Source organism: Nonomuraea sp. NPDC050328 (assembly GCF_044459405.1).
In the GTDB taxonomy this organism is placed as follows: Bacteria; Actinomycetota; Actinomycetes; order Streptosporangiales; family Streptosporangiaceae; genus Nonomuraea.
In genome coordinates this window covers 1-55,229 of record NZ_JBITIW010000002.1, presented here as the reverse complement: position 1 = coordinate 55,229, position 55,229 = coordinate 1, and the positions used below count along the sequence as shown (strand labels likewise).

General features: G+C 72.0%; 54 protein-coding genes and 2 rRNA genes (1 of these 56 running past the window's edge). 32 read left to right on the top strand and 24 right to left on the bottom strand.

Translation table 11 applies throughout. The features are described from left to right. The 3 genes from ACIBG7_RS06365 to ACIBG7_RS06355 form a co-directional block, all read left to right on the top strand. Positions 1-856: the 3' portion of an alcohol dehydrogenase catalytic domain-containing protein gene (locus ACIBG7_RS06365; protein WP_397335390.1), read on the top strand. Its footprint begins 209 nt before the window's first position; only the last 856 of its 1,065 coding nucleotides appear in the window; its start codon lies beyond the left edge, outside the window; the stop codon is at positions 854-856. Between the two features lie 196 nt (positions 857-1,052). Further along, complete coding sequence (locus ACIBG7_RS06360; protein ID WP_397335389.1) at positions 1,053-1,301, top strand: AbrB/MazE/SpoVT family DNA-binding domain-containing protein; 249 nt, start codon at positions 1,053-1,055, stop codon at positions 1,299-1,301. Positions 1,302-1,305: 4 nt separating this feature from the next. After that, entirely contained in the window at positions 1,306-1,713 is a 408-nt protein-coding gene (locus ACIBG7_RS06355; RefSeq protein ID WP_357936418.1) for a PIN domain-containing protein, read from the top strand. Here ACIBG7_RS06355 and ACIBG7_RS06350 read toward each other — a convergent pair. After that, positions 1,710-1,859, bottom strand: coding sequence for a hypothetical protein (locus ACIBG7_RS06350; protein ID WP_397335388.1), 150 nt, complete (start codon positions 1,857-1,859; stop codon positions 1,710-1,712). The two genes, ACIBG7_RS06355 and ACIBG7_RS06350, sit on opposite strands and share 4 nt — an antisense overlap. Before the next feature lie 133 nt (positions 1,860-1,992). Between ACIBG7_RS06350 and ACIBG7_RS06345 the strand changes: the two genes are divergently transcribed. Further along, complete coding sequence (locus ACIBG7_RS06345) at positions 1,993-2,598, top strand: DUF2975 domain-containing protein (RefSeq protein WP_397335387.1); 606 nt, start codon at positions 1,993-1,995, stop codon at positions 2,596-2,598. Continuing rightward, the gene (locus ACIBG7_RS06340) at positions 2,598-2,813 is read left to right on the top strand and encodes a helix-turn-helix transcriptional regulator (RefSeq protein WP_357936412.1); all 216 of its coding nucleotides are present in this window, start codon (positions 2,598-2,600) and stop codon (positions 2,811-2,813) included. The genes ACIBG7_RS06345 and ACIBG7_RS06340 overlap by 1 nt, the downstream gene beginning before the upstream one ends. A 27-nt stretch (positions 2,814-2,840) precedes the next feature. On the opposite strand, the gene ACIBG7_RS06335 is transcribed toward ACIBG7_RS06340, so the two are convergent. Further along, positions 2,841-5,027 carry an MMPL family transporter gene (locus ACIBG7_RS06335; protein ID WP_397335385.1) on the bottom strand — a complete coding sequence of 729 codons (2,187 nt, stop codon included), beginning with the start codon at positions 5,025-5,027 and terminating at the stop codon, positions 2,841-2,843. A gap of 73 nt (positions 5,028-5,100) precedes the next feature. Here ACIBG7_RS06335 and ACIBG7_RS06330 point away from each other — a divergent pair, with 73 nt between their 5' ends. Further along, the gene (locus tag ACIBG7_RS06330) at positions 5,101-5,619 is read left to right on the top strand and encodes a TetR family transcriptional regulator (RefSeq protein ID WP_397335384.1); all 519 of its coding nucleotides are present in this window, start codon (positions 5,101-5,103) and stop codon (positions 5,617-5,619) included. An 8-nt stretch (positions 5,620-5,627) separates the two neighbouring features. Here ACIBG7_RS06330 and ACIBG7_RS06325 read toward each other — a convergent pair whose 3' ends face one another. The 3 genes from ACIBG7_RS06325 to ACIBG7_RS06315 form a co-directional block, all read right to left on the bottom strand. Then, positions 5,628-7,565, bottom strand: coding sequence for a PASTA domain-containing protein (locus tag ACIBG7_RS06325; RefSeq protein ID WP_397335383.1), 1,938 nt, complete (start codon positions 7,563-7,565; stop codon positions 5,628-5,630). A 108-nt stretch (positions 7,566-7,673) separates the two neighbouring features. Next, on the bottom strand, positions 7,674-8,129 hold the full coding sequence (locus tag ACIBG7_RS06320) for a hypothetical protein (RefSeq protein ID WP_397335382.1): 456 nt from the start codon (positions 8,127-8,129) through the stop codon (positions 7,674-7,676). Between the two features lie 9 nt (positions 8,130-8,138). Continuing rightward, positions 8,139-8,996, bottom strand: a complete 858-nt coding sequence (locus tag ACIBG7_RS06315; RefSeq protein WP_357936402.1) for a TIGR03619 family F420-dependent LLM class oxidoreductase — start codon at positions 8,994-8,996, stop codon at positions 8,139-8,141. 58 nt (positions 8,997-9,054) lie between these two features. Between ACIBG7_RS06315 and ACIBG7_RS06310 the strand changes: the two genes are divergently transcribed. From ACIBG7_RS06310 to ACIBG7_RS06300, 3 genes are read left to right on the top strand one after another with little or no spacing between them, the layout of a single operon-like run. After that, positions 9,055-9,849: an alpha/beta fold hydrolase gene (locus ACIBG7_RS06310; protein ID WP_397335381.1), complete on the top strand. Its 795-nt coding sequence runs from the start codon at positions 9,055-9,057 to the stop codon at positions 9,847-9,849. After that, positions 9,846-11,096: an LLM class flavin-dependent oxidoreductase gene (locus ACIBG7_RS06305; RefSeq protein ID WP_397335380.1), complete on the top strand. Its 1,251-nt coding sequence runs from the start codon at positions 9,846-9,848 to the stop codon at positions 11,094-11,096. Before ACIBG7_RS06310 ends, ACIBG7_RS06305 begins: the two co-directional genes overlap by 4 nt. Next, positions 11,093-11,956 (top strand): TIGR03619 family F420-dependent LLM class oxidoreductase, encoded by an 864-nt coding sequence (locus ACIBG7_RS06300; RefSeq protein ID WP_397335379.1) that lies wholly within the window; start codon positions 11,093-11,095, stop codon positions 11,954-11,956. The genes ACIBG7_RS06305 and ACIBG7_RS06300 overlap by 4 nt, the downstream gene beginning before the upstream one ends. On the opposite strand, the gene ACIBG7_RS06295 is transcribed toward ACIBG7_RS06300, so the two are convergent. After that, entirely contained in the window at positions 11,953-14,811 is a 2,859-nt protein-coding gene (locus tag ACIBG7_RS06295; protein ID WP_397335378.1) for a S8 family serine peptidase, read from the bottom strand. The genes ACIBG7_RS06300 and ACIBG7_RS06295 overlap by 4 nt on opposite strands. Positions 14,812-14,964: 153 nt before the next feature. On the opposite strand from ACIBG7_RS06295, the gene ACIBG7_RS06290 reads away from it, so the two are divergent. From ACIBG7_RS06290 to ACIBG7_RS06280, 3 genes are read left to right on the top strand one after another with little or no spacing between them, the layout of a single operon-like run. Beyond that, positions 14,965-15,963 (top strand): LuxR C-terminal-related transcriptional regulator, encoded by a 999-nt coding sequence (locus ACIBG7_RS06290; protein ID WP_397335938.1) that lies wholly within the window; start codon positions 14,965-14,967, stop codon positions 15,961-15,963. Positions 15,964-15,983: 20 nt separating this feature from the next. Beyond that, positions 15,984-16,760 carry a HipA family kinase gene (locus ACIBG7_RS06285; RefSeq protein ID WP_357936392.1) on the top strand — a complete coding sequence of 259 codons (777 nt, stop codon included), beginning with the start codon at positions 15,984-15,986 and terminating at the stop codon, positions 16,758-16,760. Between the two features lie 2 nt (positions 16,761-16,762). After that, positions 16,763-17,131 (top strand): DUF3037 domain-containing protein, encoded by a 369-nt coding sequence (locus ACIBG7_RS06280; protein WP_357936390.1) that lies wholly within the window; start codon positions 16,763-16,765, stop codon positions 17,129-17,131. Here ACIBG7_RS06280 and ACIBG7_RS06275 read toward each other — a convergent pair. The 3 genes from ACIBG7_RS06275 to ACIBG7_RS06265 are packed head-to-tail and all read right to left on the bottom strand — an operon-like array spanning position 17,128 to position 20,159. Beyond that, positions 17,128-17,688 (bottom strand): DsbA family protein, encoded by a 561-nt coding sequence (locus tag ACIBG7_RS06275; RefSeq protein ID WP_397335377.1) that lies wholly within the window; start codon positions 17,686-17,688, stop codon positions 17,128-17,130. The genes ACIBG7_RS06280 and ACIBG7_RS06275 overlap by 4 nt on opposite strands. A gap of 2 nt (positions 17,689-17,690) precedes the next feature. After that, on the bottom strand, positions 17,691-18,533 hold the full coding sequence (locus ACIBG7_RS06270; protein ID WP_397335937.1) for a GNAT family N-acetyltransferase: 843 nt from the start codon (positions 18,531-18,533) through the stop codon (positions 17,691-17,693). 12 nt (positions 18,534-18,545) lie between these two features. Continuing rightward, positions 18,546-20,159, bottom strand: a complete 1,614-nt coding sequence (locus tag ACIBG7_RS06265) for an alpha/beta hydrolase (protein ID WP_397335376.1) — start codon at positions 20,157-20,159, stop codon at positions 18,546-18,548. 165 nt (positions 20,160-20,324) lie between these two features. On the opposite strand from ACIBG7_RS06265, the gene ACIBG7_RS06260 reads away from it, so the two are divergent. After that, positions 20,325-20,834, top strand: coding sequence for a SigE family RNA polymerase sigma factor (locus ACIBG7_RS06260; protein ID WP_397335375.1), 510 nt, complete (start codon positions 20,325-20,327; stop codon positions 20,832-20,834). 40 nt (positions 20,835-20,874) lie between these two features. Continuing rightward, on the top strand, positions 20,875-22,050 hold the full coding sequence (locus ACIBG7_RS06255; RefSeq protein ID WP_397335374.1) for a hypothetical protein: 1,176 nt from the start codon (positions 20,875-20,877) through the stop codon (positions 22,048-22,050). Between the two features lie 111 nt (positions 22,051-22,161). Here the strand turns inward: ACIBG7_RS06255 and ispG are convergent, their stop codons facing one another. Both ispG and dxr read right to left on the bottom strand, forming a co-directional pair. Then, positions 22,162-23,328: a flavodoxin-dependent (E)-4-hydroxy-3-methylbut-2-enyl-diphosphate synthase gene (ispG, locus tag ACIBG7_RS06250; protein ID WP_357936380.1), complete on the bottom strand. Its 1,167-nt coding sequence runs from the start codon at positions 23,326-23,328 to the stop codon at positions 22,162-22,164. A 9-nt stretch (positions 23,329-23,337) separates the two neighbouring features. Next, entirely contained in the window at positions 23,338-24,531 is a 1,194-nt protein-coding gene (gene dxr, locus ACIBG7_RS06245) for a 1-deoxy-D-xylulose-5-phosphate reductoisomerase (protein WP_357936378.1), read from the bottom strand. Between the two features lie 214 nt (positions 24,532-24,745). Between dxr and ACIBG7_RS06240 the strand changes: the two genes are divergently transcribed. Genes ACIBG7_RS06240 through ACIBG7_RS06230 form a run of 3 tightly spaced genes read left to right on the top strand, consistent with a single transcriptional unit; the run spans position 24,746 to position 27,324 of the window. Then, complete coding sequence (locus tag ACIBG7_RS06240) at positions 24,746-25,723, top strand: peptidase (protein WP_357936376.1); 978 nt, start codon at positions 24,746-24,748, stop codon at positions 25,721-25,723. A 56-nt stretch (positions 25,724-25,779) separates the two neighbouring features. Beyond that, complete coding sequence (locus ACIBG7_RS06235) at positions 25,780-26,838, top strand: trypsin-like serine peptidase (RefSeq protein WP_397335373.1); 1,059 nt, start codon at positions 25,780-25,782, stop codon at positions 26,836-26,838. 36 nt (positions 26,839-26,874) lie between these two features. Beyond that, on the top strand, positions 26,875-27,324 hold the full coding sequence (locus ACIBG7_RS06230) for a GNAT family N-acetyltransferase (RefSeq protein ID WP_397335372.1): 450 nt from the start codon (positions 26,875-26,877) through the stop codon (positions 27,322-27,324). Here ACIBG7_RS06230 and ACIBG7_RS06225 read toward each other — a convergent pair. Next, a complete protein-coding gene (locus ACIBG7_RS06225; protein ID WP_397335371.1) occupies positions 27,321-28,748 on the bottom strand; it encodes an aldehyde dehydrogenase family protein in 1,428 nt (475 codons plus the stop codon). The two genes, ACIBG7_RS06230 and ACIBG7_RS06225, sit on opposite strands and share 4 nt — an antisense overlap. Positions 28,749-28,953: 205 nt before the next feature. Here ACIBG7_RS06225 and ACIBG7_RS06220 point away from each other — a divergent pair, with 205 nt between their 5' ends. After that, positions 28,954-29,589 (top strand): TetR/AcrR family transcriptional regulator, encoded by a 636-nt coding sequence (locus tag ACIBG7_RS06220; RefSeq protein WP_357936369.1) that lies wholly within the window; start codon positions 28,954-28,956, stop codon positions 29,587-29,589. Between the two features lie 28 nt (positions 29,590-29,617). On the opposite strand, the gene ACIBG7_RS06215 is transcribed toward ACIBG7_RS06220, so the two are convergent. Further along, positions 29,618-31,048 carry a PucR family transcriptional regulator gene (locus ACIBG7_RS06215; protein ID WP_357936367.1) on the bottom strand — a complete coding sequence of 477 codons (1,431 nt, stop codon included), beginning with the start codon at positions 31,046-31,048 and terminating at the stop codon, positions 29,618-29,620. A 55-nt stretch (positions 31,049-31,103) separates the two neighbouring features. Here ACIBG7_RS06215 and gabT point away from each other — a divergent pair, with 55 nt between their 5' ends. Continuing rightward, positions 31,104-32,411 (top strand): 4-aminobutyrate--2-oxoglutarate transaminase, encoded by a 1,308-nt coding sequence (gene gabT / locus ACIBG7_RS06210; RefSeq protein ID WP_357936365.1) that lies wholly within the window; start codon positions 31,104-31,106, stop codon positions 32,409-32,411. A gap of 166 nt (positions 32,412-32,577) precedes the next feature. Beyond that, the gene (locus ACIBG7_RS06205; protein WP_357936363.1) at positions 32,578-32,811 is read left to right on the top strand and encodes a hypothetical protein; all 234 of its coding nucleotides are present in this window, start codon (positions 32,578-32,580) and stop codon (positions 32,809-32,811) included. Positions 32,812-32,826: 15 nt separating this feature from the next. Here the strand turns inward: ACIBG7_RS06205 and ACIBG7_RS06200 are convergent, their stop codons facing one another. From ACIBG7_RS06200 to ACIBG7_RS06185, 4 genes are all read right to left on the bottom strand, one after another. Then, the gene (locus ACIBG7_RS06200; protein WP_357936361.1) at positions 32,827-34,047 is read right to left on the bottom strand and encodes a saccharopine dehydrogenase NADP-binding domain-containing protein; all 1,221 of its coding nucleotides are present in this window, start codon (positions 34,045-34,047) and stop codon (positions 32,827-32,829) included. Between the two features lie 125 nt (positions 34,048-34,172). Beyond that, positions 34,173-35,339: an extracellular solute-binding protein gene (locus ACIBG7_RS06195; RefSeq protein WP_397335369.1), complete on the bottom strand. Its 1,167-nt coding sequence runs from the start codon at positions 35,337-35,339 to the stop codon at positions 34,173-34,175. Between the two features lie 93 nt (positions 35,340-35,432). Next, complete coding sequence (locus ACIBG7_RS06190) at positions 35,433-36,920, bottom strand: CoA-acylating methylmalonate-semialdehyde dehydrogenase (protein WP_397335368.1); 1,488 nt, start codon at positions 36,918-36,920, stop codon at positions 35,433-35,435. After that, positions 36,907-38,181, bottom strand: a complete 1,275-nt coding sequence (locus ACIBG7_RS06185; RefSeq protein ID WP_397335367.1) for an aspartate aminotransferase family protein — start codon at positions 38,179-38,181, stop codon at positions 36,907-36,909. Before ACIBG7_RS06185 ends, ACIBG7_RS06190 begins: the two co-directional genes overlap by 14 nt. Before the next feature lie 232 nt (positions 38,182-38,413). Here ACIBG7_RS06185 and ACIBG7_RS06180 point away from each other — a divergent pair, with 232 nt between their 5' ends. Next, on the top strand, positions 38,414-39,124 hold the full coding sequence (locus ACIBG7_RS06180) for an alternative oxidase (RefSeq protein WP_397335366.1): 711 nt from the start codon (positions 38,414-38,416) through the stop codon (positions 39,122-39,124). Here the strand turns inward: ACIBG7_RS06180 and ACIBG7_RS06175 are convergent. Further along, entirely contained in the window at positions 39,121-40,587 is a 1,467-nt protein-coding gene (locus ACIBG7_RS06175) for an MFS transporter (protein ID WP_357936690.1), read from the bottom strand. The two genes, ACIBG7_RS06180 and ACIBG7_RS06175, sit on opposite strands and share 4 nt — an antisense overlap. A gap of 55 nt (positions 40,588-40,642) precedes the next feature. On the opposite strand from ACIBG7_RS06175, the gene ACIBG7_RS06170 reads away from it, so the two are divergent. The 5 genes from ACIBG7_RS06170 (at position 40,643) to ACIBG7_RS06150 (ending at position 45,786) form a co-directional block, all read left to right on the top strand. Further along, a complete protein-coding gene (locus ACIBG7_RS06170) occupies positions 40,643-41,362 on the top strand; it encodes a TetR/AcrR family transcriptional regulator (protein ID WP_397335365.1) in 720 nt (239 codons plus the stop codon). Between the two features lie 12 nt (positions 41,363-41,374). Continuing rightward, positions 41,375-42,961: an AMP-binding protein gene (locus tag ACIBG7_RS06165; RefSeq protein ID WP_397335363.1), complete on the top strand. Its 1,587-nt coding sequence runs from the start codon at positions 41,375-41,377 to the stop codon at positions 42,959-42,961. A 95-nt stretch (positions 42,962-43,056) separates the two neighbouring features. After that, the gene (locus ACIBG7_RS06160; protein WP_357936684.1) at positions 43,057-44,676 is read left to right on the top strand and encodes a PucR family transcriptional regulator ligand-binding domain-containing protein; all 1,620 of its coding nucleotides are present in this window, start codon (positions 43,057-43,059) and stop codon (positions 44,674-44,676) included. A gap of 13 nt (positions 44,677-44,689) precedes the next feature. Further along, on the top strand, positions 44,690-45,022 hold the full coding sequence (locus ACIBG7_RS06155) for a cupin domain-containing protein (protein ID WP_357936682.1): 333 nt from the start codon (positions 44,690-44,692) through the stop codon (positions 45,020-45,022). A gap of 74 nt (positions 45,023-45,096) precedes the next feature. Next, a complete protein-coding gene (locus tag ACIBG7_RS06150) occupies positions 45,097-45,786 on the top strand; it encodes a CAP domain-containing protein (protein ID WP_357936680.1) in 690 nt (229 codons plus the stop codon). On the opposite strand, the gene ACIBG7_RS06145 is transcribed toward ACIBG7_RS06150, so the two are convergent. After that, positions 45,756-46,043, bottom strand: coding sequence for a hypothetical protein (locus ACIBG7_RS06145; RefSeq protein WP_397335361.1), 288 nt, complete (start codon positions 46,041-46,043; stop codon positions 45,756-45,758). The two genes, ACIBG7_RS06150 and ACIBG7_RS06145, sit on opposite strands and share 31 nt — an antisense overlap. Between ACIBG7_RS06145 and ACIBG7_RS06140 the strand changes: the two genes are divergently transcribed. From ACIBG7_RS06140 to ACIBG7_RS06130, 3 genes are all read left to right on the top strand, one after another. Next, entirely contained in the window at positions 46,033-46,455 is a 423-nt protein-coding gene (locus tag ACIBG7_RS06140; RefSeq protein WP_397335360.1) for a hypothetical protein, read from the top strand. The two genes, ACIBG7_RS06145 and ACIBG7_RS06140, sit on opposite strands and share 11 nt — an antisense overlap. Before the next feature lie 449 nt (positions 46,456-46,904). Next, complete coding sequence (locus tag ACIBG7_RS06135; RefSeq protein ID WP_357936674.1) at positions 46,905-47,279, top strand: hypothetical protein; 375 nt, start codon at positions 46,905-46,907, stop codon at positions 47,277-47,279. A 500-nt stretch (positions 47,280-47,779) separates the two neighbouring features. Next, positions 47,780-48,343: a TOPRIM nucleotidyl transferase/hydrolase domain-containing protein gene (locus ACIBG7_RS06130; protein WP_397335359.1), complete on the top strand. Its 564-nt coding sequence runs from the start codon at positions 47,780-47,782 to the stop codon at positions 48,341-48,343. A 61-nt stretch (positions 48,344-48,404) separates the two neighbouring features. On the opposite strand, the gene ACIBG7_RS06125 is transcribed toward ACIBG7_RS06130, so the two are convergent. Beyond that, entirely contained in the window at positions 48,405-48,908 is a 504-nt protein-coding gene (locus ACIBG7_RS06125; RefSeq protein ID WP_397335358.1) for a MarR family winged helix-turn-helix transcriptional regulator, read from the bottom strand. Positions 48,909-48,992: 84 nt separating this feature from the next. Between ACIBG7_RS06125 and ACIBG7_RS06120 the strand changes: the two genes are divergently transcribed. After that, positions 48,993-50,387, top strand: coding sequence for an LLM class flavin-dependent oxidoreductase (locus ACIBG7_RS06120; RefSeq protein WP_397335357.1), 1,395 nt, complete (start codon positions 48,993-48,995; stop codon positions 50,385-50,387). 21 nt (positions 50,388-50,408) lie between these two features. Here ACIBG7_RS06120 and ACIBG7_RS06115 read toward each other — a convergent pair whose 3' ends face one another. After that, entirely contained in the window at positions 50,409-50,858 is a 450-nt protein-coding gene (locus tag ACIBG7_RS06115; RefSeq protein WP_397335356.1) for a hypothetical protein, read from the bottom strand. A gap of 88 nt (positions 50,859-50,946) precedes the next feature. On the opposite strand from ACIBG7_RS06115, the gene ACIBG7_RS06110 reads away from it, so the two are divergent. Beyond that, positions 50,947-51,969, top strand: coding sequence for a methyltransferase (locus ACIBG7_RS06110; RefSeq protein WP_397335355.1), 1,023 nt, complete (start codon positions 50,947-50,949; stop codon positions 51,967-51,969). Between the two features lie 4 nt (positions 51,970-51,973). Here the strand turns inward: ACIBG7_RS06110 and trpS are convergent, their stop codons facing one another. Next, positions 51,974-52,930 carry a tryptophan--tRNA ligase gene (gene trpS / locus ACIBG7_RS06105; protein ID WP_397335353.1) on the bottom strand — a complete coding sequence of 319 codons (957 nt, stop codon included), beginning with the start codon at positions 52,928-52,930 and terminating at the stop codon, positions 51,974-51,976. 245 nt (positions 52,931-53,175) lie between these two features. Here trpS and ACIBG7_RS06100 point away from each other — a divergent pair, with 245 nt between their 5' ends. Beyond that, complete coding sequence (locus ACIBG7_RS06100) at positions 53,176-54,642, top strand: phosphodiester glycosidase family protein (RefSeq protein ID WP_397335352.1); 1,467 nt, start codon at positions 53,176-53,178, stop codon at positions 54,640-54,642. A 299-nt stretch (positions 54,643-54,941) separates the two neighbouring features. Here ACIBG7_RS06100 and rrf read toward each other — a convergent pair. Both rrf and ACIBG7_RS06090 read right to left on the bottom strand, forming a co-directional pair. Beyond that, positions 54,942-55,058 (bottom strand): 5S ribosomal RNA (gene rrf / locus ACIBG7_RS06095). An 81-nt stretch (positions 55,059-55,139) separates the two neighbouring features. Next, positions 55,140-55,229, bottom strand: a 23S ribosomal RNA gene (locus tag ACIBG7_RS06090); the annotation flags it as partial.

The window sequence follows — 55,229 nt, the reverse complement described above, 5'->3', positions numbered from 1 at the left end:
GAGCGTCGGCCCCGGCGTCACCACCGTCGCGCCCGGCGACCACGTCATCATCGCCATGAACGGCCCCTGCGGCGCCTGCCCGCGCTGCGGCGCCGGCGACTTCCACCTCTGCACCGGACCCGCCCGCCTCACCGCCATCATGGGCGGCCCACCGCGCATGCGCCTCGACGGCGCCGAGGTCCGGCGCTTCATCGGCATCGGCTCCTTCGCCGAGCACGCCCTCGTCGCCGACGCCATGTGCGTCAAGATCCCGCCCCACGCCCCCTTCGCCGCCATGGCCCTGCTCGCCTGCGGCGTCATCACCGGCGTCGGCGCCGTCCTCAACGTCGCCCGCGTACGGCCTGGCTCCAGCGTCCTGGTCGTCGGCTGCGGCGGCGTCGGGCTCAACGTCATCCAGGGCGCCGTCCTCGCCGGGGCGACCACGATCATCGCCGCCGACGTCGCCGAGGCCAAGCTCAAGCTCGCCGCCCGCTTCGGCGCCACCCACACCGTGCCCGCCGACGCCCTTCCCGCCGACGTCGACTACGCCTTCGACGCCACCGGCGCCCCCGGCGTCCTGGCCCGTGCCTTCGCCGCCACCCGCCCCGGCGGGACCACCGTCATGGTCGGCAGCCCCCCGCGTGGCGTCCCCCTCGAACTCGACCCCGGCCTCCTGTTCGCCTCCCGCCGCCTCCTCGGCACCCAGGGCGGCGACGCCGTCCCCCGCCGCGACCTGCCCATGCTCGTCGACCAGTACCTTCTTGGCCGCCTCGACCTCGACGGCCTCATCTCGGCGCAGGTGCCATTGGAAGAACTCGACACCGCCTTGACCCACCTCCAGCACGGCTCCCTGGCCCGCACCGTCATCACCCTCTGACTAGTCGAGGCGCGCTTCGCGCGTGCAGGCTCGGACTCCCCCGACGGGGGAGCCCAGCTCCCCCAAACCCCCTGGCCGGGGGCCTCCCGGCCCCCGGACCCCCGGGGATGAGGCACTTCCCGGCAACTCAGCGCTACCGCTCACGCACTAGCCGCAATCGGATTAACCTTTACCCGTGCCGGTAAGAGTAAAGATTATGGACCAGGGCAAGAGATCCCGCGCCCGCCGGCAGGGCCCGGCCCGCATCTCCAGCAAGCACCAGATCACGCTCCCCGCCTCGCTGATGCGGCAGCTCGGCCTGCGAGCGGGTGACTCCGTCGACATCGAGATCGAGGACGACCACCTGGTCGTGAGACGGCACAGCAGCCGCTTCGACGGCGTCGTCGGCACCATCCCCGGCTTCACCGAGGCCGTGGACGTCGAACGCTCCAGAGACGAGTGGTGAGTCGATGATCACGGTGCTGCTGGACACCAACGTGATCGTCAGCCTGCTCAACCCGGCGGATGCCCGGCATGACGACGCTCTCACCGCCGTGCGAGCGTGGGAACGACGAGCCGCCCTGTTCTCCGTCTCCGCGGTCACCTGGAGCGAGTTGCGGGTGGGCGCCATCCGGAGTGGTCACGCGGCGGTATCCGCGCTGCGGGAGTTCCGCGACCGCGCTCTGGACCGGATCATCCCCCTCGACGAGGAAATCGCCGAGTCCGCGGCCCAGCTCCGTGCAGGCGATCTCGGTCTTCGCCTGCCCGATGCTTTGATCCTCGCGACCGCACACGTCATCGGCGCCCATCGGCTTCTGTCCGCGGACAAGAAGCTCCAGAGGGCCGATCCGGCGATCGTCGAGTCGACCTCTCGCTAGCCCGAGCCCGCCCACCGCTGTCCCACGCCCGCCTCCTCCAGCACGCGGGGCGGTGCAGGGGTGTCGCCCTCGACCGAGAGGAGACGGTCGAGCCAGCGCGGGCACCACCCGTTGGCCCCGCCGAGCAGCACCATCGTGCCGGGCACATGGCAAACCCGCGGCCCAGGCTGGCCCGCCGGCTCCAGCCTGACCAGTCCCACGAGGACCCCAGAAACCGGCGGTTCCGCGACTGCGCCACGATCCTGGACATAACGTTTTTCGTTATTTACGATTATCGTTATGTCCGCCAGATGGCTCCAACGACTAGAAGCCCTGCTGACCCTCTTCCTGGTCCTCGCCGCCCTCGGCGCGCTGGCCCTGCTCCTGTCCACCGTCCTGATCGCGTTCACCGGCGCCGGCGCCGGTCTCGGCGTCCCGTTGCGGGTCTTCGACGTCCCGGCCGCGGGTGCGGCTGCGGAGAACGTCGCGATCGTCGGCGCCTCCGCCGACGTCACCGTCCGCCCCGAAGGCCCCGCGCCCCTCGTCGGCCTGCTGTATCTGTTCCTGTGGGCGCCGGGGGTGGCGACGACGCTGCTGGCCCTGTTCACCGTCGTGCGGGCGCTGCGCCGGGCGCGTTCGGGCGATCGGCAGCTCTTCTCCCTCGCCACCGCCGCGTTGTTGCGCCGGCTCGGCTGGATCCTGATCGCCGGCTCGCTCGCCACCGCCCTGCTGGGCATGGTGGCCGAGCCGATCCTGGCCTCGATGCTGCTGAACAGCGGTCATCTGTTCTACGCCCCGTCGGCCGAGGTCCTGGCCGGGGTCGTGACGGGCGTCGCCGTCCTCGCGGTGTCGGAGATCGTACGACGGGGGCTCGTCCTGCTCGAAGAGGTCGAGGCCACCATCTGATGAGCGAGGCGGTCATCCGGGTACGGCTGGACGACGTGCTCAAGGAGCGCGGCATGACGCTGACCGAGCTCTCGAACCGGGTCCAGATCAGCGTCGTGAACCTGTCCATCCTGAAGAACGGCCACGCCAGGGCCATCCGTTTCTCCACGCTGATCCGGTTGTGCGACGCGCTCGGCTGCCAGCCGGGCGACCTGCTCAGCTACGACCCGCCCTGAACCGAGCACTCAGCGTCCAGGGACGCCTCACCGTCGCCCCGCGCCCGCCTCCTCCAGCACGCGGGGCGGCGCCGGGGCGTCGTCCTCCTCGTGGCCCTCGACCGAGAGGTTCGGCAGGAGGCGGTCGAGCCAGCGCGGGCACCACCAGTTGGCCCGGCCGAGCAGCACCATCGTGGCGGGCACCAGGAAGCCGCGGATGATGGTGGCGTCGACCGCGATGGCCACGGCCAGGCCCACGCCGAAGACCTTGACCAGCGGGTCGGGGTAGGCGATGAAGGCGACGAAGACCGCGACCATGATGAGCGCCGCCGAGGTGATGACCCGGCCGGTGGAGCCCAGGCCCTCGGCGACGGCCCGGCGGTTGTCGCCGTGCCGGAGGTACGCCTGCCGTACCGCGGTGAGGAGGAAGACCTCGTAGTCCATCGACAGCCCGAAGAGCACCGCGAAGAGCATGAGCGGGACGTAGGAGTCGATCGGCACCGCGAAGAAGTACTCGACCAGCATGGAGCCGCTGTGCGGCGGGTCGAGGCCGACGAGGCGGCTGCCGAGGCCGAAGGAGAAGACGAGGGCCAGGGCCCCGAAGGCGGCGCCGAGCGAGACGAGGTTCATCAGCGCGGCCTTGAAGGCCACGACGGGCGCGCGGAAGGCGAAGAGCAGGAGGAGCGCGCTGAGCAGGACGACGACGCCGATGACCAGGGGCGTGCGTTCGGAGATGCGGGTCCCGGCGTCGGCCAGGGCGGCGGCCTCGCCGCCGACGTGCACGTCGACGCCGGGCAGGGCGAGGGCGCGGACGTCGCGGACGACGTCCTGGACGCGCGGGTCGCTGGGCGCGTAGTCGGGGATGGCCTGGAGGAGGACGGCGTCGCGCTCGGTGTTGGCCTTGCCGGGGGTGACGCGGGCGATGCCGGGGACGTCCTCGACCGCGGCCCTGACCTTGGCGACGTTCCCGGTGCCTTCGGCGACGACGATGAGCGGGCCGTTGGCGCCGGGCCCGAAGCCGGTCTGCATGAGCTCGTAGGCGCGGCGGGCCGGGGTGCCCTGGTCGGAGTAGCCGTTGTCGAGCGGGCCGAGCTTGAGCGCGAGGGCCGGGGCGGACAGCAGGCCGAGGGCCAGCACGCTGCCGAGGAGCACCTGCCACGGGCGCCGGGCGACCCAGAAGGCCAGGCGGCTCCAGCCGCCACCGGGCCCCTCCGAACCGCCGGCGGCGGCGCGGCGGCCCAGCACCCGCAGGGAGTTGATCCGCGGCCCGAGCACGCCGAGCAGCGCGGGCACGAAGGTCACCGAGGTGAGCACCGCGAAGACCACGGACAGCCCGGTGATCCAGCCCAGCGTCTGCAGCAGCGGGAACCCGCCGAGCATGAGCGCGCTCAGCGCGATGATGACCGTGCCGCCGGCGAAGACCACCGCGCCGCCGGAGCTGGCGGTGGTCCGGCGCACGGCCTCGTGCACGGGCAGCCCGTCGGCCAGAAGCTTGCGGTAACGGGAGGTCAGGAAGAGCGCGTAGTCGATGCCGACGCCGAGCCCGATCATGGTCGCCATGATCCCGGCCTGCTTGGGCACGTCGGCCACGTGGCCGAGCAGGCCGATCAGGCCGAGCCCGGCGGCGACGCTGACCAGGGCGCTGAGGATGGGGACGAGCGCGGCGACCAGCGTGCCGAAGGCCAGGACCAGCACGAGCAACGCGCAGAGCACGCCGACGATCTCGCTGGGCCCGGTCTTGATCTCCTTGTCGGCGGGCGACGAGCTGCCCGCCGGGACGATCTCGATCCCGAGCTCGCGCGCGGGCGCGGCGGCGGCGACGATCTCGCCGGAGACCTCGGACGCCTTGGCCCCGCTCAGCCGCACCGTGATCACGCCGATCTCGGTGCTGGCCGAGGGCCCGGCCTCGGCTTCCTCGACGTACGGCAGGCGGCGGATGTTCGCCACGGACTCGTCGATCGCGCCCCGCCGCAGCGGCGAGGTGAGCGGCTTGTCCGCGGAGTAGAGCAGGATCTGGACCGTCCCGCCGGCGTCGAAGCCGGGGCCGAACCCGTCGCGCATCAGGTCGTGGGCGCGTTGCGCGTCGCTGCCGGGGATGCTGACGTCGTTGCTCACCGGGCTTCCGAGCGCCAGACTGCCACCCATCAGGCCCACCGCGACGATCACCCACAGCGCGAGCACCGCGCGGCCGTGTCCCGCACACCAGCCGCCGAGCCGCCCCAGCAGTCCGGACATGACTTCCCCCTCGTCCTGTACGCCCGTACAGGACCTACCATAAAGAGGCAAAGGCACCGTTGGAAGTGAGACGATGACCACACTCGACCACGGCAACGACACCCGCTCGCGCATCCTCGCCGCCGCCCAGGAGCTCTTCGCCGAACGCGGTTACGCGGCGACCTCGCTGGCCGACATCGCCGCCGTGGTGGGGCTCACCAAGACCGCGATCGCCTACCACTTCCACCCCAAGGACCGCCTGGCCGCCGAGCTGATCGCCCCGGCCGCCGACGACCTGTTCACCTTCCTGGGCGAGCCGTTCACGCTGGAGGGGCTGGTCACCTTCACCGTGCGGCACCGGGCGGTGATCCGGCTGATGATGGAGGACTTCGGGCACGGCGACGAGCCCGTCCCCGGCACCCCCGCCGAGGCCATCCGCACCTTCCGCGACGAGATCTACCGCCGCATCGTCGGCCCCGACCCGGACGACGCCGCCCGCATCCGCGGCTGGGCCGTCCTCGGCGCGCTGGAGTGGGGCATCGTGCACACCATGGACCTGCCGGAGGAGCGCGTCCGGGCGCACCTGCTCGCCCTCCTGACGCACTGGATCTGAGCGCGGCGTCAGTCGGTCGGGGTGGCCGACGGCTCGGGCGACGGCTCCGGGTCCGGGTCGGGCTCGGTCTGGCCCAGGACGCCCACGGTGAGGACGACCACCCGCCCGGGCTGGGCGCACGTGCCCGCGGCCACGTTCTGGCCGAGCACCACGTCCTCCTGCGCGGGCTCGGTCACCAGCCGCCCCTGCACCCGTACGGCGAAGCCGGCCGCGACCAGCGCCTTGCGGGCGGGCCCGCGGGCCTGGCCGGTGACGCCGGGCACGAGCAGCCCGTCCCGCCCGACCACGAACGACACGGCCGTGCCGGCGGCGACCCTCGTCCCGGCGGCCGGCTTGGCGGAGACCACCCCGCGCGCCCCGGCGGAACAGGTCGTGGACACCTTCCCGACCGCCAGCCCGGCCTTGAGGATCGCCGCCTCGGCCGCCTTGCGGCTCAGCCCGGCCAGGCGCGGGACGGTGACCCCGGCCGACACGGTGAGGCCCACCTGGGTTCCGCGCATGACCTTGGCCCCGGCCGACGGCACCGAGCCCAGCACCTCGCCCACCTTGCGCGGCGAGCTCACCTCGGCCACCGCGCCGAGCTGGAGTCCGGCCGCGCGTAAGGCCTTCTGCGCGGCGGAGCGGTCGAGCCCGATCAGCCGGGGGATGGCCACGTCGCGGACGGTCGTCTGCTTGCCGGGGCCGCCCTGGCTGGGCCGGACCTGCGGAGAGGGGGGCGGGATCTCCTCGTCGGAGGTGGTGCGGTCGAGCTGCGGGAGCAGGCCCTCGGCGGGCGTGGCCGGGGCGGTCGAGGGGGCCGCGGCGGGTCCGGCCACCACGGTCTGGCGGCCGGAGCGGTCCAGGACCGGGATCAGCACGCCGGCCAGGACGGCGCCGCTCACCAGGAGCGCGGCTCCCGTCGCCAGCCCCACCCGCCGCATGGCCGCCCATCGGGCCTCTCTGGGCGCGGGCGGCAGGGTCGGGCCGTCCGGCGGGAGGTGGTAGGCGTGGGCCACGCTCGCGGCCCCGGTCGCCTCGGGCGTGGCCATCGGGCGTAACGACCCACGGGAGTCCTCCGCGCCCGGCGGGGTGCCGATCCGGGACAACCCGTCCGCAGGCCGGAAGACCGGGGGCGGCGGAGGTGAGCGCAGCACCTCCGCCGGCGCCCCGTCGCTCCCGCCCAGCAGGGCGAGCAGGAGCTCCCGGCTGGTGGGCCGGTTGCGCGGGTCCTTCTCCAGGCAGGCCGACACCAGTTCGCGCATCCGCCCCTCCAGCCGTCCCAGCGCGGGCGGCGCGGTGAGGATGCGGTGCAGGACGGGCGCGACGGAGTCCTGGCCGAAGGGGGCCGAGGCGTTGGCGGCGAAGCACATGGTCGCCCCCCAGGCGAACACGTCGGCCACGCCGCTGACCGCGGAGGCGGTGATCTGTTCGGGCGCCATGTACGCCGGCGTCCCCACCCCGCGCCCGCTCTGCGTGGCGGCCGCGTCGAGCGCCCGCGCGAGGCCGAAGTCGATGACCCGGGGCCCGTCCATCCCGAGCAGCACGTTCTGCGGCTTGAAGTCGCGGTGCACGATCCCGGCCCGGTGGATCGCGGCCAGCGCGGTCGCGCAGCCCACCGCGAGCCGTTCGAGCGAGGCCCCGCCGCGCGGCCCGGTCAGCGTGACCTCACGGTGCAGGGACGGCCCGTCCACGTACTCGTTCACGATGTACGGCCGGCCGTCCTCGAACCCGACGTCGATCACCTGGGCCGTGCAGAAGCGCGCCACGTGCTTGGCCAGTTCCACCTCCCGCAGGAAGGCGGCACGCTCCTCGCCCACCTCGCCGTGGAGCAGCTTGACCGCGTAGGTCTCCCCGTCCAGCCCGCCGAGGTAGACCACCCCCTGGCCGCCCTCCCCCAGACGCCCTGACAGCTCGTAGTCGCCTAGTCGCTGCGGGTCCCCCGTTCTGAGCGGCTGAGCTATCGGCACGGGCGCCTCCCCTCGCTGCCACCCGCTCTGTGCTTTCCACTGAAATCATCGGAAGGCAGTCAGTCAACGGTAAGCGCCACGATTGCCACCCGACCGTGACACACCAGGTCAGGAGGGGCGGGCGATCCTGCCCGTGTACGTGACAGTGCTGTCACCCGAGCGCTGCACCTTGATGTCCATCTGGTTGGGGTCCTCGGTCGGGACGAGGGTCACCACGCCGGGGTAGCACTCCTTGCCGTTCACCCGGTCGAGCGCGAAGGACAGCTCGTGGCCGCCGGGCGAGAGCACGCCCCGGCAGTGCAGGTCGGCGCCCCAGCGCATGGCCGACTCGCCGCCGGGCGCCAGCCGTACCTCGATCGGGAAGACGCGGCCCGCGGCGGGATGGTCGGCGGTGCCGCGCCACAACCCCGCGACGACGCGCGGCTCCGAGGCCTGCGGCCACCAGAGCGCCGCGCCCACGGCGAGCAGGCAGGCGAGCGCCGCGAGGGCGGCGAAGGCCAGGACGCGCCCGCGCCTGAGCCCGGAGCGGCGGCCGGAGGGGACGGTCGCCAGATCATCCGACATAGGCGGCCATTATGGCAGTTCTCCCCCAGCAGCCCCAGGCGTCCCGTCGCCCGATCGGCCGGAGCCGGCCGCGGCGGCGAGCAGCGCCAGTTCGTCGAGGACGGGCAGCACCACGTCCGCGCCCCCGCTCGGCACGTTCGCCACCACCTCGGTGATCCCGAGCCCGGCGAAGTAGTCCAGTTTCTCCGCCGTGGGCCGCGAGCCGAACGGGATGACCCGCACCTCCCGCCCGCCGCACGCCTCGCGCAACGCGGGCAGCGCGGCCTTGATCCCGGAGCCGCCGATCGGGATCCACCCGTCCCCGTACTCGCCCACGTGCTCGAAGAGCTTCGGCCCGGCCGCGCCGCCCAGGTAGATCGGCGGCGGCACGGACGGCTTGGGCCACGACCACGACGGGGCGACGCCGTCGAAGGCGGCCTCCTCCTCGGTCCAGAACGTCCTCATGGCCAGCACGTGCCGCCGCGCGATCTCGCGGCGCTCGCCGTACGGCACGCCGTGGTGTTCCATCTCGGCCCGGTTCCACCCGAAACCCACCCCCACCGCGACGCGTCCCGGCGCGAGCAGGTCGAGGGTGGCGATGGCCTTGGCGGTGACGATGGGGTCACGCTGCGCGGCCAGCAGGATGCCGGTCCCGAGGGTGATCCGGGTGGTGACCGCGGCGGCGGCGGCGAGGGCGACGAGCGGGTCGAGCGTGCGCTTGTACGGCTCGGCCACCCCGTCCTGGCCCGGCGTCCTCGCCGTGGCGACCGGCAGATGCGTGTGCTCGGGCAGGTAGAGCGAGCTGAGCCCGCGCTCCTCGACCGCCCTGGCCAGTTCGGTGACCGGGAGGGACCGGTCGGTGGCGAAAGTGGTGACACCCAGCCGCATGACGCTCCTCTCTACCAAGCGATTGCTCGGTCGCGAATCTTAGAGTAGCTTGCTGCACATGTTCCTGGAGGTGAGCGGCGGAGCCAAGCTCTTCTACACCGACGACGGTTCCGGCGACCCGCCCCTGCTGCTCGTGCACGGCTGGGGCGCCGACTCCCACCAATGGGCCCCCCACCTCCCTGCGCTGACCGAGCGGCACCGCGTCCTCGCCCCCGACCTGCGCGGCCACGGCTACTCCTCCGCCCCGCCGGACGGGAACACCCCGGCGGCGATGGCCGAGGACCTCGCGGCCCTGCTGACCCGCCTCGGCGTCGACGGCTGCGTGGCGGTCGGGCACTCGATGGGGGCGGTGATCGTCTCCCGCCTCGCGGTCGAGCACCCGCACCTGATCCGGGCCCTGGTCACGATCGACCCCGGCTACGGCTACCCCGACGAGGTCGCCCGCCTGTCCCTGGGCCTGCTGCCCGGCCTGCGCGGCGACGACCCCGGCTCGGCCGCCGCCCGGATCGACCGGTGGTGCTACACCCCCGCCTCACCCGCCTGGCTGCGCGAGTGGCATCGGCGGCGCCTGCTGGCCACCCCGCCGAACGTGCTCGCCGAAGCCTTCGAGGCCCTGTGGTCCGGCCCCGAGGCCCTGGGCGCCCGCCCGGCCGCCGACGCCTACCTCTCGCGCCGCGAGTGCCCGGTGCTGTCGTTCTGGGCCTCCCCCGCCCAGGCCGCCTGGGAGGAACCCCTGCTCAAGCACCCGGCCTCGCGCGTCGTCTGCTGGCCGGGCAGCGGCCACCGCCTGCACGAGGAGCGGCCCGCCGAGTTCGTCGTCGTCCTGACCGATTGGCTGAGGAGTCTGCAGTGAAGTTCGCCATCTTTCTGAACCCCCAGATTCCGGGCTCCGGGTACGCCGCCGAGGAGAACGCCCGCGCCAAGCGGCCGATCGGCCGGGACACCGAGTCCTACCAGGCGCTGCTGCACGAGGTGCGCGAGATCGCGGTCCACGCCGACCGGATCGGTTTCGACGCGCTGATGATGACCGAGCACCACTTCCACTCCGAGGGCATGGAGTTCTCGGTCAACCCGTTGATGTTCCTGACCGACCTGGCGGCCCGCACCGAGCGCATCCTGCTCGCCCCGCTGGGCATGGTGCTGCCCGCGTGGGACCCGATCCGGGCGGCCGAGGACGTGGCGCTCCTGGACCAGTTCTCCAAGGGCCGGCTGCGCCTCGGAGTGGCACGCGGCTACCAGAACCGGTGGATGAACGTGCTCGGCCAGCGCTGGCAGGCCGCCGCCGCCCGCTCCGACGGCTCCAGCTCCGACAACCGCAACTTCGACGTCTTCGGCGAAGTGCTCAAGATCATGAAGATGGCCTGGACGCAGGACACCCTGCGCTACCGCTCGGACGTGCTGGACTACTCGGTGCCCTACCCCTTCGAGGGCATCGAGGGCTGGCCGGCGCAGGAATGGACGCAGACCTTCGGCGCCCCGGGCGAGCTCGACGACCAGGGCCGGGTCCAGGCGGTGTCGGTCTGCCCCAGGCCCTACCAGAACCCGCACCCCGAACTGTGGCAGCCGTTCACCATCTCCGACCGCTCGGTGATCCGCGCCGCGCAGGAGGACATCCTGCCGTGGATGTTCACCCCCAACCCCGACGACCACGCCGCCAAGGCCAAGCTCTACCAGGAGGAGTCGGCCAAGTGCGGCCGGGACTACAAGCTGGGCGAGCACACCGGCATCCTCAAGATCGTCGGCATCGCGGACACCACCGAGGAGGCGATCAACACCTACGGCCGCGGCATCCCCAAGGACTTCGCCGCCTTCTTCGGCCCCTTCGGCTACCTGGAGGTGCTGCGCAAGAAGGAGGACGACCGGCACCAGCCGATCTCCCCCGAGAAGGGCGACGTCAAGCGGATGAACGACGTCGAGATGGCGTTGTTCGGCTCCCCCGACGACGTCAAGCGCGGCATCCAGCGCATGCTCGACCGGATGCCCGACCTGGAGTGGTTCGGGCTCTACATGCAGGGCCAGCAGGGCGTGCTCCCGCTCGACACGGTCAAGCGCAACCTGGAGCTGTTCGCCACCAAGGTCATCCCGGAGTTCGCCGGATGAGGTACTGGCTCGGGGCCTCCTTCGCCGCCACCGGCGAGTTCCTGGAGCTCGCCCGGCACGCCGAGATGTGCGGCTTCGACGCCCTGACCCTGTCGGACCACCTGTTCTTCGCCGACTTCGCCTCGCCGTACCCCTACTCGCGCAGCGGCCGGCCGCGCTGGGACGCGGCCACGCACTGGCCGGACGTGTGGGTGACGATCGGCGCGATGGCGGCGGTGACCAGCACGCTGACCTTCGCGCCGAACGTCTACATCGCCCCGGCCCGCGACCTGATGACCGTCGCCAAGCAGGTCTCGACCGCCGCGGTGCTCTCCGGCGAGCGGGTGGTCCTCGCCGCCGGGGTGGGCTGGTGCAAGGAGGAGTTCGAGGCCACCGGCCAGGACTTCCACACCCGCGGCAAGCGCCTGGACGCGATGATCCCGGCCCTGCGCGAGCTCTGGACCGGCCGCGAGGTCCGCCTCGACGGCCTGCCGCCGCTGTCCATCGCGCCCGTCCCCCGCCGGCCGATCCCGGTCTACATCGGCGGCGACAGCGAGGCCGCCCTGCGCCGCGCGGCCCGGCTGGGCGACGGCTGGATCGGCAACCGCGTCTACACCGAGGAGCGGCTCGACCAGGTGCTCGCCCGGCTGCGCGAGCTCCTGGAGGAGTACGGCCGGCCGCCGGACGCCCTGGAGGTCGTCGCCCCGCTGGCCGTCCTCCCGGACGCGGCGACCTACCGCCGCTTCGAGGACAAGGGCGTCACCGCCACCATGGCCGCCCCCTGGTGGCGGGCCTCCCCCGAGGAGAAGGCCCGCCACGGCTCCCTGGAGCTGAAGAAGCTGACCATGGAGCGCTTCGCCGACGAGGTGATCCGCGGCTAGTTGATCGTCAGCACCGTCCCGGTCCCGTTGGGGTACTCGACGTAGGCGGTGTGCCGGCCCTGCGCCAGCCCCTGCCAGGTGGCGGTGAGGGCGACCGGGACGCCGGGGGTGACCTTGGCGCGCTCCGGCGTCACCGTCAGGCTGCCGCTCCCGCCCTCACCCACCAGGTTCGTCCGCACGCGGTACGGCGTGGCGCCCAGCACCGCCCCGACGATCACCTGGTACTCGCCCGCCCTGGGCCGGGCCAGCGTGAGGGTGAGGTCGGCCTCGAACTGCGGCAGGAACGCCTCGGGCACCCACTGACCGCCTTCCTGCCGCGCCAGCGCCAGGAAGAGCGGCCGTTCCGGATCGGCCGAGGTGAGGTGCACCTGCATGGCCTTGGTGCCGGCCGGCACGCTCACCGGGTGGCGGGCGTAGTCGCCGGTCGCCGGGTCGGAGACGCCTTCCACCGGGGTGGTGCTGACCGGGCCGTGCACGGTGGCCCGCAGCTTGGACACGCCCGGCGTCACCTCGAACGAGGCCGTGCCGGCGCTCCCGCTCAGCGTGAGCTCCTCCGGCGCGCGGACGGTCTGCGGGATCACCATGATCGGGCTGCGCACGGTGTGCCCGGCTCCGGTCCAGGTCAGCGCCCCGGTCGCGGGCCGTCCGGTCTCGGCGTCGCGCAGCTCCAGCGAGACGGTGAACTCCTTGGTCTCGCCCGCGGCCCCGAACTTCAGCGTCGAGGGCCGGACCTTCACCTTGACGCCCGGGAGCTCGACCTTGGCGTGGTAGACGCCCGGGGTCAGCGCGGTGACGCGGCGGGTGACCGTACGCGAGCCGAACAGGTCGCCGACGCCGATGGACGGGTAGTTGAGGTCGGCGGCGCTCCGGCCGGCCAGGAAGGCCAGCCAGTCCTCACGGCCGGCGTCGTAGACCAGCCCCGGCTCCAGCATGCGCGCCGCATCCACGTGCCCCGAGCCCTGGGCGAACACGTCGCTGCCGGCCAGCGGGTAGGCGGTGGTCATCATCGCCGAGCGCACCGCCATCGGCGACAGCCCGGGCCGCTTGGCCAGGTGCAACGCGGCCAGCCCGGCGACGTGCGGCGCCGCCATGGAGGTGCCGGAGAAGTAGTCGAAGTCCCGGCCGCCCGCGCCGAACGGCGAGGTGGCTGCCAGGATGGACGCGCCGGGCGCGACGAGGTCCGGCTTGATCAGATCACCGGCGCCGATCGCCGCCGGGCCACGCGAGCTGAACGAGGCCACCCGCGGGTACGGCGTGGCATCCGTGCCACCGGGCAGCAACGTGACCGTCGCCCCCGCGGTGGCCGCGTAGTCCAGCACCGTGGTGGTGTCCGGCCAGTTCAGGTGCACCGTCGGTACGGCATGCAGATCCCCCGCCAGGTCCTGCGCCACCGGGTTGACCAGGACCACGCCCAGCCCGCCGGCCCGCTTCACCTCGTCCGACTTCAGCACCCGCTGCATGACCCCGCGCGTGCAGACCACGATCTTCCCTGCGGCCTTGGCCGGGTCGAGCGAGCCCGCGGCGCAGAGGTCGGCGTCGGTATCGGAGGCTCCGGCGGCCTTGACCGCCCGCGCGGTGACCAGCGGGTGCGGCCCGACCGGCGCGGTCACGACGGTGCTCGCGCCGGTCAGCACGGTGCCGTCGCCGAGCTGCACCCGGCCGGGCTGGGGCGCGAGGGTCCCGGCGGCGACCGTGGTCACCCACGGCGCGGTGTTGTCGGCGCTGGAGGCCTCCGGCCCGGCGTTGCCCGCGGCGGCGGCCACGAAGACGCCGGCCTCGGCGGCGGCGCGGAAGGCCTGGACGAGCGGGTCGTCGAGGCTGCTCTCCCTGGTCGTGCTGACGGAGTAGTTGAGCACGTCCACGCCGTCGGCGACCGCCTGCTCGACGGCGGCCAGGAGGTCGCCGGCCGCGCCGAAGGTGGTCTGGTCGGTCGTGCCCTGCCACAGCGCCTTGTAGACGGCGACCGCCGCGCCGGGCGCGACGCCGGAGACCTGGCCGAGGTCTACGCCGAACACGTTGGCGCGCACACCGTGGTTGCCCGCGGCGGTGGCGGCGGTGTGCGTGCCGTGGCCCTGGCCGTCGCGCGGCGAGACGAAGTCGCGGCGCTGGCCCGGCGGGACCTGCCGCAGCCAGGACTCGCCGAAGAAGCGGGCGCCGACCAGCTTCTGGTTGCACAGGTCGGGGGTGAAGCGCTCGCCGGCCTGGCAGAGGCCGGTGAACGTGCCGCCGTCGGCCTTGGGCACCACCACCGTGTCACCCCGCCGGTAGGGCTCGCCGGCCGAGGGCGCGGCGGCGAGGGCGGGCCCGGCGAACGAGGCGCTCTCCGGCCAGACGCCGCTGTCGATGACGCCGATCACCACGCCCTTGCCCGCGCCGGCCGGGCCGCCGAGCCGCGGCCACAACCCGGGCAGACCGAGGAAGTCGGTCGAGGTGCGGTCGTCGGCGGTCCGGTAGATCTTCTCCGCGACGACCGAGCGCACCTCTCCGGCGGCGGCCAGGCGGGTGAGCTGCTGGGGCGTGAGCTCCGCCAGGAAGGAGTTGGACACGACGGAGTACTGCCGCAGCGGCTTCGCCCCGACGCTCGCGGCGGTCTCGGCCTGGCGGGTGGCCAGGCGGGCCCGGTAGCGCCTGGCGTCGTCGCTGGTGGTGTCCACCTTCTTCCCCTTGCCGGGCTTGGTGGCCTTGAGCCCGGGCAGGCCGCCGTCGTAGGTGGCCAGCGGCTCGTCGGCGAGCGTGACGAGGAAGTGGCCGAGCGGGGCCGGTTCTGGGTCGGCGTGGGCCGGGGCTGGGGTGGCGGTCAGGGCCAGGGCGGCGGCGAGGACCGCGGCTCCGGGCCCGCGCATGCGTCGGGACATTGCTCCTCTTGAGGGGGTGGCGCGACCCCGGCGGCAAGATCGCCGTGGGGGGCAGACAGCAGTGAACGGGCCCGACGCCCGATTTGTCGAGATATGCTCGTGACCGCTTTCGTCACGTGACGGTATTCGTCACCCTTTTTCGTGTTCTTGCGGGTGATAGTGGACAGCGAGCCGGTGCTCGGCGCCCTCGGCGTCGCCGACTTCGACGAACGCGCCTACCGCCTGCTGCTCCGCCGCCCCGGCGCCTCGATCGCCGCCCTCGCCGCCGAACTCGGCGCCGGCGAGACCCGGCTGCGCCGCGCCCTGACCCGCCTGAGCGCCCTCGGCCTCGTCCGGCGCGGCCGTCCTGGCGCCTACGAGCCGGTCGCCCCCGAGGCCGCGCTCGGCTGGCTCGTCGACCGCCGCCGCCTGGAGCACGAGGCGAACCTGGCCGGGGTCCGGACCGCGGTCACCGACTTCGCCCAGCTCTTCCACTCCGCCCGGCTCGGCACCGACCCCAGCGGCATGGTCGAGGTGCTCACCGGCGAGAGCGCCCTGCAACGCCAGGCGGTCGAGCTCGACCGGACGGTCACCTCCGAACTGCTGCTGTTCGACCGCCCGCCGTACGTGGAGCACCCGCACAACACCAACGACGGCGAGTACACCAGCACCCTGCGCGTGCTCGAACGCGGCGTGCGGGTGCGGGTGATCTACTGCCCGGCCTCCGTGGAGCGGCCCGGCCGCTTCGAGACGCTCACGAAGCTGGCCGAGGCGGGCGAGCAGTCGCGGATGGCGCCCAGCCTGCCGTTCAAGCTGCGCGTGGCCGACCGCAGGCTGGCGGTGATGCCGCTGGTCGGCGGGGTGCTGGACAACATCGCGGTGATCCGGCCCTCCGGGCTGCTGGACGCGCTGATCGAGGTCTTCGAGGCCTACTGGGACCGCGCCCAGCCGCTGACCGGCCCGGCCGCCGACCCCGGTGACCGCCCCAGCGAGGAGGAACGCCTCCTGCTCCAGATGCTGCACGCCGGGCTCAAGGACGAGGCCATCGCCCGCCAGCTCGGCGTCAGCGGCCGCACCGCCACCCGGCGCATCGCCGCCCTCGTCGAGCGGCTCGGCGCCACCACCCGCTTCCAGGCCGGCGTAGAGGCCGCCGCCCGGGGCTGGCTGCGCTGATCAGGCGGTAGCCTCGTGCCGTGCTGGAACGGATCAAGGCGACACGCTACGTCACGCCCCTGCGAGAAGGCGGCTCCCTGCCGGGCGTCGTCGAGGCCGACGACCTCGGCACCTACGCGGTCAAGTTCCGCGCCGCCGGGCAGGGCCGCCGGGTGCTGGTCGCCGAGATCATCTGCGCCGAGCTCGCCCGCCGCCTCGGCCTGCGCACCCCCGAGCTGAAGCTGATCGACCTCGACCCCGAGTTCGGGATCCGCGAGCCCGACCACGAGATCCAGGAGCTGCTCAAGAACAGCGCCGGGCTCAACCTCGCGGTCGACTTCCTGCCCGGCGCGCTCGGCTTCGAGCCGCTCACCTGGCGGCCCGACCCGCTGTTCGCCTCCCGCGTGCTCTGGTTCGACGGCCTGATCCACAACGTCGACCGGAGCTGGCGCAACCCCAACCTGCTGCTCTGGCACGGGCAGGTCTGGCTCATCGACCACGGCGCGGCGCTCTGGTTCCACCACAACTGGAAGAATGCCGACCCGACCCGCCCCTACGACGCGAGCGACCACGTGCTGGCCCCCTTCGCCACCGAGGACGGCCGCATGGAGATCTCCCGCGACCTGCTGGAAGAGGTGACCGCGCTCGTGCCCGACGAGTGGCTGGAGGACGAGCCCGGCTTCGACTCGGCGCAGGCCGTACGGCAGGCGTACGTCGAGCACCTGCACCGGCGCGCCCGCGACGGCTGGGAGACCCGCACGCCGGAGAAGCGCGGCGGCGGCCCCGGCTCGGTCGGCGAATTCCACCGGGGAGCCTGAGCATGGACGCCTACGAGTACGCGGTCATCCGCGTCATCCCCCGCGTCGAGCGCGGCGAGCTGATCAACGCCGGGGTGCTGCTCTACTGCCAGCAGCGCGCCTACCTGTGCGCCCGCGTCGAGCTCGACGCGGTCCGGCTGCGCGCCCTCGACCCCGCCGCCGACCTGGCCGGCGTGCGGCAGTCGCTCAGCGCCTACCAGCTCGCCTGCGCCGACGAGGAGGGCCCGCTGTCCAGGGAGTCGCTGGGCAGCCGCTTCCGCTGGCTCACCGCGCCGCGCAGCACCATCGTGCAGACCGGCCCGGTGCACATGGGACTGACCACCGACCCCGAGGCCGAGCTGTCGCGCCTGTTCGACCGCCTGGTCCGCTAGACCTCCGGCGGCGGCGGGCCCTTGAGCTCGTGGAAGCCGGGCGTGCCGGCGATCACCAGCACCGCGTCGAGCAGCCGGCCGGCCGCCTCGCCCTCGGGCACCCGCGACAGCACCGGGCCGAAGCACGCGGTGTCGCCGACGGCGAGGATGGGCGTGCCGACGTGCGGGCCGACCTTGGCGATACCGCGGGCGGTGGAGGCGCGCACGTCGTCGTCGTAGCGCTCGCTGGTCGCCGCCTCGGCCAGCTCCACGGGCAGCCCCGCCTCGGCCAGCGCGGCGGCGGCGTCCCAGTCGGTCCTGGGGGCGAAGGCCGCGTAGAAGGCGCCCAGGGCTGCGGTGCCGTACCCCTCCTGGACGGCGGCGCAGATGCGCGCCGGGTACCAGAGGTAGCCCTCGGTGTCGCCCTCTGGATCCACCTCCAGGTGCTCGTTGAGCGCGGCCAGGCTGAGCAGCCGCCAGCGGATCGTGATCGGGCGGACCGTCGCCGCCTCGACCAGCCACCGGGAGGTCGTCCAGGTGAAGGGGCAGGACGGGTCGAACCAGAAGTCGACGATCACCCTCAGAAGAGTACTGACATGAAGGTGTCCACCTCGCGGAAGCCCACCTTGCGGTAGACCGCGCGGGCGGCGTGGTTGAAGTCGTTGACGTAGAGCGTGACCAGCGGCGCGAAGCAGGCCAGCGACGCCTCGACCACCGCGGCCATGCCCGCCACCGCGTGCCCTTCGCCGCGCCGCTCGGGCGCCACCCACACGCCCTGGATCTGGCAGGCCTGCGGCGTCACCGCGCCGATCTCGGCCTTGAACACCACCCGGCCGTCCTCGATGCGCACGTAGGAACGGCCGATCCGGATCAGCTCCGAGACCCGGGTGCGGTAGAGCGCCCCGCCGTCGCCCAGGTTGGGCGAGACGCCGACCTCCTCGGTGAACATCGCCACACAGGCCGGCAGCACCACGTCGAAGTCGTCAGGGCGGGCCCGGCGCACCAGCGGGTCGGCGGCGACCGGCGGCTTCCGCGAGGTGGCCAGCACCGGCTGCCGCCAGCGGATCGCGCGGGCCCGGCCCCAGTACGGCTCCAGCCGCTCCCACAGCGGCTCGACCGCCTCCACCGGGCCCACGATCGACGAGCAGCGGCGCCCCTGGCGCCGGGCGCGGTCGGCGAAGGCCGCGACGGCCTCCGGACCGGCGTTGACCGGCACCATGTTCGCCCCCGCGTAACAGAGCGAGACGAGCGCGCCGCGCGGCCCGAATCCCCACATCTGCCCGCCGAGCCGAGCCGGGTTCAGCCCGACCATGCGGACCCTGGAGGCGACGAAGACGTTGGCGACCGGATCGGAGTCGAGCAGGGCCAGGACTTCGTCCCGGTCGTTGTCGTCGAGGACGCGCGACGCCGAGGTTCGCAGCATCACACGGCCAGCCTACCCCCGAACGCCGAGGATCTCCGTGAGCCGCTCGTGTCTGTATCGTCCACCTGCGGACAGCCGCTCGGCCGGTCGCGGCCCCGCCTGCTTCGGGCAGTGCGTCTGCACCGGCAGCGTGGCGTCCTCCAGGTAACGGGCCAGCGCCCGGTCCACGCAGGCGTTCCCGGCCAGCGACAGGCCGTGGTTGCCGCCCGGATCCACCACCATCCGCGCGGTCGGGAAGCGCTTCATCATGGCCACCGCCCCCTGGTACGGCGTGGCCGCGTCGCCCCGCGCCTGGACCATCAGCACCGGCGGCAGCTTGGACGAGCCCTCGATCCGCAGCGGCTCGCCCCCCGGCACCGCCCAGAACGCGCACGGCGCGTTGTACCAGGCGTTCGACCAGGTCAGGAAGGGCGCCTTGCGGTGCAGCGCGGTCATGTCGGCCCGCCAGCGGCTCCAGTCCCGCGGCCAGGCGGCGTCGCGGCACTGCACCCCGAGGTAGACCGCGTAGCTGTTCTCGGTGGAGGCGTCGATCTTCACGTAGTGCCGGAAGGCGGAGACCAGACCGGCCACCTCGCCCTTGCGCACGTACCGCGACCAGGCGGCGGCGAGCTGCGGCCAGATGGCGTCGGTGTAGCCGCCCACGGTGTACAGCTCGTCGAGCTCGCTCGGCCCGACCACCCCGCCGGCCGGCTTGGCGCGCAGCCGCTCGCGCATCGAGTACCACGCGAAGCTCGTCTGCTTGAAGGTCTTGCCGAGCTTGTAGACCTTGCGGTTGCGGGCCGTCCAGGACAGGAACTCGCGGTGGCGGCGGTCGAAGGAGCGGTCCTGCGAGAGGTTGGCGCGGTACCAGATCTCGTCCGGGTTGACCGAGCTGTCCAGCACCAGGCGCTTGACCCGCTCCGGGAACAGCGTGGCGTAGGCCGCGCCCAGGTAGGTGCCGTAGGAGTAGCCGAGGTAGCTGATCTGCTCCTCGCCCAGCGCCCGCCGGATGACGTCGAGGTCGCGGGCGCTGTCCTCGGTGGCCAGGTGCGGCAACATCCACGCCCACAGGTCGCCGCACCGCGCCGCGTACCCCTGGGCCCTGCCCACCAGCACGGCCTCCTCACGGGCCGTCTTCGGCACGTGGTCGGGGCGCGGGGGCGCGAAGTACTTGTCCGGGTCGACGCAGCGCAGGCTCGGCTCGCTGCGGCCGACGCCGCGCGGGTCGAAGCCGATGATGTCGAACCGGTCGGCCAGGTCCGCCGGCAACGCCGCCGCCACGTACCCGGCCAGCTCGCGGCCCGACGCGCCCGGCCCGCCCGGGTTCACCAGCAGGGTGCCCAGGTGGTTGTGGTCACGGGAGACCTTGCCCTTGATCCGGTTGAGCGCCAGCTTGATCGACTGCCCGTACGGCTCGCGGTGGTCGAGCGGCACCCGCACCGTCGCGCACTCCACCCCCGCGCGCATCGGCTCACCGTCCTCCGGGCTGCGCGGCTGCACGCCCAGCAGCCGCTCCACCATGGACGGCGCCCTGGTGCAGGGACCCCACGAGATCGTCGCCCGAGGCACGGGCTCGGCCTCGGCCGTCCCCACCGCGCTCAGGCCCAGCACGCCCATCACCGCGACAACCCCGACGGCCCGTCTCACCCGACAGCACTCCTTAGCTCATGGAACACCCGAAGGCTGCCAAGAGTAACCGGGCGATCGCCCGGCGTATTGCCGAGCCGTGACAGTCGGCTGGCACAGTGTTGGATCGCCGCCGGGTTCCAACGCGACCGGGCGGGGTCGCGTTTTACTGGTGAGAGGAGAGCAATGGACCGATACGAGGGCTTCCGCGAGTTCGTCGGCGCCCGGCAGCAGGCCCTGATGCGCAGCGCGTTCCTGCTCACCGGTGACGCGCACCTGGCCGAGGACCTGCTGCAGACGGTGCTGACCCGCGTCGCCCGGCACTGGCGCAAGCTGGCCAGGGACGGCAACCCGGAGGCCTACGCCCGGCGGGCGCTGATCAACGAGCACATCTCGTGGCGTCGCCGCCGGCGGCCGGACATCCCCACCGCCCACCCGCCCGAGCGGGGGCGGGACCCCGGGGACGACTCCCTGCACCGCATCGCCCTGCGCCAGGCCCTGGCCCGGCTCACTCCGCGCCAGCGGGCCGTGCTGGTGCTCCGCTTCTACGAGGACCGCACCGTCGAGGAGACCGCCGACCTGCTCGGCTGCTCGCCCGGCACGGTCAAGAGCCAGACCCACCACGCCCTCGGCCGGCTCCGCGTCCTCGCCCCCGACCTCGCCCACCTGCTCGCCCCCGTGGAGACGACCCCATGACCCGCCTCTCGTCCGACCGCCTGCCCGTGGAGACGACCCCATGACCGACCTGTTCCGAGACCACCTCGCCGGGATCGCCGCCGAGGCTCCCCAGGTGGACCTCGCCGACCGGGCCGTGCACCGCGCCAACCGGCAGCGCCTCACCGCCCTGGCCGCCGCCGCCACCGCCGTCCTGGCCCTGACCGCCGGCGGCGTCACCCTCACCGTCCTCGACCCCGGCGCCACCCAGGTCATGACCAGCACCATCACCGACACCCTGCCCCCCTCCGGCGTCACCCCGCTCAGCCACGCCTACTACGACTTCTGCGGCGAGCAGTGGGACCCGAAGACCAACACCGCCACCTTCGACCGCACCTGCGCCCAGTGGAACGTCGTCACCCGCGACGGCGCCGTCTACCGCATGCCGGAAGCCCTGGGCGTCTACACCGAGCAGTCCAGCGAGAACTACATGAACACCGGCGCCCCCGTCGCCATCACCCCCGACGGTCGCCGCATCGCCTACTACTCCGAGCCCGCCCGCCGCTTCGTCGCCCGCGACCTGGACAGCGGCCGGATCTGGCCGGTCAGCGAGGAGATCACCCGCGCCGCGCTGGTGGCCGGCGGCACCCGGCTGCTGTTCTCCCCCGACGGCCGCCACCTCGCCGTCAGCGGCGCGCTCTACGAGGTCGAGACCGGCCGCCGCACCGACCTCCCGTCCGGCTGGTTCGCCGAGTCCGTGCCCGCCGGCGGCTCGCCCCTCGTCGTCCGCGACGCCGACGACCGGATCGGGCTGCTGGCCGACGGCCAGGTCCGGGTGCTGTTCAAGCCCGAGCACTGGTTCATGGCCGGCCCCCTGTCCGAGGACGGCCGCACCCTGACCGGCCTCACCGGCCGGGTCCCGACCTCCCGGCACCTCACCGAGGACGGCGAGGTCCCCTACGACACCCTCGTCAGCATCGACACCGAGACCGGCCGGGTCACCCGCTCGGTGAAGCTGCGCGGCACCGACGCCCGCTTCTCCCCCATGCGCGTCGGCGCCTGGGCCTCCCCCACCGAGATCACCGTCGCCGTCCCCGATCACGACTTCTCCGACCGCCGGGACCCCGCCGACGTGAAGACCCCGCCCCTTCTCGGCCAGCACACCTACGCCCTCGACGTCACCACCGGCCAGGTCCGCCGCCTGGCGAGCCACACCTACCGCGCCTGGGCCGGCGACCTCGCCTCCGCCGGCTTCTGACCCTTGGTTTCCGCCGGGGAACCGCTGCCGGTCACCGCGGGAGCCCCGGCACACGTACGGCCGGCCACCCGAAAAGGTGACCGGCCGTACGCGCGCGACAGAGGTGAGGGCTCAGCCCACGGTGACCTGAGGGCCGGGGGCGTCGTCGTCGAGGTCCACCTCGACGCCCATCTCCTCGGCCAGCCGCAGCGCCTCCTCGATCAACGTCTCGACGATCTGCGACTCGGGCACGGTCTTGATGACCTCGCCCTTGACGAAGATCTGCCCCTTGCCGTTCCCCGAGGCCACCCCGAGGTCGGCCTCCCGAGCCTCGCCGGGCCCGTTGACCACGCAGCCCATGACCGCGACCCGCAGCGGCACCTTGAGCCCTTCGAGCCCGGCCTGGACCTGCTCGGCCAGGGTGTAGACGTCGACCTGCGCCCGCCCGCAGGAGGGGCAGGAGACGATCTCCAGCCCGCGCTCCCGCAACCCGAGCGACTCGAGGATCTGGGTGCCGACCTTGACCTCCTCGACCGGAGGCGCCGACAGCGAGACCCGGATGGTGTCGCCGATGCCCTCGGCGAGGAGCGCTCCAAAGGCGACGGCCGACTTGATCGTGCCCTGGAAGGCCGGCCCGGCCTCGGTGACGCCGAGGTGGAGCGGGTAGTCGCAGCGCTGGGCGAGCAGCCGGTAGGCGTTGACCATGACGACCGGGTCGTTGTGCTTGACCGAGATCTTGATGTCGCGGAAGCCGTGCTCCTCGAAGAGCGAGCACTCCCACAGCGCCGACTCCACCAGCGCCTCGGGGGTCGCCTTGCCGTACTTCTGCAGAAGCCGGGGGTCGAGCGAGCCGGCGTTGACGCCGATGCGGATCGGGACGCCCGCCGCGGCGGCGGCCCGGGCGATCTCGCCGACCTTGTCGTCGAACTTCTTGATGTTGCCGGGGTTGACGCGGACCGCCGCGCAGCCCGCCTCGATGGCGGCGAAGACGTACTTCGGCTGGAAGTGGATGTCGGCGATGACCGGGATCTGGGACTTCCTGGCGATGATGGGCAGCGCGTCGGCGTCGTCCTGGGACGGCACCGCCACCCGCACGATCTGGCAGCCGGACGCGGTGAGCTCCGCGATCTGCTGCAGGGTCGCGTTGATGTCTGCCGTGACCGTGGTGGTCATGGACTGGACGGAGACCGGCGCGTCGCCACCGACCGGGACCGAGCCGACCATGATCTGACGCGAGTGGCGGCGTTCGGCGATCGGCTTGGGACGGACCGAGGGGATGCCGAGTGCTACAGAAGTCACTTCAACAGTTTAGGCGGTGAGCTCCCGGGCCCGAGCCCGCGCCCACTCGTCGGCCGCCAGAACCTCACCCACTGTGTCCGCCGAAGTCACGACATGTTCCGACACCACGCACGCAACTGTATCCACGATGCCCAGGAAGGGCAGCCTTCCCTTCCGGAAAGCCTCGACGCACTCCTCGTTGGCCGCGTTGTAGACCGCAGGGGCGGTGCCGCCGGCCGTGCCGACCTGCCTGGCCAGCTCGACCGCGGGGAAGGCCTCGTCGTCGAGCGGCTCGAAGGTCCAGGTGTGCGCGCGGGTCCAGTCCACCGGGGCGGTCGCGCCGGGCAGCCGGGCCGGGTGGGCCAGCGCCAGCGCGATGGGCAGGCGCATGTCCGGCGGGCTGGCCTGGGCGATCGTGGAGCCGTCCACGTACTCGACCATCGAGTGGATCACCGACTGCGGGTGCACGACCACCTCGATCCGGTCGAAGGGCAGGTCGAACAGCAGGTGCGCCTCGATGACCTCCAGGCCCTTGTTGACCAGGGTAGCGGAGTTGATCGTGATGACCGGGCCCATGTTCCAGGTCGGGTGCGCCATCGCCATCTCGGGGGTGACCTCGCCGAGCTCGGCGCGCGGGCGCCCGCGGAACGGGCCGCCGCTGGCCGTCACCACCAGCCGCCGCACCGCCTCGGGGTCGTAGCCGTCGGGGCCGCCGGCCCACAGGCACTGCTGGAGCGCGGAGTGCTCGGAGTCGACCGGCAGGATCTGCCCCGGCTTGGCCAGCCGCTTCACCAGCGGCCCGCCGATGATCAGCGACTCCTTGTTGGCCAGCGCCAGCGTACGGCCGGCCTCAAGGGCGACCAGCGTCGAGGTGAGCCCCAGCGCCCCGGTGATGGCGTTGAGCACCAGCGGCTGCACCGCCTCGCCGGACGGCCAGGCGGCCACCTCGGCCACGCCCTCGTGCCCGCCGAGCACGGCGGGAGCCACCCCGCGGGCGGCGAGCGCCTCGCGCAGCGCCGGGACGGCGGCCGGGTCGGCGACCGCCACGGCCTCCACGCCGAAGGCCGCCGCCTGGTCGGCCAGCTCGCCGACCCGGCCGCCCCCGGCCGCCAGCGCGAGCACCCGGAAGGCTCCGGGGTCGCGGGCGAGGACGTCGAGGGCCTGGGTGCCTACGGAGCCGGTCGAGCCGAGGACGACCACCGGGCGGGAGGTAGCTGAGCGCACCCGCCCATTGTCCCCGCCGCCGCCCCCTGGTCGGTACGTGACTCCGGAATCCCGCGCCGTCTGCTGTTTCCCGAAATCCGTGACGGGTGGGACAGAAAACAATTGCTGTCCACATTTCCAGAAATATCGCTATATCAGGATCAGTAAATCTCGGGAAATCAGGACAATGCTCTCGCTACCTTCCAACCTCAGATCAGGTTCCGGGAGGTACCTCATGCACCGCAGACTCGCTCTGCTTTCCGTCGTCACCCTCGCCACGGGGGGCACCTTTCTGACCACCATGCCGGCCCACGCCAAAGCGGCGCCCCCTCCCGCCGAGGAGAAGGCCGCGGACAGCAAGTCCGAGCAACGCGAGGTCCTGGACTACTGGACGTCGGCCAAGATGGCCAACGCCCAGCCGCTGACCGCCCCCGCGCCCAAGACGGGCCAGGGCGGCCAGGGCGAGCCGGGCCAGCCCAACACCAACACGCCCTGGACCGCCTCGCCCACCGACCCGACCGCGGCGGTGAGCGGCGGCGCGCAGTGGACCAAGGGCGGCCAGGTCGTCAAGACCACCGGCCGCATCTTCTTCACCTACCAGGGCCGCAACGCCTCCTGCTCCGGCAGCGCGGTGACCAGCGCGAACCGCAGCGTCGTCATGACCGCCGGGCACTGCGTCAAGATGGGCGGCCAGTTCCACACCAACTGGGTCTTCGTCCCCGGCTACGACAACGGCCAGCGGCCCTTCGGCACCTGGGTGGCCACCAAGCTGATCACCACCCCGCAGTGGAACGCCAAGGAGGACATCAACTTCGACATCGCCGCCGCGGTGGTCGCGCCCCAGCAGGGCCGGCTGCTCACCGAGGTCGTGGGCGGCCAGGGCATCTCCTTCAACCAGGCACGGCGCCAGCAGATGTTCTCCTTCGGCTACCCGGCCGCCGCGCCGTACAACGGCTCGAAACTGATCTACTGCGCCGGCCGGGCCTTCGACGACTTCCTGCTGTCGAAGGACCACGGGCTCACCTGCAACATGACCGGCGGTTCGAGCGGCGGCCCGTGGTTCGTGAACTTCAACGAGTCGACCGGCGCCGGAACGCTCAATTCGGTGAACAGCTTCAAATACAACTTCGCCCCGAACTGGATGTTCGGCCCCTATTTCGGCAATGAGGCCCAGGCGGTTTACAACGAGGCTCAGGCCACCGGCGCGGCCTAGACTTATTTGCCGAAAGTACCCACACGAACACACTCCGTAGTGCAGACTCGGGGGCCATGACCCTGAGCACCCCCCTGCTGGCGGCCGCTCCGCTCGTCGCGGGCCTCATGGGCCCCGCACTGGTCGGCGCGGCGCCCGTGGAGTCCCGGCCGATCGCCCAGCCCGTCCACCAGGCGGGCACCACCCCCCTCGCCGACGTCGTCGAGCGCGTCGCCGCGCGCAGCACCGCCGAGCAGCGGCGCGTCCTCGACTACTGGACTCCCGAACGCATGGCCAAGGCCAGGCCGATCAGCCTGCTGGGGCTCGTCACCAAGGACGGGGCCCTGCTCAGCGGGATCACCAGCAAGGCCGGGCTCGGCTCCGCGCCCGTGCTGGCCAACGGGGTCACCAAGCTCGCCCCGCGCCGCCAGTCGGCCCGCCCGCGCGCCGCCACCACCGGCGCGCGCTGGCAGACCGGCGGCGCGGTCGCCAGGACCACCGGCCGGGTCTTCCTCACCCTCTCGGGGGTGGACTTCGTCTGTTCGGCCGGCACCGTGCGCAGCCGCAACCGGGACGTCGTCGTCACCGCGGGTCACTGCGTCAAGGACGGCACCGGCGGCTGGGCCGAGAACTGGACCTTCGTCCCCGGCTACCGGCCCGGCGGCGACCGGCCCTACGGCTCCTTCACCGCCCGGCGCATGTTCGTCGCCGGGCCGTGGTCGCGCAGCGCCGACGACAGCTTCGACATCGGGATGGTCGCCCTCAACAAGGCGGAGGGCAAGCACGTGGCCGACGCGGTCGGCACCCAGGAGATCGCCTTCAACCCCGGCCGCGGCGGCCAGATCTTCGGCTTCGGCTACCCGGCCGACCCGCCCTACGACGGCGAGCACCTGTTCTACTGCGCCGGCCGGGTGCACGACGACCCGCACGGCGCGACGCGCGACCAGGGTCTCGGCTGCGAGATGACCGCGGGCTCCAGCGGCGGGCCGTGGCTGTCCGGGTTCGACCCGGCGACCGGCAAGGGCACCGTGACCTCGGTGAGCAGCTTCAAGTACACCGACGACCGCGGCACGATGTACGGCCCCTACTTCGGTGACGCGGCACGGGCGCTGTTCAACACCGCCGAACGTGCCTGAAACACCCGCGTAATACGCGCCTGGTTGCTTTCTGCCATGGAAGTGACCGTCACCCGCCCCGCCCCCGCCGATCCGGTCGTGGCGGCCCTCTGCGCCGAGCAGCAGCTCGAACTGGCCCATCGTGAGTCGCGCGAGCCGTACCACCCGCGCAAGGGGATCAACCCGCTGATCGAGTTCGTGGTGCTCTGGGCGGGCGGCGAGCCGGTCGGCTGCGCCGGGCTGCAGCCGCTCGAACCCGGCGTCAGCGAGATCAAGCGCATGTACGTACGGCCGGAGGCCCGTGGGACGGGCCTGTCGCGGCTGCTCCTGGCGGAACTGGAGGCGCTGGCGGCCGAGCGCGGGACCCCCGTCCTGCGTCTGGAGACGGGGGCCCTGCTCACCGAGGCGATCGCGCTCTACACCCGGTCCGGTTTCGTGCCGATCCCGGCCTTCGGCGAGTACGCCGGCAACGCCGAGAGCCTCTGCTTCGAGAAGCGGCTCGGCTAGAGCGCCAGCCCGGTCAGCACCATCGTCTTGGCGTAGGTGAGATCCTCCATCGCCGAGCCGACGCCCTCGCGCCCGACGCCCGACTCCTTGACGCCGCCGTAGGGCATCTGGTCGGCGCGGTAGGACGGCACGTCGCCGATGACGAGCCCGCCGACCTCCAGCTCGCGGTTGGCGCGGAAGGCCAGGTCGAGCGAGCGGGTGAAGATCCCGGCCTGCAGGCCGTACTTCGAGTCGTTGACGGCGGCGAAGGCGGCGTCGGCGGAGGGCACCACCTGGACGGCGAGCACCGGGCCGAAGACCTCCTCGCACCAGACCTTCGCGTCGTGGGGCACCTCGGCCAGCACGGTCGGGGCGGCGGTCGCGCCCTCGCGGGTGCCGCCGGCCAGCACCTTGGCGCCGCCGGCGACGGCCTCGTCGATCCACTCCTGGACCCGCTCGGCCGCGGCCTCGGAGACCAGCGGGCCGACCTGGGTCTTGTCGTCGTACGGGTCGCCGGTCACCAGGGTGCCGACGGCGTCGAGCAGCTTGGCGGTGAACGCCTCGGCGACCGCCTCCTCGACGATCACGCGCTGGACGGCGATGCAGCTCTGCCCGGCCTGGTAGTTGGAGAAGAGCGCCACCCGCGAGGCGGCCCAGTCGAGGTCGGCGTCGGCCAGGACGACCGCCGCGGCGTTGCCGCCGAGCTCCAGCACGACGTGCTTGCGCGGCACCGAGTCCATGATGGCGTAGCCGACCGGGCCGGAGCCGGTGAAGGAGACGACCGGCAGCCGCGGGTCCTCCACCAGGGCCGAGGCGCGCTCGTTCTCGACCGGCAGCACGGAGAACATGCCGGCGGGCAGCGCGGTCTCGGCCAGGATCTCGCCGAGCAGCAGCGACGACAGCGGGGTTGCCGGGGCGGGCTTGACGATGACCGGGGCGCCGACCGCGATGGCGGGGGCGACCTTGTGCGCGACCAGGTTGAGCGGGAAGTTGAACGGCGTGATCGCCAGGACCGGCCCGTACGGCACGCGGGTCACGTAGGCCAGGCGCCCGGCGGCGGCCGGCTCGGTGTCGAGCCGCATGGCCGTGCCGGAGTAGCGGCGCGTCTCCTCGGCGGCGAAGCGGAAGGTGGAGACCGCCCGGCCGACCTCGCCACGCGCCCAGGTCAGGGGCTTGCCGTTCTCCGCGGTGATGAGCTGGGCGATCTCCTCGGCCCGCTCGGCCAGCCGGCGCGAGACGTGCGCGAGGGCCTCGGCCCGCACGTGGATGGGGAGCGCGGCGGCCTCCTTGGCGACCGCGGCGGCCGCGGCGACGGCCTCCTCGACCTGGGCGTCGGTGGGCACCGAGTAGGCGCCCACCACCTTCCCGGTGTGGGGGTTGGTCACGGTGAGCTCGGAGGCGCCGGTGGCGGGGCGCCCGGCGAGCCAGAAGGTGCGCACGTCCATGTCCTCGACGCTATGCCATGGGGCGCGGCGGGCAACCACTCCACCCTGCACAAGCGTCTCGCCTGACCCCTCCGTTACGCACAAACCCCGGACGTGTAACAAAAATAGGTCTAATTCGGGATGTTTAACGGGTGGGGCGGTTTGAAGGATCTCCCACCGGGCTAAGGATCCAGCGGGTGGGCTCGGCAGAAAGGCGTGTGGCTCCGTGAGCGAACAGGCGACCCCGGCGCCACTCGGCCTACAGGGTGCGTATCTGCTGGGCGAACGGACCTCGCACGACGAGCTGCGGGGGCGGTTGCTCGACGTCGCCGTCAAGCTGCTCGCCAGCGACGGGCCGGAGAGCCTGTCCATGCGCCGCATCGCCAGCGAGGCCGGATGCTCGACGACGGTCATCTACACCATGTTCGGCAACCGCGAGGGGCTGGCCGAGGCGCTCTACCTGGAAGGGTTCGAGCGCGTCCGCAAGCACATGGAGGCGGTGCCGCCCCGGCACGACCCCTTCGACTACCTCACCGCCCTCGGACCGGCCTACCGGACGGCCTGCCTGGCCGAGCCGGAGTACTACAGCCTGATGTTCGAGCGGGCGATCCCCGGCTTCGAGCCGAGCGAGCGGGCCCGGACGCTGGCCCGGGCGGCGCTCAACCTGCTGGACCGGGTGATCTCGGACTGCATCTCGGCGGGGTACCTCATCCCGACCCAGCCGCGCAAGATCGCCGACGCGCTGTGGGCGGCGGCCCAGGGCGCGATCAGCCTGGAGCGCGCCGGGCACCTGCGCGACGACCGCACCTACGACGCGGTCACCACGGCGACCATCTGCTGCTACCTCCTCAAGAAGCCCTGACTCAGGGGACCCTGACATCCGTCCGAGGTCAGGACACCGAGGGGACGGCGAGCGCGAGGGCCACCCAGAGCTCGGCGCGCACGCCGGGGTCGTCGAGGTCGCGGCCGAGCAGTTCGGAGACGCGCTTCATCCGGTAGCGCAGCGTGTGCCGGTGCACGCCGAGTTGCTGGGCGGCCGCGTCCCAGTGCCCGTTGGCCGCCAGGTAGGCGCGCAGCGACCCCACCAGGTCGGCCCGCGAGCCGTACTCCACCAGCGGGGCGAGCACGGACGCCCCGAAGGCCTGGGCGGCGGCGGGGTCGAGCAGGGACAGCAGGCCCTGTCCGGCCAGCTCGGTGAAGCGCACCACTCCCCCGCCCTGCCGCCGCGCCCGGGCCAGGGAGCGTTCGGCCTGGTCGAGGCCGGTGCGCAGGTCCCGGAGCGGGACGGGTCCGCCGACGCCGGCCGGTCCCGGCAGCTCCGCCGTACCGCCGATCAGCACCACGAGCTCCCCGTGCCGGACGGCGAAGCCGCGCGTCTCGGCGAGGTCGAGCGCGCCCGGCCCGGCGGCCACCACACGGACCGGGTCTTCGGGCAGGCTCTCGCCGAGCGGCGCGAGGACGGCCCGGGCCCGGTCGGTCTCCCCCGCCAGCAACAGCTCCAGCACCGCCGACCGCACCCGGCGCTCGGCTTCGCGCTGCGCCCTGCCGCGCTCGACGGCCAGGGTGAGCAGGGACCCGGCGGCGTTGATCACCGTGTGCGCGACCGGCGGGAAGGGCAACGCCGCGCCGACGGCGAAGAAGCCGCGGCTGCCGAGCGGCTGGACCACGACGTGCTCGCCGGGCGAGGACAGCGAGATGCTCTGCGGCGCCCGCGGGGCCCGCAGCCGGTCGAGCTCGGCCACGGCCGCCCCGACCCGCGCCCCCTTGGTCGCGTGCCGGACCGCGCCCGACTCGTCCAGGAGCGCCGCCCAGCCGCGGATCTCGCGGGCGAGCCGGTCGATGACCGCCTCCAGCCCTTCGAGCGCCGCGCGGGTGAGCCGCCCCTGCGCGGCGAAAGCCTGGCTGACCTCCTCGTACTGCTCGGCGGCCAGCAGCTCGCTGACCACCTTGCCGATCGCGATGAACGGCGTCTCGCGCGGCACCTCCACCAGCGGCAGCCCGGCCTCGCCCGCCGCCTTCACCAGCCCGGGCGGGGTGACCTCGTGGCTGAGCCCGACGCCGAACCCCAGCCCGGAGACCTGCCGGGCGACCAGCCGCCCGATGTACGGCTCGTACGGCTCGGCCAGCCGCATCCCGGTGGTGAGCAGCAGCTCGCCGCCTTCGAGGAACGGGGTGGGGTCTTCGAGCTCGCTGACCGCCACCCAGCGCACCGGCACCTCGCCACGCGGGGCGGCGGCGAGCACGGGCAGCCGGAGCCGCCGCACCACGGTGTCGAGAGTCGGCGCCACCACTTGTCCATTCCGCACGAAGATGTTGGACATATCGTGCCACAATGGAGTATCGGCCCTTGGCCCCGGCCGCCCTAACGTCGGGAGCATGAGTCTTCCGCAGGAACGCCGCCTCGTCACCGCCGTCCCCGGCCCCAAGTCGCAGGAGCTGCTGGCCCGCAAGCAGGCCGCCGTGCCGCCGGGCATCGGCACGACCCTGCCGGTCTTCGTGACGAAGGCCGGCGGCGGCGTGGTGGTCGACGCGGACGGCAACTCGCTGATCGACTTCGGCTCGGGCATCGCCGTCACCAACGTCGGCAACGCCGCCCCGCGCGTGGTCGAGCGGGTGCGGAAGCAGGTCGCCGACTTCACCCACACCTGCTTCATGGTCACGCCGTACGAGTCGTACGTCAGCGTCTGCGAGAAGCTCAACGCGCTCACCCCCGGCGACCACGAGAAGCGCACCTTCCTGGTGAACTCGGGCGCCGAGGCGGTCGAGAACGCGGTCAAGGTCGCCCGGCACGCCACCGGCCGCCAGGCGGTCGTCGTCTTCGATCACGGCTACCACGGTCGCACCCTGCTGACGATGACGCTGACCGCCAAGAACATGCCGTACAAGCACCGCTTCGGCCCGTTCGCCCCCGAGGTCTACCGCGTCCCGGTCGCCTACCCCTTCCGCGGCCCCGAGGACGCCTACGAGCGGGCCGTCGACATGATCAACAAGCAGATCGGCGCGGAGAACGTCGCCGCGGTGCTGATCGAGCCGATCCTGGGCGAGGGCGGCTTCATCGTGCCCAGCCGCGGCTTCCTGCCGAAGATCGCCGAGTTCTGCCGCGAGAACGGCATCGTGTTCATCGCCGACGAGGTGCAGACCGGCTTCGCCCGCACCGGTGACCTGTTCGCCTGCGAGGACGAGGGCGTGGTCCCGGACATCATCTGCACCGCCAAGGGCATCGCCGGCGGCCTGCCGCTGGCCGCCGTCACCGGCCGCGCCGACCTGCTCGACCAGGTCCACGTCGGCGGCCTGGGCGGCACCTACGGCGGCAACCCGCTGGCCTGCGAGGCGGCCCTCGCCGTCCTGGAGACCATCGAGGCCGACGACCTGGTCGCCAAGGCCCGCCGGATCGGCGAGATCATGCTCCCCCGCCTGGAGGCGCTGAAGGAGCGCTTCCCGATCATCGGCGACGTGCGCGGCCGGGGCGCGATGATCGCCATCGAGCTGGTCGAGCCGGGCACCACCGACCCGAACCCGACCGCCACCCAGGAGATCGTCAAGCGCTGCCACGCCGAGGGCCTGGTCGTGCTCACCGCCGGCACCTACGGCAACGTCCTGCGCTTCCTGCCGCCGCTGGTCATCCCCGAGCACCTCCTGGAGGAGGGGCTGGGCATCCTGGAGAAGGCTTTGGCACAGGCCTGATATTTCCGGCTTTTGAAGGGCATCCACTATGCGGGTGGATGCCCTTCTTTGTTGCTGTACGGCAGGCGTCCCGGCGGAACCTTCACCCGCGCTTGACACTCCGCTTGATCGCCGGGCGCTATAACGGATCCGTTACCGGACGGGACGAGCACCGCGCGGGAGGGTGATGAACTGGGGTCTGACCGGAACGGTGGACGACGTGGTGACCTTCGACCCTGAAGGCCTGTCGGCCGCCCAGTGTTTCGGCGACGCGTGCGTGGTGTGCCACAAGAAGTGGCCCAGGCCTCGTACCCGCGTCGGCCGCCTGCCGGACGAGTCGCCGGTGCTCGCCTGCACCGACTGTGCCGAAGCCCTCTTCCCCGCGCCGCTGGCGAAGGTCGTCGCCTTCCCCGTTCGCTGACCCTCCCGCCCGTTCTCAGGCGGCCTGGGTGCGGAGCTCCTCACGGATGCCCCACGGCGAGCCGTACTCCTCCAGCAGGGTCAGGAACGGCACCGCGTCGAAGGCCTCCGGCCCGAGCACGCCGGTGCCCTGCCAGATCCCGCGGGCCACCAGTTCGAGGGCCACCACGGGGTGGATCGCGGTCTGCCAGACGACGGCCTGCGAGCCGTACTCGGCCATCGACCAGTCGTTGTCGACCACGTGGTAGAGGTAGACCTCGCGCGGGGCGCCGTCGGTGCCCAGGCCCTTGACCCAGGTGCCGGCGCAGGTCTTGCCGCGCATCCGGGAGCCGAGCGTGGCCGGGTCGGGCAGGCGGGCGGCGACCAGGTCGCGCGGCGCCACCTCCGAGCCGCCGACGCGCACCTTCTCGGCGCTGTCGAGGCCGAGCTTGCGCAGGGTCTTGAGCACCCCGATGAACTCCTCGCCGAGCCCGTACTTGAAGGTCACCCGCCTGGCCGGGATCCACCTCGGCACGAGCAGCACCTCCTCGTGCTCGACGTTGACGCACTCGACCGGCCCGATGCCCTCGGGGAAGTCGAAGATCTCCGGCTCGCTGAACGGCTCGGTGGTGTGCCAGGCGCCGTCCTCCCACACCACGGGCGGGTTGAGGCACTCCTCGATGGTGGTCCAGATGGAGAAGGTGGGGGCGAAGTCGTAGCCGTCCACGACCAGGTTGGAGCCGTCGCGGATGCCGACCTCGTCGATCCGGCTGAACAGGTGGTCGGCGGCGTAGCGCGCGAAGATGTCGGCGAGGCCCGGCTCGACGCCCATGCCGACCAGCGCGAGCTGCCCGCCGGCCCGCCAGTCCTCGTCGAGGGCGAACTGCTCGTCGCCGAGCTTCACGCCCGGCCTCCGGTACGGCTCGCTCGGGTGCGGGCGCGACAGCGACATGGCCATGTCGAGGTAGTGCGCCCCGGCCTCCAGCGCGGCCCGGAAGAGCGGCATGGTGAAGCGGGGGTCGACCGCGTTGAACAGCACGTCGCAGTCGTGCTCACGCAGCGCTCTGGTCACCTCGGCCTGGTTGGAGGCGTCGAGCTCGATGGCGCTGAACCGGGGATCGCCGACCCGGCGGACGGCTTCGGCCGCCCGGTCCTGTTTGGAGTCGGCGACCACGATGTGTTCGAAGAAATCTCGTCGGGCGGCGATGGGCACGACGGCGGAGCCGACCCCGCCGGCTCCCACAAGCAGGATTCTCATGGAGGGACCTTACTGGCTGACTGGTCAATCAGCCAATACTGACTGGCCGATCAGCCAGTTACAAATCCACAAAAAAGCGGAGCCGCGGATGCCGGGCTCAGTTGACGAGGCTCAGTTGACGAGGCTCAGTTGACGAGGCTCTGCCAGCGCTCGGCCCAGGCGGTGTAGTCGGTGCAGTCGTGCCGCTGCGGGGCACAGCCCATCCGCGCCCCGCCCAGGAAGTCCACCTTCTCCAGGCGGTAGGCCCGGCACGCCTCCTTGGCCGCGCCGGTGCAGCCCTTGGGATTGGCCGGCGCCAGCGCCAGCCACGCGGCGGCCTGCTCCTGCACGTGCGGGGTGAGCGTCCAGCTCAGCCAGCGGTAGGCGCAGTCGAGGTTGGGGGTGCCGGCTCCGAGCATCCAGGAGTCGACCCAGCCGGTGGTGCGCGCGGTCTTGACCTTCTTGACCGGCTTGCCGGCCGCCTGCAGCCGGCCGAGCAGGAACGGGGTGACCTGCGCGTAGTCGACGCGCCCGGACGCCAGCGCGCTCACCACGTCGAGCTGCAGGGTGTAGGTCGAGCGCCGCACCCCGGCCAGCTTGCCGCCGAGCTCGTCGAGCCCGGCCTGGTCGAGCGCCATCGGGTCGAGCCCGAAGGCCTGCGCGGCGTGCCCGAGGGTCAGCGGGGTGTCCCGCACCATGGCCCGCGCCGAGGTGTACAGCTCCTCGGCCTTCGGCTTCTTGATCCGCGTGGTGTCGTAGACCGTCTCGTAGGACCCCCACAGGTACGGCACGGCATAGGTCGCCCCGTCCCGCACCCCGGTCTCCTTGAGCTGCGCCGGCAGGTCGGCGTAGCCGCTCACCCGCGCGGTGTCGATCGGCTGGACCCGCTGGGCGGCGACCAGCGAGGCGGCGAGCTCGGGGGCCGCCGAGACGATGTCGTAGGTGTGCGTGGCCAGCTTGTCGGCCATCTCCTCCGGCGTCTGCACGAAGTCGAGCCGGGCGGTGCGGCAGCCGGTGACGCCCTGGAACTCGGTCGCCCCGGTCACCCAGTTGACCTTGGGGCTGTTGGCGCCGTACTCGGCGAAGCCCTTGTAGGCCAGGATGTCGAGCGTGCCGTCGGTGCTGCCCGGGCTGGGGCTGGAGCTGGGCGGCGCGGTGGTCGGCGCGGTGGTCGGCCCGGCCGACGGCGAGGCGGACCCCGGGGGCGTGGGCGCAGGGTCCTGCTGCCCGGCGGCGGTGCTGGCCAGCAGCGCCACCGCGACGGCCAGCCCGCCGGCGCGGCGTGCCGTACCGCTCAGCCTCCTGCTTCGCACCCTGCCCCCCGTCGATCCGTGTGCTGCTGGAGCTTACCGGGAACGGGGCGGGACCGCGGGCGCCCCGCCCGGTCCGGGCGGGGGCTCAGGCGGTCAGCCGTTGGTGGGGAATCCTAGGTTGACGCCGCCGTGCGAGGGGTCGAGCCAGCGGGAGGTGACGACCTTGCCGCGGGTGTAGAAGTGCACGCCCTCGGTGCCGTGCACGTGGGTGTCGCCGAACAGCGAGGACTTCCAGCCGCCGAAGCTGTAGAAGGCCATCGGCACCGGGATCGGCACGTTGATGCCGATCATGCCGACCTCCACCTCGTTCTGGAAGCGCCGGGCGGCGCCGCCGTCGTTGGTGAACAGGGCGGTGCCGTTGCCGTACTCCAGGTTGTTGATGATCTCCACGCCCTCCTCGTAGGAGGCGACCCGCACGATCGACAGCACCGGGCCGAAGATCTCCTCGGTGTGCACCCGTGAGCCGGGCTTGACGTGGTCGAGGACGGTCGGGCCGAGCCAGAAGCCGTCGCCGCGCCCGCCGAGCACGGCGCTCTCGCGGCCGTCGACCACGATCTTGAAGCCTTCGTCGAGGTCGAGGTAGGAGGCGACCTTGTCGCGGTGCTCGCGGGTGACCAGCGGGCCCATCTGCGAGCGCGGGTCGTCCCCGGGGCCGATCCGCAACTGCTCGACGCGGGAGACGATCTTCGAGACCAGCTCGTCGCCGATCGGGTCCACGGCCAGCACGACCGAGATCGCCATGCAGCGCTCGCCGGCCGAGCCGAAGCCGGCCGAGACCGCCGAGTCGGCGACCAGGTCGAGGTCGGCGTCGGGCAGGACCAGCATGTGGTTCTTGGCGCCGCCGAGGGCCTGCACGCGCTTGCCGTGCCGGGTGCCGCTCTCGTAGACGTACCTGGCGATGGGGGTGGAGCCGACGAAGGAGACCGCCTTGACGTCGGGGTGCTCCAGGAGCCGGTCGACGGCGGCCTTGTCGCCCTGTACGACGGAGAAGACGCCGTCGGGCAGCCCGGCCTGCTGCCACAGCCGCGCCATGAGCAGCGAGGCGGAGGGGTCTTTCTCCGACGGCTTGAGGATGAAGGCGTTGCCGCAGGCGATGGCCAGCGGGAACATCCACATCGGCACCATGGCGGGGAAGTTGAACGGGGTGATCCCGGCGACCACGCCGAGCGGCTGGCGCAGGGAGTAGGAGTCCACGCGGGTGGAGACGCCCTCGGAGAAGCCGCCCTTGAGCAGGTGCGGGATGCCGCAGGCGAATTCCACGACCTCCAGGCCGCGGGCCACCTCGCCGAGCGCGTCGGAGTGCACCTTGCCGTGCTCGGCCGAGATCAGCGCGGCCAGCTCGTCGCGGTGGGCGTGCATGAGCTCGCGGAAGCGGAACAGCACCTGCGTCCGCTTGACCAGCGAGGCGTCCCGCCAGGCGGGGAAGGCGGCCAGCGCCGAGGCGACCGCGGCGTCCACGTCGGCCGCCGAGGCCAGCGCGACCTTGCCGCTGACCTGGCCGGTGGCCGGGTTGGTGATGTCGGCGGTGCGGGCGTCGCCCTCGACCTCCACGCCGCCGATCCAGTGCTTAACGAACTTCATCGTTCAGAGTCTCCAGAGCGGTGACGATGATGCCGAGGCCCTCGTGCGCCTCCTCGACGGTGAGCGTGAGCGGCGGGGCCATGCGGATCGCGGTGCCGTACAGGCCGCCCTTGCCGGCCAGCAGGCCGAGCTTCTTGGTCTCCTCCATGAAGCGGCCGGCCAGCGCCGGGTCCGACAGCTCGACGGCGAACATCAGGCCCTTGCCGCGCACGTCGGTGACGATGGGCAGCCGCTTGGCCGCCTCGCGCAGGCCGTCGATGATGATCTGGCCGGTGCGCGCCGCGTTGGCCTGCAGGTCGTGGTCGAGCACGTAGTCGAGGGTGGCGTTGGCGGCGGCCATCGAGATCGGGTTGCCGCCGAAGGTGGCCAGGCCGATCGCGGGCAGGGCGTCCATGAGGTCGCCGCGCGCAACGACGCCGCCGACCGCGAAGCCGTTGCCCAGGCCCTTGGCGAAGGTCAGCATGTCGGGGGTGACGCCGTGGTTCTGGATGCCGAAGAAGGACTGGCCGGTGCGGCCCCAGCCGGTCTGCACCTCGTCGGAGATGAACAGGATGCCGTGCTCGTCCAGCACCTCCTTGTAGGCGGCGAACAGGCCGTCGGGCGCCATGGTGAAGCCGCCCACGCCCTGGATCGGCTCGGCGATCAGCGCGGCCACGTCCTTGGAGACCACGGTGGCCAGCGCGTGCCGCAGGTCGGCGACGCAGGCCTCGATGTACTCGGCGTCGTCCATGCCCTTGAAGGCCGGCAGGTGGCGGTCGGCGCCGTGCAGGAAGTGCACGTTGAGCGGCGACAGCGAGTTGTTCTTCCAGGTGGTGTTGGAGGTCACCGAGATGGCGCCGAAGGAGCGGCCGTGGTAGCTCTGCCGCATGGCGAGCACCTGGTCGGTCTTGCGGGCGTAGGTGGCCAGCAGCAGGGCCGTCTCGTTGGCCTCGGTGCCGGAGTTGGTGAAGAAGACCTTCGCGTCCGGGATGCCGGAGACGCGGGCGATCTTCTCGGCCAGTTCGACCTGCCCGCGCAGCAGGTACACCGTGCTGGTGTGGACCACTCCGGTGGCGAGCTGCCGCTCGACCGCTTCGCGCACCTCGGGCACGTCGTACCCGATCATGTTGGTGAGGATGCCGGCGAAGAAGTCCAGGTAGCTCTTGCCCGAGGCGTCGACGACACGGTTGCCCTTGCCGCTGACGATCTCGATGGGCTCGGAGTAGTAGAGGGCCAGCCAGTCGGGGAGGACGGCCCGGTGGCGCGCGAGGAGGTCAGACATGGTTCGAGTATCCCGTGTCCGCAAGATCGGTCCCACCATCAACCTGTCGGCTTGCGGCCAAATTCCCTGACAGGTTGCAAGGACCCCTAGGGGATGCCCCGTCCGCCTGGCGGTGTACGTCCCGGAGGCGGCGTTACCTCCGGCGAGGCAGCGCCGGTGCCATCCGCCGGGCGACGACCGGGAGGGGGGTCGTCGCCCACTATCGGATCAACGACGAAACAGGAGATCCGAGATGACCGTCACCATCGACCACCGCACCGCCACCGCCGCCCCCGTCCACCCGGGCCCGCCCAAGCTGAGCCGCGAGGAGTTGCGCCGCGCCGAGGCGGAGACGCTGGGCACGCCGCGGATGAAGTACAGCCTGCTGGCCCAGCTCATGTTCAAGCCCGTGGACCTGCTCTACGGGAAGAAGGGGTCCTTCACCAAGTTCGCGATGCTCGAGATCATCGCCCGCGTGCCGTACCAGGCGTGGGAGCGGATGGGGTACTGGGCGGTCCATCGCCATCGCACCCGCTCGACGCTGGCCAAGCGGGTCTTCGAGCGCATCGTCGAGGCCCGCGAGGACCAGGACAACGAGCAGTTCCACCTGCTGATCATGGAGGATCTGATCGACCGGCAGGGGCTCAGGCGCAACTGGCTGCTGCACCGCGCGGCGCCGTGGGCGATCTCGTTCTTCTACTACCACGTCTCGTGGCTGCTGTTCCTGGTGCACCCGAAGTGGAGCTACCGGCTCAACGCCGAGTTCGAGGACCACGCCGAGCACACCTACATGGACTTCGTGGCCGAGAACCCGGACCTGGAGTTCGTGCCCGACCCCGGCACCTACGCCGACGGCTACGGCCGCTACCGCTCGGTGGCCGACCTGCTGCGGCAGATCGGCCACGACGAGCGGGTGCACAAGCTGGACAGCCTGGAGAAGATGGCCGCGCCCCGCATCCGCTAGGCCGCCACGGGCTCCTGAGCGGCGGCGGCGCGCTTCCTCAGCAGGACCATGCCGAGGAGCGCGGCCGCCGCGCTGAAGGCCGCGCTGACCCACGAGCCGGTGGACATGGCCACCCCGAAGGCCTGCTCGGCCTGCGCCGGGAACTGCTGGAAGGCCAGGCCGTAGGAGTCGGCCACCGAGGCCGGCACCGAGGCGGGCAGGTTGGAGGCGAAGACGCCGGCCAGCACGCTGCCCAGGATCGCGATGCTGATGGCCATGCCGACCTGTTGCAGGGTGTCGTTCATGGCCGAGCCGACGCCGGCGTGCTCCAGCGGGATCGCGCCCATGATGGTGGCGTAGCCCGCGGGACCGGCCAGACCGCCGCCGACGCCCATGACCAGCATCGAGGTCAGGATCATGAGGTAGCCGTCGGCCAGGGCCAGGACGACGAAGGCCGCGGAGATGATCAGCAGCCCGGCGACGATCAGCGTCTTGTTGCTCAGCTTCTTGCCCAGGGTGGCGCCCAGCCCGTTGCAGACCGCGGCGGCCACCGCGTACGGCAGCAGCGCCAGACCCGCCTGCATCGGGGAGTACCCGAGCACGAACTGCAGGTAGTAGGTGAGCAGCATCATGACCGCGCCCATGCCGAAGGACATCAGCAGCAGGGTGAAGGAGGCCCCGCTGAAGTCACGGCTCTTGAACACCCCCAGCGGCAGCATCGGCTGCTCGGCGCGGCGCTCCCAGAAGACGAAGGCGCCCAGGCTCAACACCGCCACCGCGATCACGGGCAGGTTCCACTCCCGCTCGATGATCACGTAGACGGTCGAGGTCAGGCCCACCACCGACAGCACCACGCCGACCGGGTCGATCTTCCGCCGCACGTCCCCGTAGGTCTCCGGCATCAGGACGAAGGCGGCGATGATCGCGATGATCGCGACCGGGATGTTCAGCAGGAAGACCGAGCCCCACCAGTAGTGCTCCAGCAGGACGCCGCCCAGGGTCGGGCCGAGGATGACGCCGACCATCGACACCGTCATCCAGCCGGCCATCGCCTTGCGGCGCTCCTCGGCGTCGAAGACGGTCATCAGGATCGACAGCGTGGAGGGCATCAGGATGGCGCCGCCGACCCCCATCAGGAAGCGGGCGGCGATCAGCATCCAGGGCTCGGAGGCCACGACCGCCACCAGGGAGGCCACGCCGAAGACGGCCAGGCCGATCACCAGCATCAGCCGCCTGCCGTACCGGTCGGACAGGCTGCCGGCGGTGAGCAGGAGGCCGGCCATGGCCAGCACGTAGGCGTCGAGGATCCACTGCACGTCGGAGGCCGTGGCGCCCAGTTCCGTGGTGAGGGAGGGGATGGCCAGGTTGAGGACGGTGCTGTCGATCACCAGGACCAGGAGGGACAGGCAGAGCACGAGGAGGATCCACCAGCGGCGGGGATCTCGAACAGCGTGCGATTCTTCTCGTACAGTGTGCGACTTCACTCGCACACTGTACGACAAGTCTCGCACAGTGTGCGAGCCGGTTTAATCTGGAGGCGTGAACAAGCAGTTCAGCTCGGTCTGGACCCGCGAGCCGCGCCCGGTGAAGCCCGCCGGCCTCAGCCGCGACCAGATCGTCGCCACCGCCCTGGACCTCCTCGACTCCGAGGGCCTCGACGCCCTCAGCATGCGCAAGCTGGGGGCGCGGCTGAACGCCGGGGCCACCAGCATCTACTGGCACGTGGCCAACAAGGAGGAACTGCTCGAACTGGCCTACGACGCCGTCTGGGGCGAGGTGAAGCTGCCGGAGCCGGAGGGCGAGACGCTGCCCCCGCTCCTGGCCTGGCGCACCGTGGTGCGCGCGTTCTGCTTCGACCTGCGGGCCGCCATCATCCGCCACCCGTGGATGGGCGCGCTGCTCGGCCGGCTGCCCGCCCTCGGCCCCAACACGCTCGGCATCTACGACCGGCTCCGCAAGTCCTTCCGCGCGGCCGGCTTCGCCGGGCTGGAGATCGACCTCGGCTGCGCGACCGTCCTGTCCTACGTGATGGGCCAGGTCATCCCGCAGACGTTCTACTTCACCGAGCACGGCGGTCCCACCGAGAGCGACATGGCCCGGATGCTGGAGATGGCCGAGCAGGCCACCCGCGACTTCCCCGACCTGATGGCGGACCTGCGCGCCCTGCACACCGCCGACCACCGCGGCACCCAGGTCCTGGCCTTCGAGTGGGGCCTGATGTGCGTGCTGGATGGTCTGGAGGCCCGGCTGAACGCCTGACAGTATCGGGACATGAACGACTTCCGCGCTGCTCGCGATCTGCTGCTGGGTTCCGACTACGCCACCGCCCGCCGCGACTTCCGCTGGCCCGAGCTCGCGGAGTTCAACTGGGCCCTCGACTGGTTCGACCACCAGGACGGCGTCGCGCTCAAGTTCGCCGGCGGCCCGTCGTTCACCTTCGCCGACCTGACCCGCCGCTCGGGCCAGGTCGCCAACTGGCTCCACGCCCAGGGCGTACGGCGAGGCGAGCGCATCCTGCTGATGCTCGGCAACCAGATCGAGCTGTGGGAGGCCATGCTCGCCGCGATGAAGCTCGGCGCGGTGATCATCCCCGCGACCACGCTGCTCACCGCCAAGGACATCACCGAGCGCATCGAGCGCGGCGAGGTCAAGCACGTGATCGCCAACGCCGCCGACGCCGCCAAGTTCGAGGCCGGCGCCTACACCCGGATCTCGGTCGGCGAGGCCTACGGCTGGCTGCCCTTCCACGAGGCCTACGAGGCCCCCGCCGAGTTCACCCCCGACGGGCCCACCCGCGCCGGCGACACCCTGCTGCTCTACTTCACCTCCGGCACGACCTCCCAGCCCAAGCTGGTCGAGCACACCCACGCCTCCTACCCGGCCGGGCACCTGTCCACGATGTTCTGGATCGGCCTGCGGCCGGGCGACGTGCACCTCAACATCTCCTCGCCCGGCTGGGCCAAGCACGCCTGGAGCAACGTCTTCGCGCCGTGGAACGCCGGGGCGACCGTCCTGATCCACGACTACCAGCGCTTCTCGGCGCCCAAGCTGCTGGAGATCCTGCGCGACGAGGGCGTGACGACCTTCTGCGCGCCGCCGACCGTCTGGCGGATGCTCATCCAGGAGGACCTCGCCGCCTGGAAGCTGCCGCTGCGCACCGCGGTCGCCGCGGGCGAGCCGCTCAACCCGGAGATCATCGACCAGGTGCAGCAGGCGTGGGGCCTGACCATCCGCGACGGCTACGGGCAGACCGAGACGACCGCGCAGATCGGCAACGTGCCCGGCATGCCGGTCAAGCCGGGCTCGATGGGGCTGCCGCTGCCCGGCTACGAGGTGGTGCTGGTCGATCCGGTGAGCGGGGAGCAGGGCACGGACGGGGAGATCTGCCTGCCGCTCGGCGAGGGCCGGCCGCTCGGGCTGATGGCCGGGTACGTCGGGCGCGAGACCTCCTCCGGCGACGGGTACTACCACACCGGTGACGTCGCCACCCGGGACGCCGACGGGTACATCACCTATGTCGGGCGCACGGACGACGTGTTCAAGGCCTCCGACTACCGCATCTCCCCGTTCGAGCTGGAGAGCGTGCTGCTGGAGCACGAGGCGGTGGCCGAGGCGGCCGTCGTGCCCTCGCCGGATCCGGTGCGGCTGGCCGTACCCAAAGCCTTCGTCGTGCTCGCGCCCGGCTTCGAGCCGACCGAGGAGACCGCGCGCTCGATCCTCGACTACTGCACGGCCAACCTGGCGCCCTACAAGCGGATCCGGCTGCTGGAGTTCGCCGAGCTGCCCAAGACCATCTCCGGCAAGATCCGCCGGGTCGAGTTGCGCGAACAGGCCGCCGGCACCGAGTTCCGCGCCTGAGCGTCTCCGGGACGGCACGCAGCGCGAGCGATTGCACAGCACTTTGTAAAGGGATAAGTCGCCCTATTTACAAGCTGATCGGATAGGCTTCGCGCGTGCTCCCCACCATCGCCGACGTCCTCGCCCTGGAGACCGTCCGCCGAGGCAATCCCCGGGTCGTGGCGGGCTCCGACCGGCTGGACAGCCGGGTGCGCTGGGTGCACGTGGGCGAGATCGCCGACCTCGCCCACCTGCTGCGCGGCGGCGAGCTGGTGCTCACCACCGGCGTCGCGCTCCCCGACGACCCCGACAAGCTGGCCGCCTACATCGTCGAACTGGCCGCCGTGGGCGCCGCCGGGCTCGTCGTCGAGCTCGGCCGCCGCTTCGTCCGCGAGCTGCCGCGCGCCGTGGTCAAGGCCGCTGAAGAGCACGGCCTGCCGCTGATCGTGCTCGCCCGCGAGACGCCGTTCGTGCAGATCACCGAATCGGTGCACTCGCGCATCATCGACATCCAGTTGGAGGAGCTGCGCGCCTCGGAGCAGCTCCACGAGGTCTTCACCGAGCTGTCGGTCGAGGGCGCCTCACCCACCGAGGTCCTCGCCCAGGTCGCCCGGCTGGCCGGCCGGCCCGTCGTGCTGGAGAACCTCGCCCACCAGGTGCTGGCCTGCGAGTCGGCCGGCCGCGACACCGGCACCCTGCTGGCCGGCTGGGAGTCGCGCTCGCGTGCCGTCGCCCCCGCCGAGCGCACCGCCTACGACCCCACCGCCGGCTGGCTGGTCACCACGGTCGGCGCCCGCGGCCAGGACTGGGGCCGGCTCATCCTCGCCTGCGACGCCCCGCCCACCCCACGCGACCTGGTCCTCGCCGAACGGGCGGCCACCACCCTCGCGCTCGGCCGCCTGCTCGAACGCCACCAGGAGTCGCTGGAACGCCAGGCGCACGGCACGATCCTCACCGGCATCCTCACCCACGCCTACTCCGACCCCGACGAGGCCGCCGCCCGGGCCCGCGCCGTCGGCGTCCCACTCACCGGCCGCAAGCTGATCAGCGTCGTCATCCGCCCCATCGACCAGGCCGAGCAGGCGCTCGACGGGCAGGCCCTGCTCGGCGAGCTGGCCGAGGCCACCGCCGCCGCCTGCCGCGACGCCCGGCTGCCCGCCCTCGTCGGCGCCCTCGACCAGGACCGCGTCGGCATCCTGCTCCCCCTGCCCGCGCGCACCGCCGCCGAGCCCGCGCTCACCGCCCTCGCCGACCGGCTGCGCATGCTCTGGAAGCCCGGCTCGGCCTTCGTCCTCGCCGCCGGCTCCGTCGTCGAGTCGGTCAGGGACGTACGGCGGAGCTTCCTCGAAGCCGAGCAGGTCGCCGACGTGGCCGTCCGCCAGCCCGACGGCCGCGCCTACTACCGGCTGCCCGACCTGCGCCTGCGCGGCCTGCTCCACCTGCTGCGCGACGACTCCCGACTGCAGACCTTCGCCGAACGCGAGCTCGGCCCCCTGCTCGCCCACGACGCCCAGCGCGGCGGCGACCTCACCCGGATCCTGCGGATCTACCTCGACGCCGGGCGCAACAAGGCGGTCGCCGCCCAGAAGGCGCACCTGTCGCGGCCCGCCTTCTACGACCGGCTGCGCCGCCTCGAACGCATCCTCGACACCGACCTCGACGACGTCGAGTCGTGCCTGTCGCTGCACGTCGCCCTGCTCGCCCTGGAATCCTTCCGCCGAGACACCACCCGATAAGGACCCGCTCGCTGTGCTGCCCTTCGACGGCGCTTTCGCCCTCTCCGTCCGCGACGCCGACCTCGAACCCGACCCCCTCGACCCGGCGTCGATCGTCTCGGGCACGCCGGAGACCTTCCACCTGTCCCTCGGGGACGGGCGCGGCATCTGGGAGATCACCCCGGGCGTCGTCACCGACGTCGAGCGGGACGAGATCTTCGTCGTGCTGAGCGGCCGGGCGAGCATCGCCATCGCCGGCGGGCCGACCGTCGAGGTCGGGCCCGGGGACGTCTGCCTGCTGGCCGAGGGCGCCCAGACGACCTGGACCGTGCACGAGCGGCTGCGCAAGGTCTACCAGGCGCACTGAGTACGGCTTCATCGGGGAATTTGAGTAAAGGGGTACTCAAGTTCCCGGCAAGGCGGCCGCCGCATGCTGACGTCATGAAACGTCTCGCCTTTCTCGGAGCGGCCGCCGTCCTCATCGTCCACGCCTCCCCCGCGCAGGCGGAGACGTCTGCCGTCAGCGCCGCCGCGTGCGCCGACGCCGACCTGGTCATCCAGGACAAGTCCGCCTTCCCCGACACCGCGCGCGGCCGCTACGACTACAACCGCCAGTCGAGCCGCATCGAGCAGGCGGTGCTCTGCCTGGTCAACGCCGAACGCACCGGCCGCGGCCTGCAGCCGGTGAAGCGCTACCTCGCCCTGCGCGGCACGACCGTCGCGCTCAGCAGCGCGGCGTGGAAGCACGTCACCGCCGCGGTGCGGATCCGCTGGTGGGGAACGGTGGCCCAGGTCGGCAAGTGCACGCCGCTCAAGTACGACCCGAGCCGCTGCGACCCGCACATCGACCCCGAGACCGGGACCGACCCCGCCGCCCGGGCCAAGGCCGCCGGGTACTGCAAGCGCGGCACCTGGCAGGTCGGCGAGAACGCCTACACCGGCTGGGGCCGTGCCGCCGTTACCCCGAGCGCCGCCGTCCGCTGGTGGATGCGCAGCCCCTCGCACCGCGACACCATCCTCACCCCCGGCTACACCGAGATGTACACCAAGGCGGCGTACGGCAGCGCCGACCCGGCCGCCTCGGCCACGCCGGGCGCGACCTACGTCCAGTTGTTCGGCCGCTGCGCCTGATTCAGCCGGACGAGCAGCTCGACGAACCGCTCCCGCTCACTCACGGTGAGCGGCTCCAGCAGCACGACCTGGACCCCGGCCACGCTGCGGCCGATGCCGGGGCGCCGGCCGAGCAGGGCGTAGTGGTAGGGCCGCGACCCGGTGCCGGACAGCGCCTGGCCGATGACCCTACTGGCCGTGGTGGCGAGCTGGTTGGTCAAGCGGCACGGCGGGGTGCGCAACCTGGCCGGGGTGAGGCCCTCGGCGTTGCCGACCACGCCGAACTCGCCCGCCCCATCTACCGCCCTCTACACCTGCCTGGACGAGGGCCGCTTCGACGAGCAGCGCCCGGGCGTCGTCGGTGAGCTCCCCTGTCTGTTGCCGGGACATGTGCGGTTCGAGGTCGCGCGGGTTGTCCAGGACGGAGTCGAGTTCGCGGATGAGGTCGGCCGGGTGCGTGTCGAGGCGGCGAACCAGTTCGATGATGGTCATGACGGGGAGGTCGGCGAGGTATTCGAGCTGCATGGTGTGCGGCAGGTGGAGACGAATGCCGAGCAGGTCGCCCAGTTCCCAGATGGTGAGTGCGCCGGTGTGCAGGCGGGTGTGTCCCTGCGCGGCGCTCCCTCACGCTCGGCTCGGGCTCAGCTCGGTGTTTGGCCGCCTGGCCCGGTGCGGTGCCGGGTTCAGTAGTCCTCGGGGCCTTGGTAAGTGCTGGGGTGTCCGACGTGCGGCAGGCCGGCGGGGTCGAACAGCGCGTACAAGCTGACGACGTGGTTCCTTGGGATGGCTCTTGCCGCCGAGCTGCTGCAGCAGCGACGGTCGGTATCCACTCCCCTCCAGTGCGCTACGTCATCAAGCCTTTGCATCTCGCAGCGGACACGGCACCGCGCTGTCCCGATCCACCGGCCGTTGAGGGCGTCACCCCCGATGATGACGGGGCGGGAAAAGAAAAACGGCCTCAAGCAAAAAGCGGCCCAGGAGAGATGGATATTCGTCCAGCATTCTGCCCACGAAGGCGGCCAATCGCCGGACGGCTCGTTCCGCGGTCGAGAAAGAATCTTGCCGCCCTTCTGGACTCGTCACGAAGTGCGGAGTAACGATGGATGGCAAGAGGAAGAAACGAGCAGCGGGAGGTTTCCATGCTCAAGGAACTATGCGCTGCCGGCGCGCTGGTGGCTGCGGCCCTCGCCCCGGCGACAGGATCGCAGGCGTCGGCCTCGGCCGCGAAAGACCAGGCCGTCAGCACGCCCGCCGCGTCCATCTCGCTCGCCGCCGCCTGCACTTCGTCGCTCGCCCCGAGATGCAAATGGCTGAAGGATAAGAAGAAGGAATGCCTTTACTGCAAGACGAATAAAGGCGGATACCGGAAGCAGTACTGCAAGAAGGCCGAGCATTCGAAGGTGCGCGAATGCAAATACGTCAAGGAGCCGACTCCGGCTAGCCCGAATCGTTACTGCATCGTATGCGTACATCCGACCACCGGGAAGCAGCTGTCCAAGGAATGCTACTCCTAGCACCGTTGCCGGATTTCACGGCTACGCGGCCTCGCCGCATTCGGCCCCATAGGCCGCGTGGTTCTCCGCCACCCTGCCGACCAACTGGAAGTGGTTGGTCGGCAGGGTGGCGGCGCCTTCGTTGCCGACGTGACCGGCCTGCGGTGACCGGGCCGCAGCGGCCGCGGGTCAAGGAGCCTCCCGAGGCCCTGGCTTCGTGCCGGGTGGCGGTGCTGCCGGTCGAGAGGCTGCGGCGTAGGCGGAGGTGTGCCCGACGGCCAGCGCGGTGAGCCGCGCGACGACTTCATCCGAGCTGAGACCGCCCGGCGCGTGGGGCCATGGCGTGCAGCTCGTGCCGCTGGTCGGCGCTGAGCAGGCCCAGGCGCGGCATCAAGTGAAGCTGTACGGCGGGACGCGGCATCCTCCCCAGCCGAGTACCGCGGCTTGACCTGAACCCCCCCGGCCCGCCACGCCATAAAGCGGTCGAATCCCCCGGCGGCTGATGCCAAGCTGACCTGGTGATGCCGAGCGACACCCGAACCGTGGTCCTGGTCGAGGGCGAGAGCGACCGGGCCGCCGTCGAGGCCATGGCCCACCGCCACCATCGCGACCTGACAGCAGAAGGCATCGCCGTAGTGCCGATGGGCGGCGCCACCAGCATCGGCACCTATCTCGCCAAATACGGCCCCCAGGGCGCCGACCTCCGCCTGGCCGGCCTGGTCGATCTCCGCGAGGAGCCCGACTTCCAGCGCGCCTTGGAACGAGCCGGGTTCGGCCCGAGCCTCACCCGCACCGACCTGGAAACCCTCGGCTTCTTCGTCTGCGTCGCCGACCTCGAAGACGAACTGATCCGCGCCCTCGGCACGGAGGAGGTCGAACGCGTGCTGGCCACCGGCGGCGACCTCAGCTCGTTCCGCACCCTCCAAGGCCAGCCCGCCTGGCGCGGCAAGCCCGTCCAGGACCAGCTCCGCCGCTTCATGGGCGCCGGCAGCGGCCGCAAGATCCGCTACGCCGGCCCCCTGGTCGCCGCCCTCACCCCCGACCGCATCCCCCACCCCCTCGCCCGCCTCCTGGCCTACCTGTGATCACCCACAAGACCATCTGCCTCGGCGCCGAGGCTTGCTTCGTGCGGGAGTGCCCGCGGTTCTAGAGCCGCAGGCGCAGGGTTTCGACGGCCTGGCAGGTCTCCTCGAAGTGTTCGCCCTCGCCGTACACCGCCGCGACCCGGCCGAGGAGGTCGCGGAGGCGGGCGGCGTCCTCCTCGCCCAGCACGCCGAGCAGGTGCCGTTCGACGTGCCGGAGGCCCTGTTGCGCCTGTTCCCAGATCTCGCGGCCCCGGGCGGTGGCCACGATGCGGCGGTTGCGGCGGTCGGCGGGGTCGGGCTGGCGTTCGACGAGGTCGAGGGCGACCAGGTCGTCGACGAGGTAGGTCATCACGGTCTTGTCGATGCCGAGCTGCCGGGCCAGGGCGCCCTGGTTGGCCGGGGTCTCCTGGACGGCCGAGGCCAGCACCTGGAAGCCGCGCGGCCCGCCGGGCAGGGCGTCGATGACGGTGTCGGCGGCCTTCACGTAGACCCGGAAGAGGGTGCCGAGCGCCCAGCCGAAGTCGGCGTCCAGCCCGCCCTCGGCTCGTTCCGCGTCCGTCGTCACGATCGCCATCCTACAGGAGGTTGCTGCTTAAACCTTCTGTATGGCATATCATCTGTTTCACAGACGATTGCCTTGGAGGATCCCATGGCCGACTACGGTCACGATCTGCTGTTCGGCGTTTTCCTCAGCCCGGCCGCCCCGCATGCCGGCCGTACGCTCCGGCTCGCGAAGCTGGCCGACTCGGCCGGGCTCGACCTGGTCACCGTCCAGGACCACCCCTACCAGCCCGCCTTCCTGGACGCCTGGACCCTGCTGTCGGTGATCGCGGCGAACACGCAGCACGTCCGGGTGGCGGCCAACGTGGCCAACCTGCCGTTGCGACCGCCTGCCGTACTCGCCAAGAGTGTCGCGAGCCTCGACATCCTCAGCGGCGGCCGGGCCGAGCTGGGGCTGGGCGCGGGCGCCTTCTGGGACGGCGTCGCGACGCTGGGCGGGCCGCGGCGCACGCCGGGCGAGGCGCTGGAGGCGCTGGAAGAGGCGATCGCGGTGATCCGCGCGCTGTGGTCGACCGGCGGCAGCTTCGACGGCCGGCACTACCGGCTCGACAACGCCCAGGCCGGGCCGATGCCGCCGCACGACCCGGCGATCTGGGTGGGCGGGATCCGGCCCAGGATGTTGCGGCTGATCGGCCGGCTGGCCGACGGCTGGCTGCCGAGCATGGCCTACGTCCCGCCGTCGCAGCTCGGTGCCGGCAACCGCCTGATCGACGAGGCCGCGGCCGAGGCCGGGCGCGACCCGGCGGCCGTCCGGCGGCTCTACAACATCGGGCCGCGCGACGCCGAGCCCGCCTTCCTCGCCGAGCTGGCGCTGGAGCACGGGATGAGCACCTTCATCCTCGCCGGCGACGACCCCGCGGCGATCCAGGCCTATGCCGAGGAGGTGGCGCCCGCCGTCCGCGAGCTGGTCGCCAAGGAACGGGGCACGCCCGAGCCGCAGGCCCCCGCGGTGGAAGCGCTGTGGGATGAGGCCACTCGCCCGCACGCCCCCGCGGTGACCGGCGGCCGGAGCGGCGAGGGCGAGCACCTGGTCGAGGTGCACGACCACCTGCGGGGCGAGCTGGCGCAGCTCAAGGAGATCATGGCCCAGGTGGTCGCGGGCTCTATGGACCCGGCCGCGGCGCGCGGGGCGATCAACCAGATGACCGTCCGGCAGAACAACTGGACGCTCGGCGCCTACTGCGCGTCCTACTGCCGGCTGGTCACCACTCACCACACGCTGGAGGACCAGAGCCTCTTCCCGCACCTGCGCCGCGCCGACCCGCGCCTGGCCCCCGTGCTCGACCGGCTGGAGCAGGAGCACCACGTGATCCACGGGGTGCTGGAGGAGGTGGACCGCGCCCTTGTCGCCCTGGTGGGCGAGCCGGACGGCATGGACGGCTTCCGCGAGGCGGTGGCCCGGCTCGACCGCACCCTCTCCTCGCACCTGAGGTACGAGGAGGAGGAACTCGTCCCCGCCCTGTCCCGCCACGGCTTCCGCTGACCCGGTCCCCCCTGCTTCCGGTCAGAGCGGCGAGGTGTAGATGATCTTCCAGGTGCCCGAGTAGCGGCAGTGCGCCGACGGCGCCGGCGACTTGGCCTCGCTGCACACCTTGAGCTCGACCTGGTAGACGTCCTTCAGGACGTAGGTGAAGTGCTTCGGCGTGCGGTAGGAGCAGTCCCTGAGCTTGCGCTCCTTGAACACGAAGGCGTTCTTGACGCGGACGGCGAACTGCATGAGCAGCCACGCGCAGGTGCCGGCGGGCCGGGCCCGGTCGGTCAGCGTGCCCTTGACGGTGACCTGGTCCGCGGTGGGCAGGGTGTCGTGGTCCTCGCCGACGGGGACGAGGGTGCCGGAGGCGCGGGCCTTGTCGCCCGGCGCCCGGTACGGGCCCCAGCCGGCCGCCGCCGTGGCGGGCGGGGTGAAGGCGAGGACGGCGGCGAGCGCCACTAAGAGGGAGATGATGGTTCGCATGGGCGTAGTGTGCGGGAATCTCCTGGTGAGAGCCTGAGTAACCCCCTACCCATGTCTTTTGCCGACAAGTCGGCCTACCGTCGGGGGCATGCCCCTGCTCGCCAACCCCCTGGAAGCGCTCGCCTTCCGGCTGTCGCTGGTCCCGCCCGTGCTCGCCGACTACTTCGGCGTCCTGGGCTTCCACAGCCTGCTCGCGGGGGTACGGCTGGGCGTGTTCGACGCCCTGGAGGCCCGCCCGATGCGGCCCGGCGAGCTCGCGGTCGAGCTGGGCTGCGCCGAGGCGTCCACGGCCTCCCTGCTGCGGGCCCTGGCCGGGCTCGGCTACCTGAAGGTACGGCGCGGCCGATACGCCCTGACCCGCCCGGCTCGCGTCTGGTTGTGCACGAGCTCGCCCACCTGCCTCGCCGAGGGCCTGGAGTTCTGCGAGCGCAGCGTGGTGGCCTTGTGGAGCGGGCTGGAGAAGGCGGTGCGCGACGGCGGCCCGCCGGTCCCGCTGTACACGCTCACCGAGAGCGACCCCGAACTGTCGCGCGCCTTCCAGGCCTGGGTCGCCACGCTGGCCCGGCAGCAGGCGCCCTTCGCCGCCCGCGCCATCCCGGTCCACCGCGACGCGCGCAACCTGCTCGACCTCGGCGGCAGCCACGCCCAGTACAGCATCGCGCTGCTACGCCGCCACCCCGACCTGCACGCCACCGTCCTCGACCTGCCGCAGGCGCTGACCGCGGCCGAGCCGCACCCCCGGCTCACGCTGCGCGCCGGTTCCTTCCTCGACGACGACCTGGGCGAGGGCTTCGACCTGGTGCTGCTCTTCAACGTCCTGCACGGCCTCGACGACCGGCAGGCGGCCGGCCTGCTGTCCCGGGTCGCGGGAGCGCTCAACCCGGGCGGCACCGTCGTCATCGGCGACCAGTTCCGTGGCCGCGCCCCCGGCCGCGCCAGCCGGACGCTCATGGACCTGCTCGACCTCAACTACCTGGTCGCGGGCGGTGGCGGGGTGCGGACCTTCGCCGCGACGGCCGCGCTGCTCACCGCCGCCGGCTTCCACCGGCCGCGGCACCGCCGCCCGCTCCGCTCCCCCGCCACCGACCTCGCCGTCGCCGTCCGGGCCTAGGCAGTCAGAAGCCCATCGCCTGCCGTACCTCCTCCAGGGTCCGGATCGCCACCGCGCGTGCCCGCTCGTTCCCCTCGGCCAGTACGGCACGCGCATCCTGCTCGGTGAGCTCGGCCCGGCGCTTGCGGATCGGCCGGAAGAACTCGTTGACCGCCTCGGTCGTCAGCCGCTTCAACGCCGACGCACCCCCGTCGCCGATCTCCTCGGCCAGCTCCCGCGGCTCCCGCCCGGAACAGAGCCCGGCGATGGTCAGCAGGGTCGCCACCCCCGGCCGGGTCTCCGGCTCGAAGGTGATGCGCCGGTCGACGTCGGTCACCGCCCGTCTGATCAGCGCGGCGGTCTCGTCCTCGCTCGCCTTCAGCGCGATCGAGTTGCCGCGCGACTTGCTCATCTTGCCGCCGTCCAGGCCGCCGAGCAGCGGTGTACGGCTCAGCATCGCCTCCGGCACCGGGAAGACCGGCGCGTACCGCTCGTTGAACCGGCGCGCGATCGTGCGGGTCACCTCGATGTGCGGGAGCTGGTCCTTGCCGACCGGCACCAGCGTGCCCTTGCAGAACAGGATGTCGGCCGCCTGATGCACCGGATAGGTGAACATCAGCCCGCTCACCGCCGCCTGCGAACTGTGCGCGATCTCGTCCTTCACCGTGGGATTGCGGCCCAGCTCGGCCACGGTGACCAGGCTCAGGAACGGCAGCAGCAACTGGTTGAGCTCGGGCAGCGCGCTGTGCTGGAAGATCGTGACCTTGGCCGGGTCGAGCCCGATGGCCAGATAGTCGAGCAGCACGTCGGTGATGTTGCGCTGGATCTCGCCGGGCAGGTCGCGGTCGGTGATCACCTGGTAGTCGGCGAGCAGGACGAACACCTCGTGCGTGTCCTGCAGCGCCAGCCGGTTGGCCAGCGAGCCGAAGTAGTGGCCGATGTGCAGCGGGCCGGTGGGCCGGTCGCCGGTGAGCACGGTCATGGGGAGTCCTCTCGAAGGTCCGGAAGGCGCCCCAGAAATGGCGAAAGGCCGTCCCCGGGGACGGCCTTCACGCATGTGGAAGTCAGCGGCCGTCGGGCGGCCGCCACCACATGCTGATTCGTGTCATCTCCCCATTGTGTCCCAATCAGGTAACCACTCCAACCGGGTTCGCGTGTTCTCCCCACTTGGACAGTTCCGGCTCGCCAGGATGGTTCGGTCCCGTTAGCCCCTTCTGGAGTTGTTTCATGACACGACGCCCCCTCGTCGTCGGCCTGGCCATGGCCACTTCGCTCACTCTCGCGGCCTTTCCAGTCTCGGCCGGCCTGGACACGACGACCTTCCCCGGCGGGTCCTTCCCGCTGGGCGCCGCCGCCGCGCCCACCAAGACGCAGAAGAGCGTGGCGCCTGGCATCGAGCTGTACAACGTGCTCGCGGGCAAGTCGACCGACGGTTACACCGTCACGATCCTCATGCCCAACGGCCGTGACCACGGTACCCGCGAGGCCGCCGACGCGGCGGCCGCCGCGGTGGAGGCCGCCGGCGAGACGCCCAGCGTGCAGCCGGTCGTCAAGCCCCAGGTCGCCGACGCCCCGGGCAAGGAGTACTTCGCCGTCCGCGTCGGCCTGTGGTCGCTCAAGGACAAGGACGACGCCGCCAAGACCATCAAGACGCTCAAGGACGCCGGGATCCGCTCCAAGCTGGACTACCTCGGCGACGACGGCGCGCAGACCACCGGCCCCTGGGACCTGCGGGTCCTGACCGTCGACAGCCGTACCTTCCGCGGCTCCTTCGCCGCCAGCCTCGGCACCAGCGTCGCCAAGCGCGAGACCACCTCGGCCATGGCCAAGGGCGCGCTCGCCGCCGTCAACGGCGGCTTCTTCAACATTCACACCCTGCCCGCGCTGCGCGGCGAGCCCGTCGGCGTCTCCGTCGTCGCCGGCCGCCTGCTCAGCGAGGCCGTCCCCGGCCGCTCCGCTCTCGTCCTCAAGGGACGTACGGCACGCGTCACCGAACTCAAGACCGCCGTCAGCGTCACCGCCCAGGACGGCACCCGCACCGACGTCAAGGGCGTCAACCGCAACGCGGGCACCGACGAGTTCGTCCTCTACACCGAGGAGTGGGGGGCCAAGACCCCCGCCAACGACGGCGCCGACGCGGTCATCGACGCCAACGGCAAGATCGTCTCGCTCCGTACCTCCGGCGCCGCGGTGCCGGCCGGGCACCGGGTCGTGCACGGCTCCGGCGTGGCGGCCGAGTGGCTGTGGGAGCACGCCTGGGAGGGCTGGACCCTCCAGGTCACCACCACCGTCACCGACCTCCGTACCGGCAAGCCCCTCCAGCTCACCCCCGGCCTGCACGTCGTCGGTGGTGGCGTCGGCCTGGTCCGTAACGGCCGCATCCGGGTCACCGCGAAGCGGGACGGGCACGACTCGGTCAACATGGTCCTCCGCCGCCACCCCCGTACCCTGGCCGGCGTCACCCGCAACGGCAGCCTCATCCTCGCCACCATCGACGGGCGCAAGCCCGGGATCAGCGTGGGGGCGAACATGATCGAGGCCGCCCAGGTCATGCGCTGGCTCGGCGCCGTCCAGGCGATCAACCTGGACGGGGGTGGGTCCACGGCCATGGTGGTCGGCCAGAAGGTGGTCAACCAGCCGTCCGACGGCCGGGAGCGGGCTGTCGGGGACGCGGTGTTGGTGATGCCGTCCTAGAGGGTGCGGCCGCCGGCTCGGCTGGCGGCTGCTCCCTGGACTCGGATGCCGGCTTAGCTGGCGACTGTCTCCGAGCCTCCGATGTCTCCAGGCCTCCGGTTCTGAGGGCCGACGTCACCCGCGATTTCCGGGGGACGTCGGCCTCATTTACGGGTGCGCCCGCTCCACCTGGAGAACCACGGCACCTGATGGTCCTGAAACGCAGAAAGGCCCGCCCGGACACCCGGACAGGCCTAACCCTCGTTTAACGCAGTAGAGCCCGCCGGGAAACCCACGGCGGGCTCTACTGATCAATATTTGTGCGGCGGCGACCTACTCTCCCACACCCTGGCGAGTGCAGTACCATCGGCGCAGAGAAGCTTAACTTCCGGGTTCGGAATGTAACCGGGTGTTTCCTTCCCGCCATAACCACCGCAACCCCTTGAAACAGCCGCTTGCTGTCTCAGAATTGCGTAGTGGACGCGAGCATTACACACAACAAGACGATGTGTAGCTTTGTGGTCAAGTCCTCGGCCTATTAGTACCGGTCAGCTCCACACCTTACAGTGCTTCCACCTCCGGCCTATCAACCCAGTAGTCTGCTGGGG

Coding starts and splice junctions, on each gene's coding strand:
- ACIBG7_RS06355 (WP_357936418.1), top strand. CDS start 1,306: ATGATCACGGTGCTGCTGGACACCAACGTGATCGTCAGCCTGCTCAAC.
- ACIBG7_RS06200 (WP_357936361.1), bottom strand. CDS start 34,047: ATGAGAATCCTGCTTGTGGGAGCCGGCGGGGTCGGCTCCGCCGTCGTG.
- ACIBG7_RS06230 (WP_397335372.1), top strand. CDS start 26,875: ATGGAAGTGACCGTCACCCGCCCCGCCCCCGCCGATCCGGTCGTGGCG.
- ACIBG7_RS06115 (WP_397335356.1), bottom strand. CDS start 50,858: ATGCGAACCATCATCTCCCTCTTAGTGGCGCTCGCCGCCGTCCTCGCC.
- ACIBG7_RS06335 (WP_397335385.1), bottom strand. CDS start 5,027: ATGTCCGGACTGCTGGGGCGGCTCGGCGGCTGGTGTGCGGGACACGGC.
- ACIBG7_RS06110 (WP_397335355.1), top strand. CDS start 50,947: ATGCCCCTGCTCGCCAACCCCCTGGAAGCGCTCGCCTTCCGGCTGTCG.
- ACIBG7_RS06235 (WP_397335373.1), top strand. CDS start 25,780: ATGACCCTGAGCACCCCCCTGCTGGCGGCCGCTCCGCTCGTCGCGGGC.
- ACIBG7_RS06320 (WP_397335382.1), bottom strand. CDS start 8,129: ATGTCGGATGATCTGGCGACCGTCCCCTCCGGCCGCCGCTCCGGGCTC.
- ACIBG7_RS06150 (WP_357936680.1), top strand. CDS start 45,097: ATGAAACGTCTCGCCTTTCTCGGAGCGGCCGCCGTCCTCATCGTCCAC.
- ACIBG7_RS06360 (WP_397335389.1), top strand. CDS start 1,053: ATGGACCAGGGCAAGAGATCCCGCGCCCGCCGGCAGGGCCCGGCCCGC.
- ACIBG7_RS06135 (WP_357936674.1), top strand. CDS start 46,905: ATGCTCAAGGAACTATGCGCTGCCGGCGCGCTGGTGGCTGCGGCCCTC.
- ACIBG7_RS06225 (WP_397335371.1), bottom strand. CDS start 28,748: ATGGACGTGCGCACCTTCTGGCTCGCCGGGCGCCCCGCCACCGGCGCC.
- ACIBG7_RS06100 (WP_397335352.1), top strand. CDS start 53,176: ATGACACGACGCCCCCTCGTCGTCGGCCTGGCCATGGCCACTTCGCTC.
- ACIBG7_RS06130 (WP_397335359.1), top strand. CDS start 47,780: ATGCCGAGCGACACCCGAACCGTGGTCCTGGTCGAGGGCGAGAGCGAC.
- ACIBG7_RS06260 (WP_397335375.1), top strand. CDS start 20,325: ATGGACCGATACGAGGGCTTCCGCGAGTTCGTCGGCGCCCGGCAGCAG.
- ACIBG7_RS06120 (WP_397335357.1), top strand. CDS start 48,993: ATGGCCGACTACGGTCACGATCTGCTGTTCGGCGTTTTCCTCAGCCCG.
- ACIBG7_RS06255 (WP_397335374.1), top strand. CDS start 20,875: ATGACCGACCTGTTCCGAGACCACCTCGCCGGGATCGCCGCCGAGGCT.
- ACIBG7_RS06185 (WP_397335367.1), bottom strand. CDS start 38,181: ATGTCTGACCTCCTCGCGCGCCACCGGGCCGTCCTCCCCGACTGGCTG.
- ACIBG7_RS06300 (WP_397335379.1), top strand. CDS start 11,093: ATGAGGTACTGGCTCGGGGCCTCCTTCGCCGCCACCGGCGAGTTCCTG.
- ACIBG7_RS06270 (WP_397335937.1), bottom strand. CDS start 18,533: ATGCTGCGAACCTCGGCGTCGCGCGTCCTCGACGACAACGACCGGGAC.
- ACIBG7_RS06190 (WP_397335368.1), bottom strand. CDS start 36,920: ATGAAGTTCGTTAAGCACTGGATCGGCGGCGTGGAGGTCGAGGGCGAC.
- gabT (WP_357936365.1), top strand. CDS start 31,104: ATGAGTCTTCCGCAGGAACGCCGCCTCGTCACCGCCGTCCCCGGCCCC.
- ACIBG7_RS06345 (WP_397335387.1), top strand. CDS start 1,993: ATGTCCGCCAGATGGCTCCAACGACTAGAAGCCCTGCTGACCCTCTTC.
- ACIBG7_RS06205 (WP_357936363.1), top strand. CDS start 32,578: ATGAACTGGGGTCTGACCGGAACGGTGGACGACGTGGTGACCTTCGAC.
- ACIBG7_RS06315 (WP_357936402.1), bottom strand. CDS start 8,996: ATGCGGCTGGGTGTCACCACTTTCGCCACCGACCGGTCCCTCCCGGTC.
- trpS (WP_397335353.1), bottom strand. CDS start 52,930: ATGACCGTGCTCACCGGCGACCGGCCCACCGGCCCGCTGCACATCGGC.
- ACIBG7_RS06340 (WP_357936412.1), top strand. CDS start 2,598: ATGAGCGAGGCGGTCATCCGGGTACGGCTGGACGACGTGCTCAAGGAG.
- ACIBG7_RS06280 (WP_357936390.1), top strand. CDS start 16,763: ATGGACGCCTACGAGTACGCGGTCATCCGCGTCATCCCCCGCGTCGAG.
- ACIBG7_RS06240 (WP_357936376.1), top strand. CDS start 24,746: ATGCACCGCAGACTCGCTCTGCTTTCCGTCGTCACCCTCGCCACGGGG.
- ACIBG7_RS06165 (WP_397335363.1), top strand. CDS start 41,375: ATGAACGACTTCCGCGCTGCTCGCGATCTGCTGCTGGGTTCCGACTAC.
- ACIBG7_RS06330 (WP_397335384.1), top strand. CDS start 5,101: ATGACCACACTCGACCACGGCAACGACACCCGCTCGCGCATCCTCGCC.
- ACIBG7_RS06310 (WP_397335381.1), top strand. CDS start 9,055: ATGTTCCTGGAGGTGAGCGGCGGAGCCAAGCTCTTCTACACCGACGAC.
- ACIBG7_RS06180 (WP_397335366.1), top strand. CDS start 38,414: ATGACCGTCACCATCGACCACCGCACCGCCACCGCCGCCCCCGTCCAC.
- ACIBG7_RS06295 (WP_397335378.1), bottom strand. CDS start 14,811: ATGTCCCGACGCATGCGCGGGCCCGGAGCCGCGGTCCTCGCCGCCGCC.
- ACIBG7_RS06215 (WP_357936367.1), bottom strand. CDS start 31,048: ATGTCCAACATCTTCGTGCGGAATGGACAAGTGGTGGCGCCGACTCTC.